General features: G+C 67.9%; 46 protein-coding genes and 3 pseudogenes (1 of these 49 cut by a window edge). 27 read left to right on the top strand and 22 right to left on the bottom strand.

All coding sequences use genetic code 11. From position 1 onward, the window contains the following. Nucleotides 1-119 precede the first annotated feature (119 nt). Nucleotides 120-779, bottom strand: a complete 660-nt coding sequence (locus GOALK_RS06750; RefSeq protein WP_006358058.1) for a TetR/AcrR family transcriptional regulator — start codon at nucleotides 777-779, stop codon at nucleotides 120-122. A 205-nt stretch (nucleotides 780-984) separates the two neighbouring features. On the opposite strand from GOALK_RS06750, the gene GOALK_RS06745 reads away from it, so the two are divergent. Next, on the top strand, nucleotides 985-3,012 hold the full coding sequence (locus GOALK_RS06745; protein WP_006358057.1) for an OPT family oligopeptide transporter: 2,028 nt from the start codon (nucleotides 985-987) through the stop codon (nucleotides 3,010-3,012). Nucleotides 3,013-3,036: 24 nt separating this feature from the next. On the opposite strand, the pseudogene GOALK_RS06740 reads toward GOALK_RS06745, so the two are convergent. Continuing rightward, nucleotides 3,037-4,358 (bottom strand): annotated as a pseudogene (locus GOALK_RS06740) (aspartate aminotransferase family protein). A gap of 136 nt (nucleotides 4,359-4,494) precedes the next feature. Here GOALK_RS06740 and GOALK_RS06735 point away from each other — a divergent pair. After that, a complete protein-coding gene (locus tag GOALK_RS06735) occupies nucleotides 4,495-5,112 on the top strand; it encodes a maleylpyruvate isomerase family mycothiol-dependent enzyme (protein WP_006358054.1) in 618 nt (205 codons plus the stop codon). Nucleotides 5,113-5,114: 2 nt separating this feature from the next. On the opposite strand, the gene GOALK_RS06730 is transcribed toward GOALK_RS06735, so the two are convergent. After that, nucleotides 5,115-5,684: a type 1 glutamine amidotransferase domain-containing protein gene (locus GOALK_RS06730; RefSeq protein ID WP_006358053.1), complete on the bottom strand. Its 570-nt coding sequence runs from the start codon at nucleotides 5,682-5,684 to the stop codon at nucleotides 5,115-5,117. A 227-nt stretch (nucleotides 5,685-5,911) separates the two neighbouring features. Here GOALK_RS06730 and GOALK_RS06725 point away from each other — a divergent pair, with 227 nt between their 5' ends. Further along, nucleotides 5,912-6,979 carry a polyhydroxyalkanoate synthase family protein gene (locus GOALK_RS06725; RefSeq protein WP_006358052.1) on the top strand — a complete coding sequence of 356 codons (1,068 nt, stop codon included), beginning with the start codon at nucleotides 5,912-5,914 and terminating at the stop codon, nucleotides 6,977-6,979. Here the strand turns inward: GOALK_RS06725 and GOALK_RS06720 are convergent. Both GOALK_RS06720 and GOALK_RS06715 read right to left on the bottom strand, forming a co-directional pair. Next, the gene (locus GOALK_RS06720; RefSeq protein WP_006358051.1) at nucleotides 6,976-8,112 is read right to left on the bottom strand and encodes an Rv3169 family protein; all 1,137 of its coding nucleotides are present in this window, start codon (nucleotides 8,110-8,112) and stop codon (nucleotides 6,976-6,978) included. The genes GOALK_RS06725 and GOALK_RS06720 overlap by 4 nt on opposite strands. Nucleotides 8,113-8,116: 4 nt before the next feature. Continuing rightward, nucleotides 8,117-9,250: a phosphotransferase family protein gene (locus GOALK_RS06715; RefSeq protein WP_006358050.1), complete on the bottom strand. Its 1,134-nt coding sequence runs from the start codon at nucleotides 9,248-9,250 to the stop codon at nucleotides 8,117-8,119. Nucleotides 9,251-9,354: 104 nt separating this feature from the next. On the opposite strand from GOALK_RS06715, the gene GOALK_RS06710 reads away from it, so the two are divergent. From GOALK_RS06710 to GOALK_RS06700, 3 genes are read left to right on the top strand one after another with little or no spacing between them, the layout of a single operon-like run. Further along, nucleotides 9,355-9,987: a TetR/AcrR family transcriptional regulator gene (locus tag GOALK_RS06710; RefSeq protein WP_035753667.1), complete on the top strand. Its 633-nt coding sequence runs from the start codon at nucleotides 9,355-9,357 to the stop codon at nucleotides 9,985-9,987. Nucleotides 9,988-10,045: 58 nt separating this feature from the next. Further along, nucleotides 10,046-10,486: a CoA-binding protein gene (locus tag GOALK_RS06705; protein WP_006358048.1), complete on the top strand. Its 441-nt coding sequence runs from the start codon at nucleotides 10,046-10,048 to the stop codon at nucleotides 10,484-10,486. An 18-nt stretch (nucleotides 10,487-10,504) separates the two neighbouring features. Continuing rightward, nucleotides 10,505-11,281, top strand: coding sequence for a hypothetical protein (locus GOALK_RS06700; protein ID WP_006358047.1), 777 nt, complete (start codon nucleotides 10,505-10,507; stop codon nucleotides 11,279-11,281). Between the two features lie 10 nt (nucleotides 11,282-11,291). Here GOALK_RS06700 and GOALK_RS06695 read toward each other — a convergent pair whose 3' ends face one another. Next, the gene (locus GOALK_RS06695; protein WP_006358046.1) at nucleotides 11,292-12,170 is read right to left on the bottom strand and encodes a LysR family transcriptional regulator; all 879 of its coding nucleotides are present in this window, start codon (nucleotides 12,168-12,170) and stop codon (nucleotides 11,292-11,294) included. Nucleotides 12,171-12,268: 98 nt separating this feature from the next. Between GOALK_RS06695 and GOALK_RS06690 the strand changes: the two are divergent. The 4 genes and pseudogenes from GOALK_RS06690 (at nucleotide 12,269) to GOALK_RS06675 (ending at nucleotide 15,992) form a co-directional block, all read left to right on the top strand. Next, a pseudogene (locus tag GOALK_RS06690) lies at nucleotides 12,269-12,644 on the top strand (YybH family protein). Between the two features lie 115 nt (nucleotides 12,645-12,759). Beyond that, nucleotides 12,760-14,154, top strand: coding sequence for a phosphotransferase family protein (locus GOALK_RS06685; RefSeq protein WP_035753826.1), 1,395 nt, complete (start codon nucleotides 12,760-12,762; stop codon nucleotides 14,152-14,154). Between the two features lie 31 nt (nucleotides 14,155-14,185). Next, nucleotides 14,186-15,457, top strand: coding sequence for an acyl-CoA dehydrogenase family protein (locus GOALK_RS06680; protein WP_006358043.1), 1,272 nt, complete (start codon nucleotides 14,186-14,188; stop codon nucleotides 15,455-15,457). 58 nt (nucleotides 15,458-15,515) lie between these two features. Then, nucleotides 15,516-15,992: a hypothetical protein gene (locus tag GOALK_RS06675; RefSeq protein ID WP_006358042.1), complete on the top strand. Its 477-nt coding sequence runs from the start codon at nucleotides 15,516-15,518 to the stop codon at nucleotides 15,990-15,992. A gap of 13 nt (nucleotides 15,993-16,005) precedes the next feature. On the opposite strand, the gene GOALK_RS06670 is transcribed toward GOALK_RS06675, so the two are convergent. From GOALK_RS06670 to GOALK_RS06660, 3 genes are all read right to left on the bottom strand, one after another. Then, complete coding sequence (locus tag GOALK_RS06670; protein WP_006358041.1) at nucleotides 16,006-16,545, bottom strand: DUF1697 domain-containing protein; 540 nt, start codon at nucleotides 16,543-16,545, stop codon at nucleotides 16,006-16,008. A gap of 21 nt (nucleotides 16,546-16,566) precedes the next feature. Further along, on the bottom strand, nucleotides 16,567-17,853 hold the full coding sequence (locus GOALK_RS06665; RefSeq protein ID WP_006358040.1) for a glycoside hydrolase family 183 protein: 1,287 nt from the start codon (nucleotides 17,851-17,853) through the stop codon (nucleotides 16,567-16,569). Between the two features lie 101 nt (nucleotides 17,854-17,954). After that, complete coding sequence (locus GOALK_RS06660) at nucleotides 17,955-18,722, bottom strand: methyltransferase domain-containing protein (protein ID WP_006358039.1); 768 nt, start codon at nucleotides 18,720-18,722, stop codon at nucleotides 17,955-17,957. A 117-nt stretch (nucleotides 18,723-18,839) separates the two neighbouring features. On the opposite strand from GOALK_RS06660, the gene rnhA reads away from it, so the two are divergent. The 3 genes from rnhA to GOALK_RS06645 are packed head-to-tail and all read left to right on the top strand — an operon-like array spanning nucleotide 18,840 to nucleotide 21,087. Continuing rightward, complete coding sequence (gene rnhA, locus GOALK_RS06655) at nucleotides 18,840-19,328, top strand: ribonuclease HI (protein ID WP_006358038.1); 489 nt, start codon at nucleotides 18,840-18,842, stop codon at nucleotides 19,326-19,328. After that, a complete protein-coding gene (locus tag GOALK_RS06650) occupies nucleotides 19,325-20,236 on the top strand; it encodes a D-isomer specific 2-hydroxyacid dehydrogenase family protein (RefSeq protein ID WP_006358037.1) in 912 nt (303 codons plus the stop codon). The genes rnhA and GOALK_RS06650 overlap by 4 nt, the downstream gene beginning before the upstream one ends. Before the next feature lie 59 nt (nucleotides 20,237-20,295). Beyond that, nucleotides 20,296-21,087 carry an SDR family oxidoreductase gene (locus tag GOALK_RS06645; RefSeq protein ID WP_006358036.1) on the top strand — a complete coding sequence of 264 codons (792 nt, stop codon included), beginning with the start codon at nucleotides 20,296-20,298 and terminating at the stop codon, nucleotides 21,085-21,087. 44 nt (nucleotides 21,088-21,131) lie between these two features. Here the strand turns inward: GOALK_RS06645 and GOALK_RS06640 are convergent, their stop codons facing one another. Continuing rightward, nucleotides 21,132-21,701, bottom strand: a complete 570-nt coding sequence (locus tag GOALK_RS06640; RefSeq protein ID WP_006358035.1) for a YdeI/OmpD-associated family protein — start codon at nucleotides 21,699-21,701, stop codon at nucleotides 21,132-21,134. Nucleotides 21,702-21,747: 46 nt separating this feature from the next. Between GOALK_RS06640 and GOALK_RS06635 the strand changes: the two genes are divergently transcribed. Then, nucleotides 21,748-22,443 carry a hypothetical protein gene (locus GOALK_RS06635; protein WP_006358034.1) on the top strand — a complete coding sequence of 232 codons (696 nt, stop codon included), beginning with the start codon at nucleotides 21,748-21,750 and terminating at the stop codon, nucleotides 22,441-22,443. Between the two features lie 101 nt (nucleotides 22,444-22,544). Here the strand turns inward: GOALK_RS06635 and GOALK_RS06630 are convergent, their stop codons facing one another. The 6 genes from GOALK_RS06630 to GOALK_RS06605 form a co-directional block, all read right to left on the bottom strand. Then, nucleotides 22,545-24,464, bottom strand: a complete 1,920-nt coding sequence (locus tag GOALK_RS06630; RefSeq protein ID WP_006358033.1) for an ABC transporter ATP-binding protein — start codon at nucleotides 24,462-24,464, stop codon at nucleotides 22,545-22,547. Then, complete coding sequence (locus tag GOALK_RS06625) at nucleotides 24,461-26,194, bottom strand: ABC transporter ATP-binding protein (protein ID WP_006358032.1); 1,734 nt, start codon at nucleotides 26,192-26,194, stop codon at nucleotides 24,461-24,463. The genes GOALK_RS06630 and GOALK_RS06625 overlap by 4 nt, the downstream gene beginning before the upstream one ends. 63 nt (nucleotides 26,195-26,257) lie before the next feature. After that, nucleotides 26,258-27,058, bottom strand: a complete 801-nt coding sequence (locus GOALK_RS06620) for a family 1 encapsulin nanocompartment shell protein (RefSeq protein ID WP_006358031.1) — start codon at nucleotides 27,056-27,058, stop codon at nucleotides 26,258-26,260. Nucleotides 27,059-27,108: 50 nt separating this feature from the next. Continuing rightward, nucleotides 27,109-28,113 (bottom strand): Dyp-type peroxidase, encoded by a 1,005-nt coding sequence (locus GOALK_RS06615; protein WP_006358030.1) that lies wholly within the window; start codon nucleotides 28,111-28,113, stop codon nucleotides 27,109-27,111. Nucleotides 28,114-28,228: 115 nt separating this feature from the next. Continuing rightward, nucleotides 28,229-29,890 (bottom strand): FAD-binding dehydrogenase, encoded by a 1,662-nt coding sequence (locus GOALK_RS06610; RefSeq protein WP_006358029.1) that lies wholly within the window; start codon nucleotides 29,888-29,890, stop codon nucleotides 28,229-28,231. A gap of 75 nt (nucleotides 29,891-29,965) precedes the next feature. Then, nucleotides 29,966-31,444, bottom strand: a complete 1,479-nt coding sequence (locus GOALK_RS06605) for an amidase (RefSeq protein ID WP_040004048.1) — start codon at nucleotides 31,442-31,444, stop codon at nucleotides 29,966-29,968. Between the two features lie 410 nt (nucleotides 31,445-31,854). Between GOALK_RS06605 and GOALK_RS06600 the strand changes: the two genes are divergently transcribed. Beyond that, on the top strand, nucleotides 31,855-32,817 hold the full coding sequence (locus tag GOALK_RS06600; RefSeq protein WP_006358027.1) for an alpha/beta hydrolase: 963 nt from the start codon (nucleotides 31,855-31,857) through the stop codon (nucleotides 32,815-32,817). A 321-nt stretch (nucleotides 32,818-33,138) separates the two neighbouring features. Here GOALK_RS06600 and pgfA read toward each other — a convergent pair whose 3' ends face one another. Together pgfA and GOALK_RS06590 are read right to left on the bottom strand one after the other, a co-directional pair. Next, nucleotides 33,139-34,497, bottom strand: a complete 1,359-nt coding sequence (pgfA, locus tag GOALK_RS06595) for a cell envelope lipid trafficking protein PgfA (protein ID WP_035753681.1) — start codon at nucleotides 34,495-34,497, stop codon at nucleotides 33,139-33,141. A gap of 104 nt (nucleotides 34,498-34,601) precedes the next feature. Next, nucleotides 34,602-35,978, bottom strand: coding sequence for an ABC1 kinase family protein (locus tag GOALK_RS06590; protein ID WP_006358025.1), 1,377 nt, complete (start codon nucleotides 35,976-35,978; stop codon nucleotides 34,602-34,604). A gap of 199 nt (nucleotides 35,979-36,177) precedes the next feature. Here GOALK_RS06590 and GOALK_RS06585 point away from each other — a divergent pair, with 199 nt between their 5' ends. Next, the gene (locus GOALK_RS06585) at nucleotides 36,178-37,221 is read left to right on the top strand and encodes an NAD(P)-dependent alcohol dehydrogenase (protein ID WP_006358024.1); all 1,044 of its coding nucleotides are present in this window, start codon (nucleotides 36,178-36,180) and stop codon (nucleotides 37,219-37,221) included. Between the two features lie 297 nt (nucleotides 37,222-37,518). Here the strand turns inward: GOALK_RS06585 and GOALK_RS06580 are convergent, their stop codons facing one another. Then, nucleotides 37,519-37,764 (bottom strand): DUF6480 family protein, encoded by a 246-nt coding sequence (locus GOALK_RS06580; RefSeq protein ID WP_006358023.1) that lies wholly within the window; start codon nucleotides 37,762-37,764, stop codon nucleotides 37,519-37,521. A 140-nt stretch (nucleotides 37,765-37,904) separates the two neighbouring features. On the opposite strand from GOALK_RS06580, the gene GOALK_RS06575 reads away from it, so the two are divergent. The 3 genes and pseudogenes from GOALK_RS06575 to GOALK_RS06565 all read left to right on the top strand — a co-directional run bounded on the left by GOALK_RS06575 (nucleotide 37,905) and on the right by GOALK_RS06565 (nucleotide 40,754). Beyond that, nucleotides 37,905-38,111 (top strand): hypothetical protein, encoded by a 207-nt coding sequence (locus tag GOALK_RS06575; protein WP_006358022.1) that lies wholly within the window; start codon nucleotides 37,905-37,907, stop codon nucleotides 38,109-38,111. A gap of 75 nt (nucleotides 38,112-38,186) precedes the next feature. After that, nucleotides 38,187-39,235: pseudogene (locus GOALK_RS06570) on the top strand (hypothetical protein). Nucleotides 39,236-39,284: 49 nt separating this feature from the next. After that, entirely contained in the window at nucleotides 39,285-40,754 is a 1,470-nt protein-coding gene (locus GOALK_RS06565; RefSeq protein WP_035753828.1) for an aminotransferase class I/II-fold pyridoxal phosphate-dependent enzyme, read from the top strand. Between the two features lie 54 nt (nucleotides 40,755-40,808). On the opposite strand, the gene GOALK_RS06560 is transcribed toward GOALK_RS06565, so the two are convergent. Both GOALK_RS06560 and GOALK_RS06555 read right to left on the bottom strand, forming a co-directional pair. Continuing rightward, complete coding sequence (locus GOALK_RS06560) at nucleotides 40,809-41,243, bottom strand: SRPBCC family protein (RefSeq protein WP_006358018.1); 435 nt, start codon at nucleotides 41,241-41,243, stop codon at nucleotides 40,809-40,811. A 14-nt stretch (nucleotides 41,244-41,257) separates the two neighbouring features. After that, a complete protein-coding gene (locus GOALK_RS06555) occupies nucleotides 41,258-42,850 on the bottom strand; it encodes a phytoene desaturase family protein (RefSeq protein WP_006358017.1) in 1,593 nt (530 codons plus the stop codon). Nucleotides 42,851-42,974: 124 nt separating this feature from the next. Between GOALK_RS06555 and GOALK_RS06550 the strand changes: the two genes are divergently transcribed. Beyond that, complete coding sequence (locus GOALK_RS06550) at nucleotides 42,975-43,871, top strand: SDR family NAD(P)-dependent oxidoreductase (RefSeq protein WP_006358016.1); 897 nt, start codon at nucleotides 42,975-42,977, stop codon at nucleotides 43,869-43,871. Between the two features lie 11 nt (nucleotides 43,872-43,882). Here GOALK_RS06550 and GOALK_RS06545 read toward each other — a convergent pair whose 3' ends face one another. Continuing rightward, complete coding sequence (locus GOALK_RS06545) at nucleotides 43,883-45,418, bottom strand: FAD-dependent oxidoreductase (protein ID WP_006358015.1); 1,536 nt, start codon at nucleotides 45,416-45,418, stop codon at nucleotides 43,883-43,885. 132 nt (nucleotides 45,419-45,550) lie between these two features. Here GOALK_RS06545 and nadB point away from each other — a divergent pair, with 132 nt between their 5' ends. From nadB to GOALK_RS06510, 7 genes are all read left to right on the top strand, one after another. Further along, the gene (nadB, locus tag GOALK_RS06540) at nucleotides 45,551-47,203 is read left to right on the top strand and encodes an L-aspartate oxidase (RefSeq protein WP_006358014.1); all 1,653 of its coding nucleotides are present in this window, start codon (nucleotides 45,551-45,553) and stop codon (nucleotides 47,201-47,203) included. Nucleotides 47,204-47,277: 74 nt separating this feature from the next. Beyond that, nucleotides 47,278-48,282 (top strand): alpha/beta fold hydrolase, encoded by a 1,005-nt coding sequence (locus GOALK_RS06535; protein ID WP_040004047.1) that lies wholly within the window; start codon nucleotides 47,278-47,280, stop codon nucleotides 48,280-48,282. A 165-nt stretch (nucleotides 48,283-48,447) separates the two neighbouring features. Then, a complete protein-coding gene (locus GOALK_RS06530; protein WP_006358012.1) occupies nucleotides 48,448-49,293 on the top strand; it encodes a hypothetical protein in 846 nt (281 codons plus the stop codon). Between the two features lie 170 nt (nucleotides 49,294-49,463). After that, nucleotides 49,464-49,757, top strand: coding sequence for a metal-sensitive transcriptional regulator (locus tag GOALK_RS06525; protein WP_006358011.1), 294 nt, complete (start codon nucleotides 49,464-49,466; stop codon nucleotides 49,755-49,757). Between the two features lie 47 nt (nucleotides 49,758-49,804). Then, nucleotides 49,805-50,011: a heavy-metal-associated domain-containing protein gene (locus tag GOALK_RS06520; RefSeq protein ID WP_006358010.1), complete on the top strand. Its 207-nt coding sequence runs from the start codon at nucleotides 49,805-49,807 to the stop codon at nucleotides 50,009-50,011. A gap of 1 nt (nucleotide 50,012) precedes the next feature. Beyond that, nucleotides 50,013-50,237, top strand: coding sequence for a hypothetical protein (locus GOALK_RS06515; RefSeq protein ID WP_006358009.1), 225 nt, complete (start codon nucleotides 50,013-50,015; stop codon nucleotides 50,235-50,237). Continuing rightward, nucleotides 50,237-50,466: the start of a heavy metal translocating P-type ATPase gene (locus GOALK_RS06510; RefSeq protein WP_006358008.1), read on the top strand. Its footprint extends 2,095 nt past the window's final position; only the first 230 of its 2,325 coding nucleotides appear in the window; the start codon lies at nucleotides 50,237-50,239; its stop codon lies beyond the right edge, outside the window. The genes GOALK_RS06515 and GOALK_RS06510 overlap by 1 nt, the downstream gene beginning before the upstream one ends.

The following is a 50,466-nucleotide window of genomic DNA, read 5'->3' as shown; positions in this document are numbered from 1 at the left end:
GCTTCGCTCGCACCTCAGGGATCGAGAGGAGGTCCGCCGATGGAATGCACCCACCAGGGGCCGCCCGATGACACTATGTCGGCGATGTCGCTGCACCGGGCGGTTTCCAGGCGCGCTGTTCAGGGGTGGTTCTCGGTCGCGGTGGTCGGGGTGACCGGGGCGAGCCACATGCCGGTGAGGGCGTCGACGACGATCGAGCACTGGTGCTGCCAGGGCGTGACCGGGCGATCACCGGAATCGGCGGCGCGCTCGATGTCCGCCAGGATGTTCACGATGATGTGGCGCGTCATGTTGTTGCGGATCTCGAGAACGGGACCGGGGAACTCCGGCAGCGCACCGTACAAGCCCTCGAGGATCGCCAGCAGCGGTTTCGACTCGCCCATCTTCTCGTACAGCAGGATGGTGGTGGCCGGATCGCTGGAGACATTCGCGAAGAACCGGGCGAAGTACGTCGGGGCGCCGAGCCCGCCGACATACTCGATCTCCGGGCACACCAGACACCGGATCCAGTCGCGGACCTCCGGGTCCGGTCCGATCGCGTCGAGCGCCTTCTGACGCATTCGATCGATGGTGGCGTTGTGTCTGTCGAGGGTGGCCCGGATCAGGTCGTCCTTGGAACCGAAGTGATGGCCGACCGCATAGTTGTTGCCCTGACCGGCGGCTTTGCTGATCTGCCTGCTGGAGACCGCAGACACGCCGTGCAGCGCGATCAGCTCCTCAGCCGCGCTGATCAGCGCCTGGCGGGTACGGGCAGACTGCTCCGTCTTCCCATCGGTCATGGGTAGATGATGCCCTACCGTCGTAGGCTTGCGGCGCCGGGATTGTGACCTGTTATCCGGGTCCCGACGCGCGCGCCGACCTCCGCGGACGGACCGGTTTGCGTCGGTCAGGCCACCCGGCCCTAAGGTGGATCGACTGTACTCAAGTGAATCCGGTCCACGCCCTCACGCGGCGGGCCGTCCACGACCTGTGTGAGGGGACCTGATGGCGATCACGCCCACGGCCACGACGAGTCTGCGAGAGCTGACGCTCCGAGGGGTCATCCTCGGCGGAGTCATCACCCTCGTCTTCACGGCGGCCAATGTCTATCTCGGTCTCAAGGTCGGGCTCACGTTCGCCACCGCCATCCCGGCGGCGGTGATCTCGATGAGCATCCTGCGGTACTTCGCCAACCACTCGGTGGTGGAGAACAACATCGTCCAGACGATCGCGTCGGCTGCCGGCACGCTGTCGGCGATCATCTTCGTGATCCCCGGTCTGGTGATCATCGGGTGGTGGACGGGATTCCCGTACTGGATCACGGTCGCCGTCTGTGCGATCGGCGGCATCCTCGGCGTGATGTATTCGATCCCGCTGCGCCGGGCGCTGGTCACCGGATCCGATTTGCCCTATCCGGAAGGTGTTGCGGCGGCTGAGGTCCTGAAGGTCGGCGACTCGGCCGGCGGTGCCGCGGAGAACAAGGCCGGTCTGCGCACGATCGTCATCGGTTCGATCGCGTCGGCGGGTTTCGCTCTGCTGACGAAGCTGAAGGTCTTGAGCGACTCGATCGCGACGACGATCAAGGTCGGCGCGGGCGGCACGCTGTTCAGTGCCGGACTCTCGATGTCGCTCATCGGCATCGGGCACCTCGTCGGCGTCACCGTCGGTGTCGCGATGCTCGTCGGTCTGGTGATCTCCTACGGCGTCCTGCTGCCCATCGAGAGCCAGAACCAGGGTGAGGCAGGAGAGTCGCTCAGCGATGTCGTCTCCTCGGTGTTCGCCAACGACGTCCGGCTGATCGGCGCCGGCGCGATCGCCATCGCTGCGATCTGGACTCTCATCAAGGTGATGGGACCCATCGCAAGCGGGATCAAGGGCTCATTGGCATCGTCGCGGTCCCGCCGCGAGGGGGTGACCGTAGACATCACCGAGCGCGACATCCCGTTCAACATCGTCGGCGGCAGCATCCTCGTGCTGCTCATCCCGATCGGTCTGCTTCTGTGGGACTTCGTGCACGGCACGGTCCTCGATGGCAGCGCAGCCGGGATCATCGCGGTGAGCGTCGTCTTCGTCTTCGTCATCGGCCTGGCGGTGGCGGCGGTCTGCGGCTACATGGCCGGTCTCATCGGCTCGTCGAACTCCCCGATCTCCGGCGTCGGCATCCTGGTGGTCCTCATCGCCGCTCTCCTCATCAAGGCGACCTTCGGTGGTGCCGACTCCGCCCAAACCGACGCCCTGATCGCCTACACGTTGTTCACGGCCGCGGTGGTCTTCGGCGTCGCGACGATCTCCAATGACAACCTGCAGGACCTCAAGACCGGTCAGCTGGTCGGCGCGACACCGTGGAAGCAGCAGGTGGCGTTGGTGATCGGTGTGCTCTTCGGTTCGGCGATCATCCCGCCGATCCTCGGACTGATGTACGACGTCTTCGGTTTCGTGGGTGCTCCCGGCGCCGGCCCCGACGCTCTGGCCGCACCGCAGGCGGGCCTGCTGTCCACCCTCGCCAAGGGTGTGCTCGGCGCCGATCTGAACTGGGCCCTCATCGGACTCGGAGCCCTCATCGGCGCGATCGTCATCCTCATCGACGAACTGCTGGGTCGTGCGGGCAAGTTCCGGCTGCCGCCGCTCGCGGTCGGCATGGGCATGTACCTGCCGATGTCGGTCACCCTGATCATCCCGGTGGGCGCCTTCCTCGGTCACTTCTACAACCGCTGGGCCGAGCGCAGCGGCGGCGCAGTCGAACACAAGAAGCGCATGGGAGTGCTGCTCGCGACCGGCCTGATCGTCGGTGAGGCACTGTTCGGCGTGGTCTTCGCGGGCATCGTCGCCGCGACCGGCGACGACTCCGTGCTGGCCATCGTCGGCGACGGCTTCGAGACCTGGGCGCAGATCCTCGGCGTCATCGTGTTCGCCGGCGTCGTCGCCCTGCTCTACGACCGCATCGCCAAGCTGGCCGCCGCCAGCGGTGTGGTGCCGGAGAAGGCGGCTGCTTTCGACGCCGGTGACACCACCAAGACCGACCCCAAGGGCTGAGACCGAGAGGTCAGTCTCGGCGGATCAGACTGCCGCCGAGACGCATTCGGCGATGGCGGTGTCGAGGATGTCGAGACCGGTGCGGATCTCCTCGTCGGAGGCGGTCAGCGGGGGTGCGATGCGGAAGATCCCGCCCATGCCCGGTAGCTGGACGACGTTCATGTGGAGTCCGAGCTCGAAACACCGTGCGGTCACGGCAGACCCGAGCCGGTCGGCGCCCTGCTTGGTCGCACGGTCGGTGACGAGTTCGATGCCCTGCATGAGTCCGCGGCCGCGTACGTCGCCCACGCATTCGTGGCGCTCCTGTAGTTCGAGCAGTCCGGCGCGTAGGGCCGAACCTGCTTGTGCTGCACGGGTGTCGAGGCCGTCGCGCTGCAGGACGTCGAGCACGGTCACGCCGACGGCCGCCACCAGCGGGTCGGACACGTGGGTGGTGAAGAAGAGGTAGCCCCGGTCGTGGGCTGCCTGCTCGATCTCGGCGGTGGTGATGACCGCGGCGAGCGGGAGCCCCGCACCGAGCGTCTTCGACAGGGTGAGGATGTCGGGCACGATGCCGTCGCGCTCGAAGGCGTACCAGGAACCGGTGCGGCACAGTCCGGTCTGCGCCTCGTCGACGATGAGCAGCATCCCGCGCTCCTCGCACTTGCGTTTGAGTGCGGCGAAATAACCGGCCGGTGGGTCGATCACACCGCCCGAGGAGAGGATCGGTTCGACGATGCACGCCGCCAACGATCCGGTCGACTGGGCGTCGATGAGTTCGAAACCGAAGTCGAGCTGGCGCTGCCAGTCGAGAGCGCCGTCGGGGTTGGTGAAGTCGGGGCGGTAGGGGTTGGGCGTCGGCAACGCGAAATTGCCGGGCGCGACCGGACCGTACCCGTGCGGCCGGCGCTGTAGGTCGACGCCGCCGCGGCATGCGTCATGCCGTGCCACGACCGCGCGAAGGACACGATCTCGTGCTTGCCGGTGACGAGCTTGGCCATGCGGATCGCGGCCTCGTTGGACTCCGCGCCGGTGCTCAGCAGCAGCACCTTGTCGAGAGCGTCGGGCAGCGTGTCCGACAGCCGGGCCGACAGTTCCAGTACCGGAGGCGAGATCATCCCGCTGAACAGGTGATCGAGTTCGCCGATCTGCCGGGTGACGGTCGCGACGATGTCCGGATGCGAATGCCCGAGGATCGCCGACATCTGTCCCGAGGTGAAGTCGAGAACGGGTCGATCGTCCGCGGTGTGGACCCAGCTGCCCGATGCCCGGACGATCAGCTCCGGCGAGAACTGGCCGCCGTAGCGGACGAGATTGCGGGTGTCGACGCCTGCGGCGCCGGTGATGCTGTCGGGCTGCGTGGTCATGACAGACACCGTACGAGCGACGACCACTCCGCGCGCATCCAGACCGGGGCCCAGGTGACCTCGGACACCACGGCGGCACGACGCCGAATATCGTGTGCTGTGCAGTCGGTTTCCTCCGAAGAACCAGGGAGACACCATGGCAGTCGAGCAACCGTTGAGCGCGGCGATCGAGGACTACCTCGCGGGCGCCGACCATTATCTGGCACTGGTCGCCGAGGTGAGCCCGCAGCAGTGGGACCAGCCGGGACTGGGGGACTGGTCGGTCCGTTCACTGGTCGGACACACGAGCCGCTCGTTGACGACGGTCGCCGACTATCTCGCCCAACTCGAGCCGGACGTCGTCGACATCGATTCGGTGGCAGGCTATTACGCCCGAATCCAGGGGCTGGCGTCCTCGCCGGAGGTGACCGCGCGCGGCGTCGCCGCCGGCGTCGACCTCGGCGAAGACCCGCTCCGAAGGGCGACCGAACGCCGGGACCGCGCGGCCGAGGCGATCAGCGGTATCGCCGACCGGCGGGTCGCCACCCCGTGGGGCTCGATCCTGTTGTCCCACTATCTGCCGACGAGAACCTTCGAACTGGCCGTCCACGGACTCGACATCGCCCGCGCCATCGGATCGTCGTCGACGCTGCCGCGGACGGTGCTCGCCTCGGCCCTGGCCACGGCGGTGGAGGCGGCCGAGCTGACCGGCCAGGGCGAGCAGGCGTTGCTGATCCTCACCGGACGCGAGCAGGGTCCGATCTCGGTGGTGTGACCTCAGCCGGGAACCCGGCTGTGGGCGAACTCGGCGACGATCGCGGCGTTGAACGCCGGGAGGTCGTCGGGCTTGCGGCTGGTGATCAGCACGTTGTCGCCGCTTCGACAGGTCACGACCTCTTCGTCGATCCAGTTGCCGCCGGCGTTGATGACGTCGGTCTTGATGCTGGGGAACGAGGTGAGGGTGCGGCCGCGTACGACGTCGGCCTCGATGAGGGTCCACGGTGCGTGGCAGATCGCGGCGACCGGTTTACCGGCCTCGAAGAAGCCACGCACGAAGCGCACGGCCGGCGCCGAGGCGCGCAGGAAGTCGGGGTTGGCGACGCCACCGGGGAGAACCAGGGCGTCGAAGTCGGCGATGCGGGCATCCTCGAGGACCTTGTCGACGGGGAAGGTGTCGGCCTTGTCCAGGTGATCGAAGGCCTGGATGGTGCCGGAATCGGTGGACACCAGAACCGGCTTCCCGCCGCAGGCCTCGACAGACTTCCAGGGCTCGGTGAGTTCCACCTGCTCGGCACCCTCGGTGGCCACCAGGAATGCGACGGTGACGTTGTTGAGTTCTTCGGCCATGGTGTCTCCTCCTCGTACGCACCGGCGGACAGGGATGTGCAACGCCGTGCGGGCTGATCGGTTCGACCGCGTCTTGATCGCCGGCACCGGCCTCCCGCCGTGGTGCCTCGATCCGGACATACCCGCCCACGCTCTGCCCCAACCATGTCGCTCGCCGACGCACCGTGTTGAATGGCCTGCGATCACGCGCGCCCGCGGGGGCGGACGAAGTGAAGGGGGAAGCGGTCATGGGTGGTCTCGACGGCGTCGCGACGCTGGTTCACCTGGCCCGAGGCGGGGAGATCGGGGAATCGCACCAAACCCCGCACACCGTGCTCGTGACCGCGCCGCACCGGCAGGTGCGGCGGTACGGCACGGTCGAACAACTCGACTCCGCCCGGCGGGCCTCGACGCGGCCGGTGCTGCTCGTCCCGCCGCTGGCGGTGTCGACCGACTGCTACGACCTCTCCCCGGGACTGAGCGTCGTCGAACACCTGCTCTCCACCGGACGGGTGCCGTACGTGCTCGACTTCGGGGACATGACCCGCGGCGACCGCCACCTCGGGTTCGCCGACTTCTTCGCCGACATCGTGCCCGGCGCGATCGCCGCGACCCTGGCGGACTTCGATGGCGGCCGGTCGACCGGCGAGGGCGTCGACCTGCTCAGCTGGAGTCTCGGCGGCACCATCTCGTTCCTCACCGCCGCCGCGGACCCTGGTCTGCCGGTGCGGTCGATCACAGCGGTCGGAACCCCCCTGGACTACGACCAGGTCCCGCCGTACCCGCTGGTGAAGACCCTGATGCGGCCCATCGGGACCAAACCGGTGTCGCTCGCGCTGCGAGCCCTGGGTGGCATCCCGGCCCCGCTCGTGCGGACCGCCTACCGCGGCACCGCCTGGCAGCGGGAACTCAAGAAGCCCGGCTACATCATCCGCAACGCCGACGACACCGAGGCGCTGACTCGGATGAAGGCCATCGACCGTTTCCAGGAGACGATGCCCGGATATCCGGGCAAGGCGTCCGAGCAGATGTGGGAAAACTTCATCATGCGCGGCGAGCTGGCACGCGGCGTCCTCACCTTCGACGACGTCACCGTCGACCTCGCGAAGGTCTCGGTGCCGGTGCAACTGTTCGGCAGCCACCGCGACGCCATCGTCAGCTGGGCGGCGGCCCACCACGGCGTCGATCTGTTCACCGGGTCACCTCGCGTCGAGTTCGCGACCGTCGAGACCAGCCATCTCGGACTCATCGCCGGGTCGGCGGCCGTCGAGCAGACGTGGCCGCGGATCGACGAATTCCTGTCGAGTCTGAACTAGGGTGCGACGCTGAGCCAGTCGGCGAAGCCCGACGGGTCGTGGCGGCCGAGCGCACCGTGCTCGAACAGGCCCCAGCCCGTGCGGGTGGTGCCGTCGCCTTCCCGGCAGGTCGCCCGTCCCACGTGGTCGATGACGCCGAACGGCATGCGCCCCACGATCTCCGGGCTGGTCATGTCGTAGGTGAGCCGCTCGGTGAAGTCCTCACCTCGCCAGACACCGTGGAGCCAGTCGGGATCGCCACCGTAACCGCCCCCGACGTGGATCGGGACGGGGAGAAGTGACTCCACCTCGAACGTCACCGCCGATCCGTCCGATGCGGTGGCGGAAATGGTTGCACCGGTGGGAATCCGGGTCCCTGAGGCGTAGTGCACCGAGATTCGCGGCCAGCCGAGTTGTTCGACGCGGCCGTCCTTCCACACGCGGGAGCAGTCGTTGAGGGTGCGGAATCCGTTGGGCTCCTCCTGGACGATGAGGACGAGCTGGAAGTCGTCGAAGGCCATCGGCACGTACAGCCACCACATGCCTTCGAAGGGCGGATCTGCCGGTCGCCCTGCGGGTTCCGGCTCGCCTACCGGCCGGATTCCCCAGGATCGGTCGCGGGTCCCGATCCATGTGGACGGGTCGACCGCGATGTGTTCGCCGTCGACGGTGATGGACCCGCGCCAGGTGCCCACCTGGGCGAAGCGCTGTGCATCGAGGGTGACCTTGGTGCCCTGCCGCATGATGTGGGGCTGCTCGAGGACTGGGTCGAACAGGCCTTCCCAGTGCAGGTCGACGGCGATACCCTCGGTCTCCTCGAGAGTGAGATGCAGTGAGCGCAAGGGCTCGTCGACGGCGAGCCGGTAACCGCCGACATGCTGGTCGAGGCGATCACCGTCGATGGCATCGGACAGGTGCACCGCGGTCTGGGTGTCCGGACCGTCGTCCTGGCGACGCCGGATCAGGACGAAGGCATCCTTGATCCCGAGGTTGGGGTAGTAACCGATCCCGGTTATCAAGAAGATGCTGCCGCTGCGATCGTGGGCGTTGAGATAGGCGCGGTCGTAGAAGTTGCGATCGGAGTTCGCGGGCCACGCGATCGGTTGTGGCAGTTGATGAATCGGGAACTCGTCGAGCGGTCCGAGACCGGACATGCGATCAGCCTTCCTCGAGGAGACGTTCGAGCAGTGGACGGTGGTAGAAGAGCGTGCCGTCGACGTCGTCGGGCCGCTCGAGTTCGCCGAAGTGCACGCGTCGGGCGCCGGTACGCATGAAGACGCAGCACCACTGCACGGCGGCGTAGACATAGAACCAGCGCAGGTCGCCCAGCTCGGCGCCGGAACGTTCCCGATAGGTTGCGCGGACGTCCTCCTCGCGGAGGAGGTCGGGTAGGCCGGGAAGTCCGGCCATCGTCGCGAGCTCCTGGAACACGCTGTGCGCGAATATCACCCATGCCGCATCGAGCTCGCGTGGGCCGATCTTCGCCATCTCCCAGTCGAGCACGGCGGTCGGTTCGAAGTCGACGAACATCATGTTGCCCAGCCGGGAGTCGCCCCACGACAGCACGGGGTCGGCGGAGGCGGCGTCGTCGGGGAAGTTCGTGGTGAGCCACTCCAGAGCCCGTTCGACGAGGGGTGACCTACCGATGTCCTCGACCGACAGGTCGTACCAGTCCTGCAGCCAGGCGAGCAGTCGCGCCAGGATCGAGTCCCCCGCGGGCAGGTCGTCGAGCAGGAAATCGAAGTGCTCCGCCGCGTCGGGGATGGCGTGCAGGTCGGCGATGACGTGGACCGCGGAGTCCTGCGCACGACGACGATCGGCCGGGTCCGCGTCGGCAAACCAGTTGTCGCCGAACGTGTACGGCATGACATCGGGCGGCACGTCACCCTCCAGACGGTCCATGAGGAAGAACGGCGCACCGAGTAGCGATCCCGTCGGCTCGAGGTGATGCACGCGCGGGACCGGGACGTCGGTCAGTGCGGCGACCTTGCGCATGACCTCGAACTGATGGTCCATCCGGTAGGTGCGGAACACCGGGATGTCACCGGCCGCGGGCGCCATCCGCATCACCCACTCGCGGGTGTCGGAGCCCGGCCAGGTCGCGGTGACCGGGATGGTCTCCGACGACATGCCGTTGGCGTCGCCACCGGCCGCGACCGTCACCTCCGGAGTGGCGTCGGGGGTGTCGGGTTGTCGGGCGAGCCAAGACGCGAGGATGTCCGGGACCGAGGTGTTGTCCCTGCTGGATCGTTGTAGGTGGTCGATGCGTTCGACGGCGGGTTCGGTGGCCACGGGCACCCCCAAGATTCGCTACGGTGAGTAGCGTAATGACAGCAGACGGGTCGCGGGACCGCAGCGACTTCGGCAAAACAGCGACTGCGACGAGAGTTGGGCCCATGGACGCTGGACGTGATGGTGCTGGTCTCGCTGCTGCCGGCCTTGATCGAGCGGAATCCGTCGAGGCGGCAGCCGGCCGGCCCCGTGATGCGCGGATCGACTCCGCGGTGCTCGACACCGCGGCCCGACTCGTCGTCGAGGTGGGCTACCACCGCCTGACGATGGCCGCGATCGCCGAGCGGGCGGGTACCACCAAGACGGCGCTGTACCGGCGATGGTCGGGTAAGGCCGAGCTCGTACACGACGTGGTGTTCGCGCAGATGACGCGCTTACCTCCGTCGACCGGAGAGATGGAGGCCGATCTGCGGTCGATGGTCGACGCCGCCCGGGACCTGTTCGCGAGACCGGTGACCCGGGTCGCGCTGCCCGGCCTGATCGCCGACATGTCCGCCGACCCGGCCCTCGCCGCCCGTGTCCACGCCGGCTTCGCCGCGGTCTTCGGCGGTGTGCGCGAGAGGTTGGTGGTCGCGGTCGAACGCGGCGAGGTGCACCCCGACGTCGACCCCGACCGTCTGATCGAGGTGGTCGGCGGATCGGCGATGTTGCACGTGCTTCTGCTGCGGGACCAGGAATTCGACGACACCTGGGCAGAGCGATTGGTGGCCATCGTCCTTCACGGTGTGATGCGCTGACCCTTCCGATCGCCGGTGACGTGGCGAATCGTCCGTCGTCGGCACATACACTCACAGAATGGCTACCCCAGACTCCGCCGGCCCCCGCACCACAGACGAGATCGTCGAGAAGATCCTGTCCACCTACGACACCATCACCGTGGTCGGTGCCAGTGCCAACACGGCCAAGCCCGCCAACGAGGTGCCCGCGCACATGAAGCACCTCGGGTGGCGGATCATCCCGGTCAACCCGACCGCCGACGAGATCGTCGGCGAGAAGGTCCACCGATCGCTCGCCGACGTCCCCGAACAGGTCGGCCTCGTCGACGTGTTCCGCCCCGGTCCCGAGTGCGCCGACGTTGCGCGCGCCGCGGTCGAGGCCGGCGCGACGGCGCTGTGGCTGCAGCTCGGAATCCGGTCGGAGGAAGCCCGCAAGATCGCCGAGGACGCCGGACTGCTCTACGTGGAGGACCGCTGCCTGATCATCGAGCAGCGGCGCACGGGCATCGTGCCCGCATGATGAGGGAGTGAGTCGACGGTGGAGTTCCTCGATGATCTGACACATCAACGACTTCCGCTGTTCCTGTTGTTCGCCTCGTTCACGGTGACCTTCGTGGTGACACGGGTGATCACCCGGCTGATCCGCGCCGGCAAGGGACCGTTCAAGAACAACGTGTCCGATGGCCTCCACGTCCACCACATGGTCCCGGGGCTCGCCCTGATGATCGTCGGGGCGTTCATCTCCGTCGGCGTGAACGGCGTCGAACCGGGTGCGTCGATCAGTGCTGTCCTGGTCGGGGTCGGCGCATCGCTGGTGCTCGACGAGTTCGCGCTGATCCTCCGTCTCCAGGACGTGTATTGGTCACGCGAAGGCCAACTCTCGGTGCAGGTCGTCGCCCTGACGGTGGCCGCCCTGGGGATGGTCATCCTCGGCTTCAACCCGTTCAACGTGGAGGCGGACGTCGAGTTCGGCCCCATCGCGTTCGCCCTGACCGCACCGATCAACATCGCCGCCGCCATCTTCTGCGTCGTCAAGGGCAAGTACTCGACCGCGATCGTCGGCGTCTTCATCCCGATCTTCGCGTGGGCCGGTGCCATCCGTCTGGCCCGGCCGAAGTCGACGTGGGCCCGGCGCCGCTACTCGCCGGCCAAGCTGGAGAAGGCTACCGCGCGGGCGCAGAGGTTCGACCATCGTTGGGGCCGTCGCGGATTGAGCATCGGCGACTGGATCGCCGGCGCACCCACCGATGATCCGATCGACCCGGCTGTTCCGGAGAAGCCGACCGAAGAGACCGGGGACGCGCTGGCGAGCTGAGCTCGCCGCGTCAGTCCGGACCGAGGCCGAAGGCCTCGTGGGCGACGTCGACGAACCGTCGCGTCGCGGGAGACGGGTCGCTTCTCCACAGGAAGCCGAGTCGTGCGCGGACGTCGACGCCCTCGATCGGCAGGCCGGTTACCCGATCGTCCGCCGCGGCGATGGATGCACTCAGGATGCCGGTTCCCATGCCGCCGCACACCAATTCGACGATCGCGTCGGGAGACGACGCCTCGATCGCGGGTCGGATGGGACCGCCCTGCGCGACTGCGGCGTCGTCGAAGACGGCCCGGATACCCGCGCCGCGCGGCAGGCAGATGAGAGACCGTTGTCGCAGGTCCGCAAGCCCGGTGGAGGTGCTTCGCTCTACGTCGGCCGGGACCACCGCGACGACGGGTTCGGCGATGACGGTGAGTGATTCGATGCCGCGCGGTAGCTCGTCGCCGTAGCCGGTCAGCGCCACGTCGAGACTGCCGTCGACGACCGAGGAGATCAGTTGATCCGATGGGGATTCCCGCAGGCTCAGAGCGACTTTCGGATGGGCGGAACCGAAGGTGCCCAATGCGGCGAACAGCGGTGCGATGGTGCACCCCTCGACCATTCCCACCGACAGACTCCCGCGGAGCAGGCCGCGAACCTCTGACACCGCATCGGTCACCTCTCGGGCCGCAGCCAGAGCCGCGCGAGCTGCGGGGAGGGCGGCCCGCCCGGCATCGGTGAGCCGGACCGACCGTGCGGAGCGATCGAAGAGCGCTGATCCCAGCTCGCGTTCGAGGCCTCGGATCTGTGCGCTGATGTTGGGTTGCGTGGTGTGCACCCGCTGCGCCGCCGAGGTGAAGCTCTCCTCGTCGGCCACGGCGACGAAGTACTCGAGCTGGCGCATCTCCATAACTGAGGATGATACCCACCATCACAACCATCACTTGGAATTATTCATGCCGGCGACGCATGGTGAAGGAGCCTGGAAAGTCCAGCTGAAAGGAAGTCATGACCAACCGCGAAACCGCCCGCACCCCCGAAGACGTCACCCGACTCTTCGTCGAGTTCTCCAACGCCGGCGATGCCGACGCCGTCGCGTCGCTCTACCATCTACCACGAGGACGCGGTCATGGCCTTCCCGCCGGGGCAGGTCACCCGGGGCAGGGCGGCGATCCGGGACCTCTGGGCCTCGGTCCTCGAACACCGGCCGACCTTCGTCGCCGAACCCCCGCTGCCGACGCTCGTCTTCGGCGACGATGTGGCCTTGACCTCGACCCCGCCGCGCGACGGCGCAGGTGCTCGCGCACAGGTCGTCACCCGACGCTCCGACGGATCCTGGGTGCGCATCATCGATCAGCCGGAGTTCCAGACCCCGGCGCGCTGACGCCGGGCCGCCACGGCCGTTTTTCTGACAGTGGATTCAGCTTCCGTGCTAGCTTCGCTGTGTCGGGGATTACACCGGCACGGCAGTCGATCGGCGCGTGAAGGGATGGGTCTGCGTGGGAGTGCCTGAGGCCGGCGAAGTCGCCGCACGAGTCGCCGAACGACTCGGCACGATGCGAGGCGCCCCGGTGTCGGTCGAATCCGCCAGGCAACTACCCGCGGGCGCGAGTCGCGCGACCTACGCCGCGACCCTCGTCGACGCCGCCGGCGTACCCGAACCGATCATCATCCGCGCCGTTCCGGCCGCGGAGGACGACGGGGGACTGGGCGCGGAAGCCGAGGTCCTGCGGGCCGCCGCCGACGCCGGGGTTCCGGTGCCGGAGATCCTCGACGTCGGCCTGGGCGACGACAGCGTCCTCGGGTTCCCCTACCTGGCAATGAATTTCATCGGTGGAGAGTCGATCCCGCGGCGGATCCTCCGCGACGACACGTATGCCGCCGCACGCGGCCGGTTCGTCGAGCAGTGCGGCGGGATCCTGGCGCGCGTCCACCGCATCGACGCCACGCAGACGCCGGGACTCGACGAACTCGTCGACCCGGTCGAGGCGCTTCACGCGCTGTTCCCGCGTGAGTTCGACGCGATGCCGGCCGGCCTGGTCCTCGCGACCCAGTGGCTCGTGGCCAATCCGCCGCCGTCGTCTCCCGGTTCCTGCGTCGTCCATGGTGATTTCCGGCTCGGTAACCTCCTCGTCGATGCCGATGGTGTTGCCGCGGTGCTCGATTGGGAACTTGTCCACATCGGCGACCCCGTCGAGGATCTCGGCTGGCTGTGCGCGAAGGCCTGGCGTTTCGGCGGCGCCACCCCGGTCGCCGGAATGGGCGAGCGTGCTTCACTTCTCGACGCCTATGCCGAGGTGGCCGGGTGGCGACCCACCGAAGAAGCCCTCCGCTGGTGGGAGTTGTACGCCACGGTGAAGTGGGGTCTGATCTGTGCGGTGCAGGCCAACCGGCACCTCGACGGCATCGAACGGTCCGTCGAACTCGCCGCGATCGGACGACGAAGTGCCGAGCAGGAATTCGACGCTCTGCTCGATCTGGGAGTCGTCTCGCCGGAGGTTGTCCCGGATCCGCTGGGCGTCGAAGCCACTGTCCCCGACGAGGAGCCGCACGGGTCGCCGTCGTCGTTCGAGTTGCTCGATGCCCTCGCCGGCTTCCTGCGCTCCGACTCCGTGACCGCCGAGATGTCACCGCAGGTCAGGTTCCACACCCGGGTCGCCGGCAACGTCGTGGACGTCGTCCGGCGCCAGGTGCTGCTCGGCGCGACCCACGCCGCGGAGAGTGCTCAGCGCCTGGCGGCCCTGGGCGTCGCCGATCAGCGTGCCCTGTGCGACGCGCTGCGGTCCGGCGAACTCGACGGCACCGACGAGAAGGTGCGCGCAGCGATCGCCGCCGACGTCCGGGCGCGGTTGCTGGTCGCCAACCCGAAGTACTTCGCGGTCCCGCATCCGTGACCGCGTGACACCCGATCGAGAAGGATTCACCGTGGACTTCGCACTGCCCGAGTCGCTGAGCGACTACCTGGAAGAACTCGACGCCTTCATCGAGGCGGAGATCAAGCCGCTCGAGCAGGCCGACGACAACATCCGGTTCTTCGACCACCGGCGTGAGGACTCGCGCACGGACTGGGAGCGCGGTGGTCTGCCGAATGCGGAATGGGAGGCGCTGCTCGGCGAGGCGCGTCGGCGGGCCGACGCCGCGGGCCATTTCCGCTACCCGTTCCCCAAGGAGTTCGGTGGCCGCGACGGATCGAACCTCTCCATGGCGATCATCCGCGAGCACCTCGCGTCGAAAGGGCTGGGCCTGCACTGCGATCTGCAGAACGAGCACGCCATCGTCGGCAACAACATCGGACTGCTGCTGATGCTGGCGTACGGCTCCCCCGAACAGCAGGAGGAGTGGGTCGAGGGGCTCGCTGCCGGGACCAAGTTCTTCGCCTTCGGAATCACCGAGCCCGAGCACGGTTCCGACGCGACGTACATGGAGACGACCGCGGTTCGCGACGGCGACGACTGGATCATCAACGGCGAGAAGACCTGGAACACCGGCATCCACGCCGCCCACCGCGACATCGTCTTCGCCCGCACGAGCGGCGAACCCGGTGACGCACGGGGTATCACCGCGTTTCTCGTCGACCCGCAGGCGCCGGGTTTCGCTGTCGAGGAGTACCTGTGGACGTTCAACATGCCCACCGATCACGCGCACATCAGCCTGCGCGATGTGCGGGTGCCGGAGTCTGCGGTGTTCGGTGAGGAGGGCGCCGGTTTGCAGGTGGTGCAGCACTTCTTCAACGAGAACCGGATTCGGCAGGCCGCTTCGAGTCTCGGTGCGGCGCAATACTGCGTGAACCGTGCCGTCGAGTACGCCAACGAGCGGGCGCCGTTCGGCAAGAAGCTCTCGACCAACCAGGCGATCCAGTTCCCGCTCGTCGACCTGCACACGCGCTGCGCGATGGTCCGCGCGCTCATCCGGGAGACGGCCTGGAAGATGGACACCTACGGCAACTTCGCGGCGTCGGCGGAGGTGTCGATGTGCAACTACCAGGCCAACCGGTTGTGCTGCGACGCCGCCGATCAGGCCATGCAGGTGTTCGGCGGCAAGGGTTACTCGCGGCACGAACCGTTCGAGCACATCTACCGTCACCACCGGCGTTACCGCATCACCGAGGGCGCCGACGAGATCCAGATGCGACGCGTCGCCGGATACCTGTTCGGTTTCATGTCGGGCAAGGCGCCCAAGGGAGTGGGCTCGGCCTGAGTAGGCTGAACACCATGCGAGATCGTGTGCGAAGCGTGCCGAATCGGGTGATCCGGTCATGATCGCGGTCATCATCATCGTCGCGACCGTGGTGGTCGCACTGTTCGTCCTGGGCGGGGCGGCGTGGTTCGCCTGGGACTCCGACAAACGGGTGCGCAACTTCGCGCGGTCCACCGACCTCATCCCCGGCCGGCCAGGACGCGCACCGGCGAGTTGGACCACTGACAACAGCCGAGAGGCATTGCTGCATCGGCGTATTCGTTACGCGATCGCCGACGTGCACGCCAATCCGGCCATCCCACTCGACGAGGAACTGGTGTCGGCGCGCGACCGGCTGGACGACGCGGTCTTCGAACTCGACGACCGGCTCATCGCGGCTGCCGAGACCGGTGGCGACGAGGCCACCGAGGTCCTCGACAGCGCCGAATCGGCGGTCAAGGCGCTCGAGGCCCTGCCCAAGAAACTGTGGGAGGCGCCCACGTCGGATCAGCTCGCCGACCTGGATCGCGTGACGCGGGTCCTGTCGCGCGGCTGACCCGCAGATCTCGTCAGCCCTCGGTGAGATCCAGCAGCTTTCGCACAGTGCGCAGGTTACGGCCGGTGCCCTGCACACCCAGCCCTCGCGCGATCGCAGGAGCGGTGAGTTTCGACCGGCCGGCGCCCTCGGCGTAGCGGATGTGGAGATCGGAGCCGATCACCCGTTTGATGTCACCGCCGAAGTCCTTCCCCTCGAAGGCGGCAGCCTTGTCGGCATCGGGTTCGGCGACGAGGAAGTAGACGTAGGAGTACTTGTCGTCGACAACCTCGAAGGGGTGCGCGTCGAGCGCTGCCCGCACTTCGGCGGGTGTGCGACTGACGACCTCGCGGAAGAACCCGTAGCGCTTCTCGATCTCGTGCCCGAGTGCACGGTCGAACTCGGCGGGATCACCCGGTGGTGAGCAGAGAAGATTGCCGGACGCGATGTAGGTCGAGACATCGGTGGCTCCGAGTTCGGTTGCGATCTCCCGTAGTTCGGCCATCGGCAGCTTGGCGCCGCCGACGTTGACCGCTCGGATGAGGACGATGCGCGTCGTCGATGATTCGCTCACCGGTTCATGATGGCAGCGGCCTCACAACTTGGACAGGTCGGTGCGCGCCAGCATCACGTTGTAGTCGTCCCAGCGCGACACCACGAAGTACAGATTCTTTCCGCTCGAACGTGGGTGGATGTACGGCGTGTACAGGCCGCTCGACTGCTTGTTGGAGACGAGCACGCGCTCGCCGCTCCACGGGCCGACCGGGGTGGGGGACGTGCGCATCATGACGGTGCCGGCACGTTCGGTGAGCATGACGAACTTCTTGAGGTAGTTGTTGTAGGCCACCGACATCTCGCTGACCGGCCGCCCGACGATCGGCGCGGCGTCGGCCGGGTTCGGCGACCATGCGTTGCCGCCCCGGAAGTATTGGTAGCGGCTCAGATTCAGGATGTCCGCGGGTCGGAAGCGAGCGACGAACGCCGAGCCGTGCCGGCCGTTGGGCGTGCCGTACTGGTAGATGTAGTCGCCGCTGCGCAGGAAGGCGCCCATCTGGAATCGGCTGTGGCCCTGCGCGATCTGCGGTACGCCGGGCACGGTCAGTTCGAGGTTCGCACGGATGGTGTTGTTGTCGACGGTCCAGGTCTGACCGTTGTTGCGTGACACCGCGATCGCCGAGTAGTTGGTGGCCCATCGTCCCGGACCCAGCCACTTGTGGATCGACATGAAGCTCAGGAACTGGGTGCCGTTGATCGAGATGCCGCCGGTCGGGATGCGTCCGACCTCGGTGTTGCGGACGCCTATTGCGTTGAACATCGGCTGCGAATAGGTGGGATGCGCGGGCGTCACCGATGCGCCGGAGCGGACCGACCCGGGTATGGCGGTCGGGAAGCGGATGGCCTTGTCGAGATTCGAGTTCGCGTCGCTGCGGAGCATCGTGTTGTGTCGCCACACCATCTGACCGGCGCATTTACCCCAGGTGTCGCCGAAGGCCATGAGGACCTGACCCGAACCGTTGTCCCACGGCACCCCGACGTCGGTGGCGGTGATCCCGAAGCGGGCGTCGGTGCGTTCAGGGCTCCGCGGTCCGGTGACCCACGAGACGGCGGTGGTCGCGCCCTTGAGCTTGGGCAGCGGCCCCTGCGGCTTCTTGCCGTCGGCGCGGTAACTACCGAAGTCGATGCTGCCCCAGCCGAGGTCGCTGGACCCGGAGCTGCCCGTGCTGCCGACGTCGCCACCGGTGATGCCGGTGACGTTGCAGACCGCCGCGGCGGCGGGGGAGGCCGCCGCGGAGAGGAGGCCCGCGACCAGGCCGACGGTCACGCCACCGACCACGAGGGCGTGCGAGAACGGGCGCAGGCGTACACGGCTGCGTCGGGACATGGGGACCCCCTGTGGCTACGGCTGATGCCAGTGTTGCAGAAGTGGCAGGTCCGAGTGGTGGAGGTGGCCAAAGCTTGACCGGGGCGTGATCCGGGAGCCGCTTAGTGGCGCGTCGCGACCGCGAAGGCGCGCCGGAACGGCATGAGCGTGCCCCAGTCGTGGCGAGGGTAGGCCTCGGCGAGCCGACGCTTGAGCTCGGGGACGAACTCCTCGCGCAGATGGGTGGGCAAGGCCTGCAGGTACGACCGGGCGCCGGTGCTGAAGATCCAGTCGAACACCGGATCGTTGCCGCCAAGGACATGCAGGTAGGTGGTCTCCCACGCGTTCACCCGGAAACCGCGATCGACGAAGAACCGCAGGTAGTCCTCGGCGTCGAGGCGTGGGAGCGGCTTGACCTCGCTCAGCGATTCGGCGAACGGTTCGGTCGTGGCGAGATCGGCCAGCGCGGTGCGGAACGGGGCGTCGTGCCCGTTGGGGACCTGGATCGCGAAGGCGCCGCCGTCGGAGAGGTGGCCCAGCAGACGGTCGATGACCTCGAGCTGGTCGGGGACCCACTGGAACATCGCGTTCGAGATCATCAGGTCGAACGTGCGGTGCGGTGTCCAGTCGACCACGTCGGCGACGTCGAAGTTGGCGCGTGGATCGAAGTTGTCGCTGATGGCACGGTCGATCATGGCCGCGGACTCGTCGATGCCGAGGATCTCGGCGCTCGGCCACTGGGCGCGCAGATGTTTGGTGAGATGACCCGGGCCGCATCCGAGATCGACGATCGTCGTGGGATTGGTGGGGATCTGCGCGATCAGGTCGAGGAAGGGTCTCGACCGGTCGTCGGCGAATTGCAGATAGCGTGCTGGATCCCAGACAGCCATGTGTCCACACTAGGGGTCCGGCGGGGGTGGTGTCACGGAGCGAGAGCTTCGGCCGGCGTGGTTCTGCGACAGGATCGGTCTGGGGAGTCGTCGTGGCGCTGCCGTAGGCTTCCCTGCGTGACAGATCCCGCGAACCCTTCTTCCGAGAACCCGACCAGCACCGATGGTGCGGCTGTCGTGGAGATATCCACCGATGGCGCATGCCTGGGCAACCCCGGGCCCGGCGGGTGGGGTGCGGTTCTGCGGTACAAGGGCACCGAGAAGCGGATCTCCGGGTCGGAACCCGAATCCACGAACAACAAGATGGAACTCACCGCTGCCATCGAGGGTCTCGCCGCGCTGACCAGGCCGTCGAAGGTGATCATCTACACCGACTCCACCTATGTGCGGAACGGCATCATGAAGTGGGTCGCCGGCTGGCAGGCGAACGGCTGGAAGACCAAGGACAAGAAGCCGGTGAAGAACGCCGACCTGTGGCGCCGCCTCATCGAGGAGGAGAAGCGTCACGAGGTCGAGTGGCGCTGGGTGAAGGGTCACGCCGGTGACCACTTCAACGAGATCGCCGACGAACTCGCGACCACCGCGGCCCGGGCGGTCACCCGGTGAGCAGCCTGCCCGTCGCCGTCGAGCCCAACCGGGACGAGCACCTCGTCGCCGCAGTCGAGGGCGCCGGCGGCACGATCGTCGGGCTCGACGAGGCGCGGGTACTGGTCTGGATCGGCCCGCCCGCCGAGTTCCCCGAGCTGCCGGATGCCGTCGAGTGGGTGGCCCTCAAGACGGCGGGTATCGAGGACTTCCTGGATGCCGGCCTCCTCGACAACCGCCGTGTCTGGACCAACGCGGCCGGTTTCTACGCCGAGAACGTGGCCGAGCACGCGCTCGCGCTGCTTCTCGCCGGTCTCCGCCAGATCAACACCGCGGTCACGCGGCACTGGGACAAGGAGCGGATCGACACCTCGGTGCGGTCGCTGCACGGTTCGACGGTCGCCATCATCGGCGCCGGCGGCATCGGCGCGTCGCTGGGCCCGCGGTTGAAGGCGTGCGGAGCGCGTGTCGTCGCGGTGAACCGTTCGGGCCGCGATGTGCCCGGCGCCGACGAGGTGCGACGCTCCAGCGAACTGGACTCGGTGTGGTCCTCGGTCGATCATGTGGTGCTCGCCGCGCCGTCGACGGCGAAGACGCGGCACATGATCAACGCCGAAACCCTTGCCGCACTTCCGAGTCACGCGTGGGTCGTGAGCATCGCGCGCGGTCCGCTGGTCGACGAGGAGGCCTTGTACCGAGCGCTGGTCGACGGTGAGATCGCCGGCGCGGCGCTCGACGTGACCGATCCCGAACCGCCGGCCGAGGACCACCCGCTGTGGTCGCTGCCGAACGTCATCATCACTCCTCACGTCGCGAACCCGGCCTCGGGCCTGACACGCGAGATGGCGCCGTGGCTGGCCGAAAACGTGCGCCGATTCGCGGCGGGCGAGGAACTGATCTCGGTGGTCACACCCGGCCGCGACTACTGAGCAAGGCCAGTTTCTAGAACACGTTCTCGTTTCCGGCCCGTTCGTGGCAAGGTCGGGGAGTGATTCTCGACAGATTCCGTATCGATGACCATGTCGCCGTCGTCACCGGTGCCGGTCGCGGCCTGGGTGCGGCCATCGCCGTGGCCTTCGCGCAGGCAGGTGCCGACGTGGTGATCGCGGCGCGCAGCGAGTTCGACCTCGACCAGGTGGCCGGACAGATCGCCGACGCCGGGCGGCGCGCCCACGTCGTCCCGGTCGATCTCAGCAATGCCGACGCCGCCGCCGCGCTCGCCCAGGCGGCGGTGGAGGAGTTCGGGCGGCTGGACACGATCGTCAACAACGTCGGCGGCGCGATGCCCCGGCCGCTCCTCGACACCACTCCCAAGCACCTCGTCGACGCCTTCGACTTCAACGTCGCCAACGCTCACGCGCTCGTCGTGGCCGGCGCCAAGCAGATGCTCGCGACGACCGGTCACGGCTCGATCATCAACATCACCTCGGCCGTCGGCCGGGTGCCCGGTCGCGCGTATGCCGCCTACGGAACCGCGAAAGCCGCTCTGGCGCACTACACCCGGATCGCCGCGATGGACCTGAACCCGAAGATCCGGGTCAACGGCATCGCGCCGGGCGCGATCCTCACCTCGTCGCTGGAGATCGTCGCAGGCAACGACGAGATGCGGACCGCCGTGGAGAGTGCCACCCCGATGCACCGGCTCGGCGAGCCGGAGGACATCGCCGCCGCCGCGCTCTACCTCGCATCGCCGGCGGGCGCGTACGTGACCGGCAAGATCCTCGAGGTCGACGGCGGGATCATCGCCCCCAACCTGGACCTGCCGATCCCGGACCTGTAGGGGTTTCGACGGGGCTCAACCAGCGGGGAGGGCTCAGCCGACAGTCAGGGGCGGATGTTCTGCGCGGCCTGCTCGACGATGGTCGCGATCCGCTTGGTCTTGGTCTCGGGTCTCTTCGCCAGCGCGATCTGAGCCAGCCCCATCTTCCGGGCGCTGGGTGGGAAGGCGTCCCAGCTGGCGCGGGCCGTCGGGTCCGCGTCGAGGGCGGCGGCGAGTTCGGGGGGCTCGATGCCGGCCTCGGCGTCGTCGAAGATGGTCCACAGGCCACGTGCTTTGGCGTCGTCGATGACCGCCTGGCCGGCCGGTTGCATGCGGCCGGACTCGATCAGGTCGGCGACCCGCGCCTTGTTCGACGCCGCCCACGGACTGTTGCGGCCACGCCGCGTGAACCACAGGCCGCGCCGCGCGTCGTCGAAGACACGGCTGTGGCCGTCGATCCAGCCCCAGCAGCGCGCCTCCCGGACCGCTTCGTCGTAGTCGAGCGGCTCGCGTCCGGAGTCTTTGCGCCAGAAGATGAGCCACACACCGGACGAGCTCTGGTGGTTGTCGCGCAACCACTCTCGCCACTCGTCGAGGGTGTCGACGGCGAGCTGTGGCGCACGCGGATCGGCCATGCGTTCACCCTAATCGCGGACCGCCGGTCTCGGTACAGTTGAGAACGTGACCGGCATTCTCGAGTTCGCGAGCAACAACTGGTGGCTGATCTTCCCCATCGGTGGTGTCGTCGGCGGCTGGGCCGGGTCGATCGCGAAGTACAACGAGAAGCGGCGCAAGGACAAGATCGAACTGGCCCGGATCAAGGCCGCCGCCCAGACCGAACAGCTGAAACTGACCACGACGTCCCTCGAGCAACTCCGCAAGACACTCAAACAGCACGATGTGCTCAACGAGAAATGGTTCGCCTACGAGCTCGACCTGGCCACGCTCATCGAGTACCCCCTCATGACCGACATGCGAGAACCACTCACCCTCGCCTTCCATCGCGCGCGGGTCCACGCCGACGACCTGCGCCCGGAACCCCCGCGTGCAGGTGATACCGAGACGACTCTCGCCCCGGTCGACTTCGCCGACTATCGCGAGGCAGTCGGTGACTATGCCGCGGCCTTCGACGCGGCCGAACGCGAGGCACGACGCCGCAAGCAGGCCGGCTTCTCGCCGATCGAACGGGAAGCGCTCGACCGCGCCCGCAAGCTGATCAGCGTCGCCTCCGACTCGGGTGCCACCGCCGCGGAACGCCAGGCCGCGTACAAGAAGGCGCGCGCCGAACTCGACGGGCTCATCGACGTGCCGCCCTTGGCCGCCGAACGCCTCGAGCGCCAGATCGCCGGGGAGCTCGAGCGGGGGCGCGGAGACTGAGCTCGCGGCAGATGTCGCCTTTCGTGTCGCCGGGCGATACGAAAGGCGACACCTGCCCCCTGGTGACTACCCACGGTCTTCGCACCTCGGGGAGCGGGAGGTCAGCCCGCCTCGATCGCCCCGGTGAACTGGCTCTCGTAGAGGCGGCAGTAGGCGCCGCGGGCGGCGAGGAGTTCCTCGTGGTTGCCCTGCTCGACGATGTGGCCGTTCTCCATCACCACGATCACATCCGCGTCGCGGACCGTCGAGAGACGGTGTGCGATAACGAAACTCGTGCGATCGGTGCGCAGGTTGGCCATCGCCTTCTGGATGAGCAGCTCGGTGCGGGTGTCGACGGAACTGGTCGCCTCGTCGAGGATGAGGATCGTGGGCCGGGCGAGGAAGGCCCGGGCGATCGTGATGAGTTGTCGCTCACCGGCACTGACGCCGCCGCCTTCGTCGTCGAGGACCGTGTCGTAACCGTCGGGGAGGGTCCGGACGAAGTGGTCGACGTGGCTCATCCGTGCGGCCTCGAGCACCTCCTCCCGGGAGGCGGAGGGGTCACCGTAGGCGATGTTGTCGTAGATCGTCCCGCCGAACAGCCACGAGTCCTGCAGCACCATGCCGGTGCGCTCGCGCAGGTCGTCGCGGGTCATCTCGGCGGAGTCCACGCCGTCGACGCGGATGGTCCCGGAGTCGACGTCGTAGAACCGCATGATCAGGTTGACCAGGGTGGTCTTGCCGGCGCCGGTCGGGCCGACTATCGCAACCATGTGCCCGGGACGCGCTGTCAGGGTCAGGTTCTCGATGAGTGGCTTGTCCTCGACATAGCGGAACGAGACGTCGTCGAACTCGATGAGGCCGTGGTCGACCGCGGGGGTCTTCGGGTTCGCCGCGTCGGGGGTCTGCTCCTCGGCGTCGAGGATGTCGAAGATGCGCTCGGCCGACGCGACACCACTCTGCATCAGGTTGATCATCGACCCGATCTGGGTGAGCGGCTGTGTGAACTGGCGGGAGTACTGGATGAATGCCTGTACCTCACCGAGGCTCAGCGAACCCGACGCCACGCGCAGACCGCCGACGACGGCGACCGCCACATAGTTGAGATTCCCGAGGAACATGATGGTCGGCATGATGACGCCGGAGATGAACTGTGCACGCCAACTCGACTGGTACAGCTTCTCGTTGCGTTGGTCGAAGGTCGCCTCGATCTCGCGCTGACGACCGAACGCGGTCACCAGTTCGTGGCCGGTGAAGGCCTCCTCGACCTGGGCGTTGAGGGCACCGGTCGACGCCCACTGTGCGGAGAAGTGCGGCTTGGAGCGCTTCGCGATGACGGTGGTCGCGATGATCGCCAGCGGGACGGTCGCCACTGCGATGAGGGCCAGCAGTGGCGAGATCCAGATCATCATCACCAGCAGTGCGATGACCGTCAGCACCGAGTTCACGAACTGGGCGACGGTCTGCTGCATGCTCTGCGACAGGTTGTCGAGGTCGTTGGTGACCCGGCTGAGCAGCTCGCCGCGCGGCATCGTGTCGTAGTAGCGCAGCGGCAGGCGGTGGACCTTCTCCTCGACCTGCGCGCGGAGCTCCCGGATCGTCTCCACCACGATGATGTTCAGCAGGTACGCGGCCAGCCACGCCAGCCCCGACGCCACGACGTACATCACGAGGGTGATCAGCAGGACGCGGCCGACGTCGCCGAAATCGACTCCGACGCCGGGCGTCACGTCCATCGACGAGACCATGTCGGCGAAGGTGTCGTCGCCCCGGTCGCGCAGACCGGCCACCGCCTGGTCCTTCGACAGTCCCGCAGGCAACATCCGGCCGATGACGCCGTTGAAGACCAGGTCGGTTGCGTGACCGAGGACGCGTGGCGCGATGGCCAGCAGGATGACCGAACCGACGATCGAGGTGAGGGTGACCGTCATCAGGCCGCGGTACGAACCGAGCTGGGCGACAACCCGTTTGATCGACGGCCAGAACGAGCGCGGCTTGGACTCGGGGCCGCCGGCGGCCATCGGTCCACCCGGGCGGGTCATGCGCGCTCCTCCATGGCCAGCTGGGATTCGGCGATCTCGGCGTAGGTGGGACACGAGGTCAGCAGGTCGTCGTGTGTGCCGATGCCGACGACGCGGCCCCGGTCGAGGACGACGATCTGCTCGGCGTCGACGATGGTCGAGATACGTTGCGCGACCACGATCACCGACGCGTCGCGGGTAGCCGGACGCAGCGCCGCCCGCAATCTGGCGTCGGTGGTGAGGTCGAGGGCCGAGAACGAGTCGTCGAACAGGTAGATCGCGGGGCGCCGGACCAGTGCACGCGCGATCGCGAGCCGTTGCCGCTGTCCGCCGGAGACGGTGGTGCCGCCCTGGGCGACGCGGGTGTCGAGGCCGTCGGGCATCGCCGAGACGAACTCGTCGGCCTGGGCGATGCGCAGCGCCGCCCAGATCTCGTCGTCGGTGGCGTCGGACTTGCCGTGCAGGATGTTGGACCGGATGGTCCCGGAGAACAGGTACGGCCGCTGCGGGACCAAGCCGATCACCGAACGCAGTTCGTCGGGATCGAGTCGCTTCACGTCGGTGCCGCCGACGCTGACCCTGCCCTCGGTGGCGTCGATGAGGCGGGGCACGAGTCCGAGGAGCGTCGTCTTGCCGGACCCGGTCGAACCGACGATGGCGGTCGTGGTTCCCGGCGTCACGCGGAAGCAGATGCCGCTCAGCACCGGATCGTCGGCGCCGGGATAGCGGAACTCGGCGGCGTCGAACTCGACGGTTCCGGGATGGCCGGCGAATCCGATCGGGTCGCTCGGCGGATGCACCGAGGTCTCGGTGTCGAGGACCTCGGTGATGCGCTCGGCGCACACCGCGGCGCGCGGCGCCATCATGGCCAGGAACGACGCCATCATGACCGACATCAGGATCTGCATCACGTAGCTCATCAACGCGGTGAGCGCGCCGATCTCGACGCTGCCGTCCGACACTGCGTGCCCGCCGAACCAGATGACCGCGACGATCGTGACGTTCGTGATCACCAAGACCAGCGGGAACATCAGCGCCATCAGCTTGCCGACCCGTAGCGTGGCGTCGGCGAGATGGTCGTTGGCGGAGCCGAAACGCTTCCGCTCGTACTCTTCACGGACGAAGGCGCGTACCACGCGGATACCGGTGATCTGTTCGCGCAGAACACGATTCACCGCGTCGATGCGTTCCTGCATCGACCGGAACCCGGGAATCATGCGGGCGATGACGAGACCCATCGACAGCCCGAGAATCGGCACCGCGATCGCGATGACCCACCACAGTGCCGGGGCCTCGCGAATACCCATGATGATCCCGCCGAAGCACATGATGGGAGCCATCACGAGGATCGCGCTGCTCATCACGATCAACATCTGCACCTGCTGGACGTCGTTGGTGGTGCGCGTGATCAACGACGGTGCGCCGAAGGTGCCGACCTCACGGGCCGAGAACGAGTTCACCCGGTGCAGCAGGTCGCCGCGGATGTCGCGGCCCACACCGAGAGCGGCCCGGGCGCCGAAGAACTGCGCGATGATCGTCGCCACGATCTGCACGACGCTCACCAGCAGCATCCAGCCGCCGATGCGCATGATGTAACCGGTGTCGCCGGTCGCCACGCCGTTGTCGATGATGTCGGCGTTGAGGCTCGGCAGGTACAGCATCGCCGCGGTCGCCACGAGCTGCAGCGACACCACCATGACGATGTTGATGCGGTACCGCTGCAGGTACGTACTGATGAGGCGGGTCAACATGGCACGATCACCTGCGCCAGACTAGTTGCCTCCGCTAAAGGGCGAACGTCGGTCTCCCGTCGATCAGCCGCCGAACAACGCGACGGCCGCCTCCCCGGTGTGGGTGAGGTAGGTGAACGATTCCTGGAAGTAGAGGTTCACCACGTCGGCGTCGTGGGAGTCGTAGCCGATCGACACGTCTTGCCCGATCGTCAGTTCGAAGTCGCCGCCGCGGGTGCTCATGACGAATGCGCCGCGGATCGCCGGCGCCCACACGATGTCCCCGTCGAGGAGCCGCTGGATGTGCTGGCGGATGGGGTATCCGTGGTTCGACGTCTCGTTGACCTGCGTGTACACGTCGGCCGACATGGCGACGGAGTACGGCCCGTCGACAGAGGCGAGCCGTAGCGTGGTCAATGCCTGGCTGACGGCCTCCGGGTAGTCGCGGACGTCCTCGGGCAGCTGGATCGGGGTCGCGGTGGCCTCGGAGCGGATGCCGGTGATCGACGCCGCCGCGTAACCCTCGAAGATCGCGCGGTCCTCGGCGAGCGCGAGTTGGCGTGCGGCCTCGACGACCGGGTCCCAGTCGGAGTCCTGCGCACCGCGATCCACATCGTCGATGGCCTCCCGCGAGACGGTGAACGGCACCTTCAACTCGACCAGCGACTGCGTCCGCCTGATGAACGCCTGGATGCCGTCGGCCGGCGAGTCGATCTTGCTGCGATGGCCCAGCGTCACCGCGGCCGTGTCGGCCCCCATCGGGCCCTTCACGTCGACGAGCCGGCGGCCGGCGATGTTCCGCTTGAACGACCGGGTCGCCTCCTCCTCGATCTCCGCCCACGCGGCATCGGAGATGGGAGCGAGCTCGCGGTGCAGGTTGTTCATGGTGGCCTCCTGGTGCGGTGGTGTCGGGCGATGGTCTGTCTGTGGTGGCGCTAGTGCAGGGAACCGATCCCCAGGGAACCGTCGGTGCGGCGGGCCGGGGCCGCGACGGTGGGCTCGACTGTGCCGGGTGCGGGCGGCAGGTCCTCGAGGAAGTCGAGGGTCGGGGTGAAGAACTGCGACCCGGTGACAGCGGTGGTGAAGTCGAGGAGGCGGTCGTAGGTACCCGGCGGATCGCCGATGAACATCTTGCGCAGCATCTCCTCGGTGACGTCGGGGCCGGCGGAGTAGGCGATGTAGAAGGTGCCGTTCTCGCCGTTCCCGGAGACGTCGCCGTAGGGCATGTTGTCGCGGACGACGTCGATCTCCTCGCCGTTCTCGTCCTCGACCTTGTTGAGCGCGATGTGGGAGTTGGGGGGTTTCACGTCGTCGGACATCTCGACGTTGTCGAGCTTGGTGCGCCCGATCGCGGCTTCCTGCTCACTCGTGCTCAGGTCGTTCCACGACGAGAGGTCGTGGACGTAGCGCTGGATGGCGACGTAGCTGCCGCCGGCGAAGGCGGGGTCCTCGTCTCCCACCGTGATCGCGTCGATCGCTGCCTGTCCCACGGGGTTCTCGGTGCCGTCGACGAATCCGATGAGGTCGCGCAGGTCGAAGTAGCGGAAGCCGTGCACCTCGTCGACGACGGTCACCGCGTCGCCGAGGGCGTCGGTGATGAGGCGGCCGAGTTCGAAGCACAGGTCCATCTGGTCCGACTTGATGTGGACCAGCAGATCCGCGGGGGTCGCCGGCGCGGTGTGGACCGCGCCCTCGTAGGGGACGAAAGGCCGCAGCGAACGCGGGCGGGGGCCGTCGAACAACCGGTCCCAGGCATCGGAGCCGATCGAGACGATGCCGGCCAACGCTGCCTCCGGTGCGCGCGAGGACACCGCGTTGTTCAGTCCCGGGATCTCCTCCAGCACATCACGAACCGTGTCCTCGCCACCGTCGTTGATGGTGAGGACGAGAAAGATCGCCGACTTGGTCTTACGCGTCAGGATCGTCTGCGGCACGGGCACGCCCAATACCCTAGCCGACCCATGTCCGAAATGGGATCGCCGACCGTGCCGTCAAAAAGTAGGGCAGGCAACCCTTTTCGGAGCCGTCCCGAACCGCCGTGCCGGGACGTCGAGATCAGCTGCGCGCGACGGCCCTTCCGGCGGCACGTCCGGAGAAGATGCACCCGCCCAGGAAGGTGCCCTCGAGGGCGTTGTAGCCGTGCACACCGCCGCCGCCGAAACCCGCGACCTCGCCGGCCGCGAACAGGCCGTCGAACGCGCTGCCGTCGGGTCGCAGCACCTGCGAGTCGAGGTTGGTCTCGAGGCCGCCGAGGGTCTTGCGGGTGAGGACGTTGAGCCGCACCGCGATCAGCGGGCCGTGCGCGGGGTCGAGGATCCGGTGGGGCTTGGCCACCCGAACGATCCTGTCGCCGATGAACTGTCGGGCGTTGTTGATCGCCATCAGCTGGGCGTCCTTGGAGAACTTGTTCTCCACCTCGGCGTCGCGGGCGGAGATGACGCGTTCGATGTGCGCGAGATCGAGCTCGGGGCCGCGGGCGATCGCGTTCATCCCGCTGACCAGCTCGGGCAGGTTGTCGGCGACGACGAAGTCGATGCCGTTGCGCACGAAGGCATCCACCGGTCCGGCGGCGCCCTTGGCGAGTCGGCTCTTCGCGGCCAGCTTGAGGTCCTTGGAGGTGATGTCGGGGTTCTGTTCGGAACCCGAGAGCATGAACTCCTTCTCGACGATGGACTGGGTGAGGATGAACCACGAGTAGTCGTGACCGGCGGCCAGGATCGCCTTCATCGTCGAGTTCGTGTCGAAGCCGGGAAAGTTCGGCGGCGCGAGGCGGTTGCCGTTGGCGTCGAGCCACAACGACGACGGTCCCGGGATGATCCGGATGGCGTGGTCCGGCCAGATCGGGTCCCAGTTGTGGATGCCCTCGGTGTAGTGCCACATGCGGTCGCGGTTGACGATGCTCGCACCGGCGTCCTCGCTGATCCCCAGCATGCGTCCGTCGACATGTGCCGGGACGCCGGAGATCATCGTCTTGGGTGCGGGGCCGAGACGGTCCACCGGCCAGTTCTTGCGGATGAGGTCATGGTTGTGGCCGATGCCGCCGGACGTCACGATGACCGATCCGGCGCGAATCTCGAAGTCGCCCACCACATCGCGATTCGACGCCTTGCCGCGTTCGAGGTCGGTCGGTGCGAGGGTGGCGCCCCGCACACCTGCGGCGACGCCGTCTTCGATGATGAGTTCGTCGACGCGATGGCGGAACCGGAACTCGACGAGCCCTCGCTTCTCGGCCTCGAGGACCGGTTCGGCGAAGATCCGGACGACCTCGGGGCCGGTGCCCCAGGTGAGGTGGAAGCGTGGCACGGAATTGCCGTGCCCGTCGGCGAAGCCGCCACCGCGTTCGGCCCAGCCGACGATCGGGGTGATGCGCAGCCCGAGATCGTGCAGATACTGCCGCTTCTCGGTCGCCGCGAAGTCGACATAGGCCCGGGCCCACTGACGCGGCCAGTAGTCCTCGTCGTCGCGGTCGAATCCCGCCGACCCCATCCAGTCCTGCAGGGCGAGGTCCGCGGAGTCGGAGATGCCGAGCCTGCGCTGTTCGGGGGTGTCGACCATGAAGAGTCCGCCCAGCGACCAGAATGCCTGTCCGCCAAGATTGTTGTGGTTCTCCTGGTCGACGACCACCACGCGTCGTCCGGCCTTGGTGAGCTCATATGTCGCGACCAGACCCGCCAGACCCGCACCGACGACCACCGCGTCGGCCACCTGCTTCGTCACGACAACTCCTCACCGCGTCGATGTGCCGCCTGTCCCCACCCGGACACGCGATCCAGAGAGAACACTAGCGCCGCGTCACACCGAGATGTCGGCGTACCGGTGGAACCACGGCGCGGCGTCTTCGAGGGATGCGGCGAGCGCCAGGAGATCACCGTCGGCGCCCAACCGGCCGACGAACTGGACCCCGAGCGGAAGCCCGGTCCCGGTCCAGTGCAGCGGCACACTGATCGCCGGACGTCCGGTCATGTTCGCCAGCTGCGTGTAGGGCACCCAGCCGAGGTTCTCCTCGATGAGCTGGTCGACGATCCCCACCCGCGACATCACCTTCCCCACGCGGGCGCGGGCCGCGAGCCGGGCCGCCCGCTGCAGGAGCGGCGGGGTCGTCATCGACCCGACGGCCGGCGGCGGAACGGCGAGGGTCGGGGTCAGGAGCAGGTCGTGCGTGTCGTGGAAGCGTTCGAGAGCGCGAACGTGGTGGTTGACGTGGTCGAGTGCCCGGAAGAGCGGCACGACCCCGGCCGCCCGGCCGATCTCGGCGAGGGCGAGCGTGTCCGCCTCGAAGTCGGCGTCCCCCGCGCCGGACAGGCGGCGTGCCTCGTCGACCTGGGCGGCCGCCTTGGCGAACCAGATCTCGAGGAAGTCGCGTGCCAGCTCCGCGTCGTCGTGCGGCGGGTCCACCTCCTCTACATGGTGGCCGAGTTCGGTGAGCAGCTGCGCGGCGTGCTCGACGGCCGCGACCGCCTCGGGATGAGGTGCCGGGTTGATGGCCGAACGGGTGGTGAACCCGATCCGCAGCAGCCGCGGGGGAGTGGCGATCCGCGCCGTGAACGACTCGGTGTGGAGGGGTGCGGGATAGGTCGACGACGCGGTGGGCCCGATGATCGCGTCGTAGAGCGCGGCCGCATCGCGCACCGTGCGGGTCACGACGCCCTCGACGCCCATCCCGAAGAGCGGCTCGCCGGTGGCGGGTCCGAACGGCATCAGGCCGCGCGACGCCTTCAGTCCGACGAGTCCGGTACAGGCCGCCGGGATGCGGATGGAGCCGCCGCCGTCGTTGGCACCGGCTGCGGGTACGGCGCCGGCGGCCACGGCCGCAGCGCTGCCCCCGGATGAGCCGCCGGGGGTCACGTCGAGGTTCCAGGGGTTGCGCGCCGGACCCCACAGGTCGGATTCGGTGATCGCCTTGGAACCGAACTCCGGGGTGTTGGTCTTGCCGAAGACCACCAGCCCGGCGTCGAGGAAGCGCTGGACGACCGTCGCGTGCTCGGTGGCGACGTGCCGCGCCAGCGACCGGGAGCCGCGCGTCGTCGGATAGCCGCGGTAGTCCTGCGCGAGGTCCTTGATCAGGAAGGGAACGCCGGCGAACGGGCCGGTCAGCTCTGTGCGGGCCCGGTGGTCGGCCTCGGCCTCGATCGGGATGACGATCGCATTCAGGTCGGGGTTCACCGCGGCGGCACGGGCCCGCGCCAGGTCGAGGAGTTCGGCAGCCGTGACCTCACCCGATGCGACGAGCCCGGCGAGGGCGGTGGCGTCGGCGCCGAGGTATTCACCCATGTCCACGGCCCCGACCCTAATGAGTGCGGGGTCGGGGTGCGGCCTGGTTGGCCGATACGGCTGCCTCGGTGATCGAGCTGATCCCCACATCACCGTTAACCACCCAAACGAATAACGGTGCGGTCGCGACAATTTCGTCCGTTCAGAGGGCAAAATCCGACCCTTGTGCCGCATATGGGTCATATGAGCTGTTCACAATGAGGCAGATGTGACGCGCACCACTGCCCATCGGTGTCACGAAGGCCCGTCCAGCCTTTGCCGCGACGTTATCGTGCCGTTACACTTCACAACGACGGGTACCGCTCCTGACGGGGATCAATAGAATCCCCCTACGTATGACTTCCGCAGTACCCGGTAGGCAAGACCCAGAAGCGGCCGACTCCGGCCGAGATCCAAAGGAAAACTGACGAATGCTGACTCGCGCCCGTAAGCGCCTCGTCGCCGGACTCGTGGCTCTCGTGGCCGTGTCAGGTGCCACGCTGGTCGCAGCTCCGCCGGCGTCCGCAGCCAATGGTTGCAACGTCGAGTACGTCCGCTCGAACGCCATGAACCGGACCGTGCCCGTGTGCATCGTCTCGGCTGGTGGCGGCGGACCGAAGCCGACGCTGTACCTCCTCGACGGCCTGCGTGCCCCCAACAACAACAGCGGTTGGCTCATCAACACCGATGTCGCCCGCTACATGGCGGGCAAGGGCACCAACGTCGCCATCCCGTTCGGCGGCGGCGGCAGCTTCTACACCGACTGGCAGTCCTTCGACCCCAAGCTCGGCAACAACAAGTGGGAGACCTTCCTGACCCGCGAGCTGCCGCGCTACATGGCCGCCCGCCATGGCAGCGACAACCGTCGCAACGGCATCGCCGGCCTGTCGATGTCGGGCACCTCGGCGCTCAACCTCGCGTCGCGTCACCCGGGCTTCTACCAAGCGGTGGCCTCCTACAGCGGCTACCCGACGGTCACCCTGCCGGGCTTCACCCAGGGCATCCAGGCCTCGGTCATCGAGATGGGCGGCAACCCGTCCAACATGTGGGGCTTCTACCCGGCCGGCAGCTGGTTCCAGAACGACCCGTTCCTGAGCGCGGGCAACCTGGCCGGCAAGCACGTCTACATCTCGTCCGGTAGCGGCGTCGGCAGCAAGTACGACTCGTCGGTCAACCCGACCAGCAGCAACTTCGACCCGGTCAAGTTCGCGCAGATGATCCCGCTGGAGGTCGCCGCGTCGACCAGCAGCCAGCTGTACGTCGGCCGCGTCGCGCTCGTTCCGGGCGTCAAGCTCACCACCCGGATCACCCCGGACGGTGCGCACTGGTGGGACTACTGGCAGAGCACCTTCAAGGAGTCGTGGGCCAAGACCTTCCGCCCGGCGTTCTTCTGAGCCGCGTAGACGGTCTCGCAACTTCATAGAGACAACGGCAAGGGCCGGTGACCTTCGGGTCACCGGCCCTTGTTGTTGTGCGGGTGGCATGCGGCCCGGAGCTTGCGGAGCCTCTCGTCCGGCTCCCTGAGGAGGTCCCGGAGCTTGCGGAGGGGCCGTCTCGAAGGGCTGGTGAGGGTTCGCGACGGGAGCGCCCGAGGGCAGATGCAGCGGAACGTATCGCCGACCGACACCTTTCGCTACATCTGCACCCATACGAAAACACCGCGGGTGCATCCGGTGATCCGGATGCACCCGCGGTGGTCGTTCTGGCAGCTGGCCCTACTCGGGCGGCGGCTGCTTGCGGAAGGAGCGCGTCGACGAGTCGTCGGCGGGCGGTTCGCCGCCGTCGACCTTCGGGATCTGCTCGGTCGGCCGCTCCCACGGGTTGCCGGCCGACGATGCGGTACCGGCCGCCGGACCGTCCCGCTTGATCATGGAAGTCCGGCGGTCATCTGCGGCGGGCGCGGTGGCAGCCGGGCCTGCGGTGGCCACGGCGGCGTCGTCGCGACGTCCGCGGAAGAACATGAAGGCCGCAAGCGCCAGCATGATCACGCCGAGCACGCCGAGGACGATCGGCAGCCAGAAGCCCAGGAGCTTCAGCTGCGTCACGTAACCGCTGGCGGTGTCGGCCTGCTTGGTGACGATCCCGTCGGCCCACTTGAAGGTGCCCTTCAGCGCGTCCATGCGGAAGTTGCGGACGACCTCGGGGTTGGACTCGCTCTGGTCGGGCGACTTGAAGTACTGGTGCTGATCCTCACGGCCGTCGACGATGGTGCCGGTGATCGGCTCGACGTAGACGTGGCGCACCGCCGCAGCGTGGCGGTGCATCGTGATCGGATCGTTCGGGCGGACGCCCTGACCGCTGATGCCCCACCACTTGGCAGGCATCGTCAGCATGGTGCCGAGGGCGGCTTCGCCCTGGGCGTTCGGCAGGCTCGACAGGTCCTTCTCCGGGACGTCGCAGGCGAAGTGAAGGGTCTTGATGCCCTTGATCTCGACCTCGTCCTGGAACTTCGCGGTGCAGTCCTGGCGGGTGTTGAGGTCGTAGTAGAGGTAGTCGCGCTGCTGGACGTCGAACCCGAACTTGTACTGGAAGCCCTTGCGGTTGTCCAGGGCGACCGAGACGTCGTTGACGTTGCCGCCCGGCGGCACGGCCTCGAGCTGCAGCGAACTCACGGCACCGTTGGGGACCGACGTCTTGCGGTTCACCGACACGCGGTCGATGCTCGCGGTGAGCAGGCCGTCCTTACAGGTACGGGTCTCGCCGGCAGCGGCGACGGTGGGCTCGGTCTCCTGACCGTCGGCGTCGCGCAGGCGGTCGATCAGGACGGTCTGCGCGGACTGCAGAGTCGCCTGGCGGCTGTCCGAAGGCTCGACGATCACCGAGCGGCGTTGCTGGGTGAGATGCGCCTCGAATGTGCGGGCACGATCCTCCGACACCGAGCAACGGTCGAAGATCACCGCCGGGAAGCGGTCACCGGTGGACCCGTCGGCGGCGACGGTCGTGGCATCCGAGGTGATGTCGAGGTCGAGTGGCACCACCTTCAGCGTCGGCACCAGGTACAGCGGGATGGCAAGGGCGACCGCGAGGAACGCGGCACCGAAAAAGGCCAGCAGTGCCGGCACGAAACGTCTCATGTGTGACTCCTGTGAATCAGCAGCGTAATCGGTATCACCCTAGCGGGCGTCTCGCGTTCCGTACGCGTCAGTAGGCCCGACATGCCGGGATTCGCGATCGTGCATCAGTTCGTGCGGGTCGGGTCGGCGCGCCGATCGCGTTCGGCCTCCTTCAGGATCCCGGCCATATACCCGTAAATCTCCTTGTCGGACATCGCTTTCCACCTCGGGGCCAGGAGCTTCGTGTACTTCTCGACGTACAGCAGCTGTTTGCCGACCAGAACCAGCTCGCGGGGGAGTCGGGCGTCGTGGGCCTTGGCCACCGCGGCGAGCTGTCGGCCCAGGTCGGTGTAGGACATCGAGCCCAGATCGGTCGTCGACAACGGGGTCGTCACCTTCTTGATGTCCTCGGCGCCCTTGGTGGTCGACCCGGGCTTGTGCACGGCGCCGAGCAAGAAGATCGCTCGACCCGCGGATTCGTAGTCCGCGCGGACCACCAGGTCGACGACGAGCTGGCGGAGGATGCGACGGGTGCGGGGCGTGAACCGCCCGACGATGCCGAAGTCGAGCAGCACGATCTTCCCGGCGTCGTCGACGAGGACGTTCCCGGCGTGCAGGTCACCGTGGAAGAGACCGCCGTGGAATGCCGAGTCGAGCAGCGACAACAAGAGGTTGCGGCACAGCGCGACGCCGTCGTGCCCGGCCGCCCGGACCGCCGCGGCGTCGTCGATCCGGACCGCGTGGATGCGCTCCATCGTCAGCACGCGCGGCGTCGTGAACTCGTCGTAGACGCGCGGCACGCGGACGCGGTCGCCGAAGGGGCCCGGCTGTAGGCAGTCGAACCACTCGCGCATGGTGTCGGCCTCGATCCGGAAATCGAGTTCGGCGTCCAGACCGGCCGCGAAGTCCTCGACGACATGGCGTGCACTGAGCATCCGGCCGTACTCGGAGATCTCGACGAGACCGGCGACCCTCTCGAGGATCGCGACGTCGGGGGCCAGGCGGTCGGCGATCCCGGGTCGCTGGATCTTGACGACCACCTCGTCGCCGCTGTGCAGGGTCGCGGTGTGGACCTGGGCGATAGACGCCGAGGCGATCGGCACCGGATCGAACTGTGCGAACACCTCTTCGGGCGGGCGGCCGAGTTCGGCGACGAACTGTGCGCGCATCGCGTCGGGATCGGCCGGCTTCACGCGGTCGAGCAGCGACTCGAATTCCGAGGAGAGGGCGTCGGAGAAGACGCCGGGACTGGAGGCGATGAGCTGCCCGAGCTTCACATACGTCGGGCCGAGATGTTCGAAGGTGGCGCGTAGTTCATGCGCGACGCGCGCAGCACTGGGTGCGCGACCGCGCAGCGCGTCGCCTGCCGTGTGGAGGACGAAGCGTCCGAGGCCCGCAGCCGCGTGCGCAGTGGTCGTCCCGAATCGCGTGACCTCGGCGATGGGCGACACCGGGTGCAACTGCGTGCGCCGGCCGTCGTCGACCGAGCTGTTGATAGTCACCGTCGGCCATTGTAACGAACATCGATGTCCGATCCAGTGTCTCCACGGGCTGCGTCGGGCTCCGACGTGCCGAGGTGGCGGAGACGCACGGACGACGGCAGACTTGTTCCGTGCCGACCCATGCGCCCTCGCGCATCGGTCCTTCGACCGCGAACAGTGTCGACACCCTCTAGCACCCCACCCCCTAGGAGATCCCCGTATGCCCACGACGGTCAACGCGTACATAGCCACGGCAGCGGATCGCCCGCTCGAACCGACCACGATCGAGCGACGCGACCTCGGGCCGAACGACGTCGCGATCGCCATCGCCTACGCCGGCATCTGCCACTCCGACATCCACACGGCGCGAAACGAGTGGAACGGCACCAAGTTCCCGGTGGTGCCGGGGCACGAGATCGCCGGTACGGTCTCGGCCGTCGGTGCGGGCGTCACCCGCTACGCTGTCGGCGACCGTGTCGGCGTCGGCTGTTTCGTCGACTCCTGTCGTGAATGCGAGCCGTGCCGCCTCGGTGAGGAGCAGTACTGCGAGCGGGGAAACACCGGAACCTACAACGCGACCGGCCGTGACGGGCAACGCACCCACGGTGGATACAGCACGTCCATCGTCGTCGACGAGAACTATGTCTGCCGCATCCCGGAGGGCATCGCGCTCGACGTGGCGGCTCCGCTGCTGTGCGCCGGGATCACCCTGTATTCGCCGCTGCGACACTGGGAGGCGGGTCCCGGCAAGAAGGTGGCCGTCATCGGGCTCGGCGGTCTCGGACACGTCGGCGTCAAGATCGCGCACGCACTCGGCGCGGAGGTGACGGTCCTGTCGCAGTCGCTGAAGAAGATGGAGGACGGGCTGCGCCTGGGCGCCGACCACTACTACGCGACGAGTGATCCGCAGACCTTCCGCGAGTTGCGGGGGCGGTTCGACCTCATCCTCAACACCGTGTCGGCCAACCTCGACATCGGGAAGTACCTCGGTATGCTCGCGCTCGACGGCACGCTCGTCGAACTCGGTCTGCCCGAACATCCGATCGAGGTCCCGGCGGGCGCGCTGATCGGCAAGCGCCGAAGCTTCTCCGGTTCGATGATCGGTGGGATCGCCCAGACCCAGGAGATGCTCGACTTCTGCGCCGAGCACGGTATCGGTGCCGAGATCGAGGTGATCTCCGCCGACCGGATCAACGAGGCGTACGACCGGGTGGTCGCCTCGGACGTGCGCTACCGGTTCGTCATCGACACGGCCACGCTCTGACCCGACGACTCGTCTCGGCCCGGTCCGCTCAACCGGCGGCCGGGCCGGATGTTTGATGTACTCGTTGCTGGGAATCCGTACGCGGAACAATCCGCACCAACCTCGAGGAGGCGGCCGCGCATGACGTCAACGGAACTCGCGCCGGTCGAGCAACGCACCGATGCGCCGCGACACGTCGAACTTCCCTTCACTCATGAGGGGGTGGGCGCGACACAGATGGTGCCCTGGCGCAACGGAATTCGGCACGACGCCAGGTCCTCGACGATCCTTCCGGATCGCCGACGGGCCGATCGGACCTCAGAAGACCATCGTGATGAGCCCGATGATGATCACCACCATCGCGATCACCAGCAGCCCGACGCCCAGCAATGCGCCGACCCCGCCGGCCGGGAAGCGTTTGGTCCGATCGGGTTGTTCGTGCGAAAGGCCTGACGTCTGAGGGGTATCGGGAGGGGTGTCGCCGGGGGCGACGCCGCCACCGGCCTCGAGGTCGGGTGTCTCTTCCGGTGCCGGGTCCATGGACTCGCGCGGTTCGTCTGACATGTCGGTCGCATACCCGCGTCACCGGGGTCCCACACTTCGAGTCCAGCGCGTGGGGCGTGGGGCGGCGTTTGGAAGACGTCCGTACCGGGAAACCGGACATCTGACGGATACCCGAAACGGATTGGTGGTGAAGGCCCTACATGTCCGAAGAGCTTCCGATGGAGCCGGCCGAGACCGGCACACCGGACCAGACACCCGACGACGCGCGCCGCAAGGTCGACGAACTCGAGGCGGAACACGTCGACGAACCCGATGAGAAGCCGACGTCGGCTGAACCGACATCCACATCCGACGACGAGGACGATCTCGAGGCACCTGCGTCCGGCGACCCCGAGCCGCCGGACTGACCAGCGCCGAGGAGGCCGTCGGTGGATTCCACAACCGTCGAGCGCCAGGAGGGCAGGAGTATCCCGAGTCTGCGCATGGTGGCCGAGCACGGGTTGCCGGAGACGCTGATCACCAACGGGGAAGACCGGATTCGCGGCATAGCCGAACGGTTCGGTATGGACTACCGCGGGGTCACGGTCACCCGTGACACAACACTTCAGATGACCCCGCGCGGTGATCTCGAGACCGTCTGGGGATCCGACCGGATTCCGGACGAGGTCGTGGTCTTCGTGACGGAGATGCCCCGTCTGTTCAGTGGGCTCGGTGGTGACACCCGTGCCCGGGACAGCGTCGTGCTGGCCGAACTCGACCGGGAACGCGGCGCCGCGGTGATCTCGCTGCCGGCGCTGGGGCCCTCGCCCCGCCGACGGCTGGGAAAACTGATCACGATGGTCGTGTCCGTGCTCAAGGATTCCTCGACCGAGCCGTTCGAACTGTCTCGCGGACTGGTGGTCGAACGGGACGGCGAGACGGAATACGTTGTGGCCCAGGGTCTTGTCTCGCGAGCGCTGCTGACGGCGGGGATGGTCCGCGGCAACCGGCCGTGGCGTCTGATCCCGATGCTCACGGGTATGACAGCAGCGGCGGCCGCGGCGGCGTCGTTCGGTGTCTTCTTCTCCACCATCTGGTCGATGGCCAACGCGCTCAGCCCGTGGCGCTGGCCGCCATCTCCGTACTGTCGATGGTGCTGGCGACGCTCTGGCTGATCGTCAACAACCGCCTCTGGGAGCGGACCACCGACACCTACCGGCCCCGCGCCCGCCTCTACAACACGGCCACGGTCTGCACCGTCGTCTTCAGCGCGGTGGTTCTCTACGTCGGCCTGTTCCTCGCGGTCCTCGTCGCCGCGATGACCGTCATCGACGAGACCTTCCTGTCCTCACAGCTCGGATTTCAAGCAGGACTGAACAATTACCTCAACCTCGCCTGGCTGGCGACCTCGATGGGGATCTTCGCCGGCGCGCTGGGGTCCAGCGCCGACAGCCACGACGACGTGCTCCGGGCGACGTACGGTTATCGGGAACGCCTGCGGCGCCGCGCAGCGCAGTCGTCGCAGGGCGGCGAGATGAGCGAATCCCACTGACCCGCAGCATCGTGCTGCCACAAACTGATCGGAGTCCGACATGCCGTCTCTGGATCAATCTCGAGCTCCGCTCCTGGAAGCGCTCGACAAGTACCGTCGCAACAACCGATACGGCTACACGCCGCCCGGCCACCGGCAGGGGAGAGGCGTCGACGAGCGCACCCGTACCACGATCGGAGCGGCCGCGTTCGAATCGGATGTCCTCGCGTCCGGCGGCCTCGACGACAGGCGGATGTCCAACGCCTACTTGTCCGACGCCGAAGAGCTGATGGCGGATGCCGTCGGAGCCGAACTGGCATTCTTCTCCACCTGCGGCAGTTCGTTGTCGGTGAAGGCAGCGATGATGGCGGTGGCCGGCGGTGAAGGCGGTGAACTGCTCATCACCCGGGACGCGCACAAGTCGATCGTCGCCGGGTTGATCTTCTCCGGCCTTCGTCCACGGTGGGTGCGCCCGCGCTGGGACGAGAATCTCCACCTGACGCATCCGCCGTCGCCCGAGGAGGTACGCAAGGCGTGGGAGACGGATCCGCAGGCCGCCGGCCTCCTCATCGTCAGTCCGACGCCGTACGGCACCTGCGCGGACATCCGGGCGATCGCCGACGTGTGTCACGAGTACGGCAAGCCCTTGATCGTCGACGAGGCGTGGGGTGCGCACCTGCCGTTCCACGACGAGCTGCCTACGTGGGCAATGTATGCCGGAGCCGACCTGTGCGTCGTCAGCGTTCACAAGATGGGCGCGGGATTCGAACAGGGGTCGGTGTTCCACGTACAGGGGGACCTGATCGACCGCTCCCGGCTGTCCCAGTGTGCAGACCTGCTCATGACCACGAGCCCGAGTGTCCCGATTTACGCCGCGCTCGACGGTTGGCGCCGGAACATGGTCGAATCGGGTCGCGAAATCTTCGGTGGTGGATTGGAGTTGGCCCGACACATACGACGGAGCGTCGACGAGATGGAGGGTCTGATCGTGATGCACGACGAACTGCTCCACGAGGAGGCCAGTCACGATCTCGACGAGATGCAGGTCCTCATCGACGTCCGAGATCTCGGGGCCAGCGGCTATCAGTGTGCGGACTGGCTCCGAGCGCACCACTGCGTCGACGTCGGAATGAGTGACCACCGCCGTATCCTCGCCACCATCTCACACGCGGACGACGAGGACACCGCGGATCGGTTGCTCACCGCGCTGAGCGACCTCGCTTCCGCCGCAGGATCTTTCGATCATCCTCCGGCGATCCACCAACCGACTCCGGAGGAGCTGCAGCTGGAGACAAGGATGCTCCCGCGGGATGCGTTCTTCGGAGACACCGAGCGGGTACCACTCGACGACGCGCCGGGACATGTTGCCGCCGAACAGATCACGCCGTATCCCCCCGGCATCCCGGTGGTGGTCCCGGGCGAGGTGCTGAACGATGCGGTGGTCGAGTACCTGCGGACCGGCAAGAACGCAGGGATGAACCTGCCCGATGCCGCAGACGACGATCTGGACACCATCAAGGTCGTGTGCCGCCCTTCCTGATAATCGAAGGGCGCAGACGCCATGTAGACGGTTACCCGCGAACGGCGGGGAAGGTCAGCTGGGTTGGCGCTCGGCGAGCATTGCCAGACGGGTCAGACACTCGTTCAGCCGGGGAGACATGACCGTCTGCTGCACAACCGGCGGAATCCATTTCAGTGGTGCGGTCTCGACGAACTCTTCCATACCGATGATCGAGCCGTTGCCGTCCTTCTCGATCGTCATCCGGATGCGGGCGCGACCGAAGGGCCAGCCGGCGGCGGAGAGCTCCAGCAGCCCGGCCTTGGATTCGCACGACGTGGTCTCGTCGTTGAGCAGCGCCGGCCAGACACCCACCGAGTGGTGGATCCTCGACCCGGCCTGAGGCCAGTTGGCATCGACGTCGCGGATGCGTGATGCGCCGACCACCCAGGAGGCGTAGAGCCAACCGTTGGACAGCACCGACCAGACCTGTGCGGGAGTTGCGGATGTGTGGCGTTCGACGCGATTCATGGAATGTTCTCCGTTCAGTCTTTGTCTCGGGACTTGGTGAGGTGTCTGCTGATGGTGCGGCTCAACGTCCGTCGTGGTAGCCCGCGCAGGCCGTCAGAGGCGAGGGCGGCGCGGGCGGCGTTGCTGCCGCAGGCGCCGTGGACTCCGCCTCCGGGATGTGCGGCTGACCCCGCGAGGTATAGGCGGTCCACGGGGGTCGTGGCGCCACCGAGGTTCGGCGTCGGCCGGAAGACCAACTGCTGGAACAGTTGTGCCGTACCGCCGTTCACCGTCCCGTGAACGAGGTTCGCGTTGGCGGTCTGCAGGTCGTGTGGGGTCTGCACGTGGCGGCCGACCATCATGTCCGAGACACCCGGAGCGTGTTCCTCGAGGACCTCGTCCATTCGAGCGGCGAGGAGTCGAGCGGCCTCGTCGTCGGTGACGCCACGGGGGAGATGGCTGTAAGACCACGCGCTCTCGGTGCCGGTAGGCGACCTCCCCGCGTCAGCCGTCGTCATCTGACCGAACAGCAGGAACGGGTGTTCCGGGATGTTGCCGGTCTCGATGTCGGCGGTGGAGTAGGCGATGTTGCGTGCGTCCGCCCCGAGATGCACGGTCCCCGCTCCGGTCAGATTCGAGCTGCGCCAGGGGATCTTCCCGTCGATCGCATAGTTCACCTTCACGACCGGGGTGTCCCAGACGAACCGCTGGAGGTCGTCGAGCACCCGCGCTGGCACGTCGGCTGGCGAGAGCAGTTCTGTGTAGAGCGCAGATGCCGAGACGTCGGCGAGGACGGCCCGATCGGCCTTCCACCGCCGTCCGCCGCGGTCGACGACGCCGACCGCCCGGCCGCCCCGGACATCGATCCAGGAGACTCGGCTGCCGCAATGTATCTGTGCACCAGCACTCTCTGCGCGACGCCGGAGTGCGGCCGAGAGGGCGCTCGCCCCACCGACTGGAACCGGGTATCCGGTGTCCTGACCCAACATGGTCAGCAGGTATCCCATCACGCCGCTCCCCGGTGCGTGAAGGGGGATGTCGGCATGCAATGCGTTGCCCAGGATGAGTAATCCGGCCTTCTCGCTGCGGAAGAGCTCTCGCACCATCTGGTCGGCCGGGAGCACCAGGAACCGCGCGAGACGCAGTGCTTCCGCGGTGCCGATCGAGCGCAGGAGGGACAGGACCGCGCGAACCGGCGGAAACGGCCCGAAGAGGGTGTTGAGGATGGCGGGTCGGAGCGTCTCCCATTGACCGACCAGATCGAGCCAGGCCTGGCCGTCGCGGCGGTCGAAGGTGGCAAGGTGGGCTGCGGTGTCGGCGGCGTCGGGGTGGATGACCGGGGCGTCGTCGTCCTCGGGGCCGGCCGGGTGGCCGAACGCCAGCGGTGCCCGGCTCCACTTCAGGCCGTGTTCGTCGAGTGCGAGGTCGGTGAACACGGGGGAGGCGACCGCAAGAGGATAGAAAGCGCTGAACAGATCGGTGACATAACCGGGGGTCAGCTCGGCACTCTTGATCGCGCCGCCGACCTCGGGGGCGGCTTCGAGGACCGTGACGTCCCAGCCGGCGTCGGCCAGCCTGATGGCGGAGATGAGCCCGTGTCCGGCGCCGACCACGACCGCGTCCGACACTCGCCCCAACTCCCTTCGCTGCTACGCGGGCCGTCCGGCCCATGGGTGGAAGGGATACCCGTCCGGTCGCGTGGCAAACGCGGCGCGAAGGTGTAGGACGTGACCGCGCGGGTAGTCCGAAACGGTGAAGATCTCCCTGAATCTGGGCCACGTGTGGCATCCGCGAGTCACCGACGAACGCCTCCGCCGGTTGTGTGCGGGGCGGAGCGCCGTCATCACCGGCGCCGGCTCGGGCATGGGTCGATCGCTGGCGAACAGGGTGGCCGCGGCGGGGATTCCGGTGCTGATCAGTGACGTGGACATGCGGGCCCTCGCCGAGACCGCGAGATCGGTGGCACGCCATGGGGTGGAACCGGACGCCACCGAGGTGGATGTCGCCGACGCCGTGGCTGTCACCGCCTACGCCGACGAGGTGACGCGACGGCACGGTGCACCCGCGCTGGTGTTCAACAACGCCGGCATTACCATGGTCGCGTCGGTCCTCGACGAGGACGACGACTACGCACGGCGGATCATGGCCGTCAACTTCGGTGGCGTGGTGAACGGTACGCGAGCGTTTCTCCCGTATGTCGATGCCGTTGGTGGACGAATCGTGAACACCTCGAGCGCATTCGGGTTGATGGGGTCCCCCGCGCAGTCCGCGTACTCGGCGTCGAAGTTCGCTGCTCGCGGGTTCTCGGAGAGCATGCAGAAACAGTTGCGCGCGAACGACTCCCGAGCCCGTATCCATATCGTGTGCCCGGGGGTCGTGCACACTGCGATCGCCCGGCGGGCCCGGTACGTGGACCCGGCGGTGCGAGAGTACGTCACCAAGGGATTCGACCGGCGACTGCCAGGTGCCCACCCCGACGCCGCGGCGACCGCGATCCTCGCGGGGGTGCTGGGCGACCGCGACCGAATCCTCGTCGGGATCGACGCACGGGTCCTCGACCTGGGCGTCCGACTGCTGGCCGGCGCTCTGCAACGCCCCGTCGCGACGGTGACCGGACCGGCGTTCCAGCGGATTCTCGGCGCGCGGTGACGTGCTGCGGATCAGCTGTCGGAGGAGTCCTGCGAGAACAGCTTTCGAGTCGCAGGACCTTCGAGTACCTCGCCAGAATGACTGAACCGAGAGCCGTGCAGCGGACAGTCCCAGGACTGCTCGGCGTCGTTCCAGCGCAGCACGCCGTACAGATGGGTGCACAGCGGTGCGACGGACTGCGTCTGGCCCGCCACGGTGCACACGCCCTTCGGTGAGGCCCCGGAATGCCCGACGCTGCCGTCGCCCTCGGCGGGTGAGGAGTTCGCCGGTTTCAGCAGGCCGAGGTAGCCGCCCACCATGTAGGCCGCCACCTGCGCGTTGGCCGATGCTGCCGACGCCAGTGATCCGGGCTTGGTGATCTCGGAGGAGCGCCAGGGGCGAACGGTCTTGGACCAGTGGGGTTCCGAACCGAGGATGCGCCCGGTCATCGACAACGCCGCCGCGACGCCGTTGGTGAGCCCCCACTTGGCGAACCCGGTGGCGACCTGAACGCTCTCCATGCCGGGGAGAAGTGGTCCGACGTAGGGCAATTCGTCGATCGTCGTGTAATCCTGCGCCGACCATCGCGCCACCATGCGGGCGGTGGGGAAATGCTTCTCGGTCCACGCGATCATGTCCAGGGCATGCTGCCGTTCGGATTTCGTGCGGCCCACCTCGTGTCCGAAGCCGCCGACCATCAGCAGCTCGCCGTCGTAGCCCGGTCGGGTCGCGGTCCGCAGCGAGACCGATGGATTGTCGGCGCCGAGATACATCTCGCGCGGGATCTCCTCGTCGACGGTGAACGCCGCCGCGTACGAGCGCTGCGGATGCACCCGCGCGAAGAACCCGGCGCGATCGAGGAACGGAACACCGGTCGCGATCACGACCGATTCGGCTCGGACGTCGCCGGCATCGGTGGTGAGGGTGTGCGGCGTGCCGTGGCGCAAGCCCTGCACGCGGACGCCCTCGTACAGGTGGCCGCCGTGCCCGCGCAGGTCGTCGGCGAGGGCGCGCAGCACCACCATCGGGTCGATCTGCGCTTGCCCGTCGAGACGGATGGCCGTCTTGACGTCGAACGGGAGTTCCGGAACGTCGACGTGTTCGACCGGGATGTCGTGCGCCCGGCAGGCCTCGAACTCCTTCTCCACGGTCTTCGCACCCGACGCGGTGGCGGCGAAGGTCAGCGCCGCACGCTCGTCGACCTGCAGACCCCGGTGGGTGAGGTAGTGCCGGAGCCAAGCCTGGCCCTCGAGGTTCGCGTCGACGTAGTCCTGCACTGCGGGCTTCCCGTGCCGACTCGAGATCGACGACAACCGCGTGCCCTGCAGCAGCGACAGCTTGCCGGTGGTGTGGCCGGTCGCGGCGGCGCCGATGTGGCGGGCTTCGAGGACGGCGACCTTCTGTCCGGCCCGCGCCAGCAGAAGTCCCGTGGTCAGGCCGGTGATGCCCCCGCCGACGACGATCTGGTCATAGGTGTCGACGGTCCCGAACGGGGTGGTCTCGGGACGCACGTCGGGGAGCCCGGCGTGATCGGAGTCGTTCGCCGGGTCGAACCAGAGGGTTTTCATGGTGGTCGGGGTTGCCGCGATCAGGCGCGATCAAACATTTCGCCGCCGGGAGCTGCGGGGTAGGGTTTTCGACTGGGAATCGAAAACATCCCGCCGGAGTTGAGACAGTACGACCGGCGAAAGGCGGATGACATGAGTACGTCCACATACGGACCGGGGGCGGACGCGGGTGACGCGGACCGTGCCGATCTCGTCGTGGTGGGGGCCGGTATCGCGGGCCTGACCGCCGCACTCTGCGCTGCGCAGAGCGGACTCTCGGTCGTCGTGGTCAACAAGGGCCCGAGCTGGCGTCCCGACCGTGGGGAGCAGCCGACCTCGACGTTCTACGCCCAGGGCGGCGTCGCGGTGGTCATGCCCGATGTCCGCTCGACCGGTCCGGACGACGTCGACTCGATCGATCTGCACCTCGCCGACACGCTCGCCGCGGGCGGCGGCCTCACCGACCCCGTGGCGTCGCGCCCGATCCTGGCCGACGGATGGTCGTCGGTGTCCGCGCTGATCGCGTGGGGCGCCGACTTCGATCGCGATGCGGACGGCGAGCTCCTGCGCACGCGTGAAGGCGGCCATTCGGTGCGACGGATCATCCACGCCGGCGGCGATGCCACGGGCGCCGCGATCCAGCGAGCGCTCCACAACGCCGTCGCGCAGCGGGAAGCCGGCCCCGGGCGGTGCATCCGCTTTCTCGACGACGCCATCGTGACCGGGATCCGGGTCGACGACGGCCGGGTCGCGGGGGTCTCGTATCTGCGGAACGCTCGATGGGGCGTGGTCGACGCGCCGACCGTCCTGCTCGCCACGGGCGGTGCGGGGCATCTCTACGCGGCGACGACCAACCCGTCCGGTGCCACCTGCGACGGCATCGCGCTGGCGCTGCGGGCGGGTGCGCACGTCGCCGACCTCGAGTTCATCCAGTTCCACCCGACGATGCTCTACACGCCGGGCGCCCGCGGGCGCCGGACGCTCATCAGCGAGGCCGTGCGAGGGGAGGGCGGTCGACTCGTCGACGTGCACGGACGGTCGGTGACCGACGGCGTGCACCCCATGGGCGACCTCGCACCACGCGATGTGGTCGCGAACGCCGTGGAGACCGCCATCGAGCTGACCGGGCATCCGTGCGTCTACCTCGACATCAGTGGGTTGCCCGACTTCGAGCGGCGATTCCCGACGGTGAGCGCCGGAATCCGGGCGGCCGGTATCGACCCTGCCGACAACCGCATCCCCGTCGTGCCGGGCGCCCACTACCTCTGCGGTGGCGTGGTGACCGACGACGAGGCGCGCACCGCCGTCGACGGTCTCCTGGCAGCCGGGGAGGTCGCGCGGACCGGCCTGCACGGGGCCAACCGGCTGGCGTCGAACAGCCTGCTCGAAGGGCTCGTCATGGGACGCCGTGCCGCAGCGGTCGCCGTTGGACGACGTCACCTGCGGCCGACGCGCCCGGTTCCCGTCACGACGCCGGGACCGGCGCCGATCCTCGACCGCGACCTGCTCCAGGACACGATGTCGCGCCGGGTGGCTCTCCGCCGGTCCGCCGACGGACTGGCAGCCGCGGCGGCGACGATCGCGAGTGCGCCTCGGCGAATCCCCGCAACGGTGCGCGAGGTCGAGGACGCGGCACTCACGCTGACCGCGTCCGCCGTCGTCGCAGCCGCGACCGCCCGGACCGAGTCGCGTGGCGCTCACGTCCGAACGGACTGCCCACTCACGGCCGAGGTCGGGGAATCCCACACCTTCCGCCTCGTCGACGGGGAGATCCGCGAGTCGGGATTCGCCGGCATCGCGGTCTGAACACCAGGCGCGCGCCGCGCACCCGAACACGCAAGTAGATGCGGTCGTCGGATACGAGCGATACATTGGCGCCGATGACCCACAGCTCACCAGACGCGCACGACGCCGAACCCCACGACCACTCCGATACCCCGCGACACGAGACCATCGACCTCGGACACATCACCCTCCACGCGCTGGTGTGGGGCCCGGTCGACGGCCCGGTTGCGGTGTGTCTGCACGGCTTTCCCGATTCGGCGTGGACGTGGCGTCTCCTCGCGCCCGAACTCGTCGCCGCCGGATATCGCGTCGTCGCACCGTTCACCCGTGGGTACGCTCCGTCGGACATCCCGCGGGACAAGGACTTTCATGTCGCGGCCCTCGCCTACGACGCCCGCGAGATCCACCGTGCGGTGGGCGCCGGTCCCGACGCGGTACTCATCGGGCACGACTGGGGTTCGTTGACGGTCAACGCCCTGTCGCACCGTTCGGACAACCCGTACTCGGCGGTGGTCGCGATGTCTGTTCCGCCGATACCCGCCATCCGGCGCGCGGTCGCCGAGGGGCCGGGAGCGGTCCGACTCCTGGCGCGACAGGCGACGATGAGCTGGTACATCGGGTTCAACCAATTGCCGTGGCTGCCCGAGCGGAGTCTCGACTGGCTGATCCCCCTGCTGTGGCGACGCTGGCGGATCCGACGCCCCGGAACCCCGCGGCCGAATTACGACCTCGACGTCGACCGTGCCGTGGCCGCCCTGCCGACACGCGCACATCGCGCTGCCGCCCTGGGCTACTACCGCGCGATGCTCCGACCCCGGACCGATCCGCGGTACGCCGACCTCCGCGACGCCTGGTTGGGTGAACCCCGTTGCCGCACGCTGTATCTGCACGGCGCCGACGACGGCTGCATGCAGTCGAGATTCACCGACCACGTGCGGGGCGTGTTGCCCGACGGCAGTGCCGCCGCGGTCATCGCGGACGCCGGACACTTCCTCCACCTCGATCGCCCGGAGGAGGTGAATCGCCGGATCGTGATGTTTGTCGCCGGGACGCGCGGGGGCGAACAGGGTGGCACCGGACCGGCCTCCTTCGTAGACTGACGCCCGGGATCTTCACAGCACCGCGGCCGCCGGGGACGCCGTGGCGCTTGCCGGGGGGCGAGCCGAGGTCGGCACGAACACTCGAGAACCACTGCGAAGACCGGCGTGGCATGGCTGGATGGCGCGCGTAGACGTGAAGTACTGCAGGTATGAAGGGGAGTCCGCATGAACGGCGAAGGCTGTTGGTCGACGGTGGTGTGCCGGCCGACCGAACGGGCGGCGCTGGGACTGTCGGGTGACTCCGATTGGTTGTTGCAGTGCCGTCTCGCGATCGGCCATCGCGGGAACCACGCGACCGATGCGAGCACCCACCCGCGGCACGACCGCCGCCTCTGGCTCGAGTGGAACGACTTCGACGATCGCGCCCAGTCCCTCATCGAACGCAACCCGTGCCCGGTCCCATCGCCGGAAGGCGTCGGCTGCGTCTTCTTCGTCGGCCACGGCGGACCCCATTTCTATGCGCATTCGAACGGGCACGCCCCGTCGGTGATGTCCGGTGCCGGAACCGGTCATCATCAACGCCCTGCTCCCGGTCCCGACCGGACGGGGTCGCAGCCGCCGGCCCCGCATCCGCAGCGGATGGGGTCGCACCGGTTGCCGGACTCGCATCAGCCGCCCGCACCGCTTCCCCCGGCCGGGGCACCTGCTCCCGAGTCGGCCCACAGGGCCGAGCCCGAACCCACGCCTGAGTCGGGATACCGCGGCGGCCGCCGGTCGACGAACGCCGAACCGATCGCCGCCGAGGACTACCACGGCCGACGCCACCGGTCCGTCGCGCCGGGCCGAGACGTTTCCGGCCCGGCGCAACCCGGTCCGGTGGTGCCGCAGGCCGCTTCTCCGGCGGGCGCAGCTGTCCCGCCCGGGGTTGTCCCGGATGCGCAGGCAGAGGTTGCCGACCATTCCTCGGAGCCGGTTTCCGCAGCCGAAGCCGCACGTCGCGCCGAGATCAGCGCGGCCCTCGACGACGTCGCCGTAGCTCTGGCGCGCCTCGCCGCCGCATTGCGGCCGTAGCTCCCGCGATCTCCGAACCCCGACGCGCCCGTGTCGGGGTTACGCGTTGCGCTCGCGCTCGACGGCCGCCGATCGAGATCACATACGGTAGGGGGGTACCGTCGACGGTTGAACGCTGGTATACCTGGTGAGGCATACCCCTGAGGGGTACCCGTCACAACAGGAGCGACATGGACGAGCACCAGCACGGCTACATCGGCCGCAAGGACGACTACCTCAAGCGACTCCGCCGCATCGAGGGTCAGGCACGTGGGCTGCAGCGCATGGTCGAAGAGGACTCGTACTGCATCGACATCCTCACCCAGGTGTCGGCCATGACCAAGGCACTGCAGGCGGTCAGCCTGGGTCTGCTCGAGGAGCACATGGCCCACTGCGTCGTGCGCGCCGCGCAGGAGAGCGACGCGGCCGGCAAGGAGAAGGTCGACGAGGCCATGGCCGCGATCGCGCGGCTCGTGAAGTCCTGACGTCGACGACCGGCCACACCCACGAGACTTCAACCAGAGGAGTACGGATGAGCACCACCAGCAACTACACCGTCACCGGCATGACCTGCGGCCACTGCGTCGCCTCCGTCCGCGAGGAGATCGAGGAGATCGCCGGCGTGACCAGCGTCGACGTCACCCTCGAGAACGGAGCCGTGCGCGTCGTCGCCGATCGTGAGATCCCGCGCGAGGAGATCGCCGGAGCGGTCGCCGAAGCCGGGTATTCACTGGTCTGACATGAGCATCCCCACGGGTCCTCTGGCCTACGTCGTCGCGCTGATCGCCGCTTTCGCGATCGCCTTCGGTGTCGGCCGGGCATGGGGACCGCAACCCGAGCCGGTCACCCACGACGCACCCTCGCACGGCGTCGTAGAGACGACCGTTCCCGACTCCAGCCCACGAGGCGACACGACACACACCGACACCGATCACGGCGACGTGACGAATGGAGGCGACCACTGATGTCCGCGAGTCCTGGCCTGCAACTGGTCGACCTCGACATCTCCGGCATGACCTGCGCGTCGTGTGCGAACCGCATCGAGCGAAAACTCAACAAACTCGACGGCGTGACCGCCTCGGTGAACTACGCGACCGAACGCGCCCACGTCGAGGTCCCCACCGGTCTCGCCGCCGACGACCTCATCGAGGTGGTCCGGGCCGCCGGTTACGACGCCGCGCCGATCCTGCCCGA

The sequence above is a fragment of the Gordonia alkanivorans NBRC 16433 genome (genome assembly GCF_000225505.1).
GTDB lineage: Bacteria > Actinomycetota > Actinomycetes > Mycobacteriales > Mycobacteriaceae > Gordonia > Gordonia alkanivorans.
Note: the sequence above shows the minus strand (reverse complement) of the source record. Positions and strands in the feature narration are given on the sequence as shown.

Coding starts and splice junctions, on each gene's coding strand:
- GOALK_RS06750 (WP_006358058.1), bottom strand. CDS start 779: ATGACCGATGGGAAGACGGAGCAGTCTGCCCGTACCCGCCAGGCGCTG.
- GOALK_RS06745 (WP_006358057.1), top strand. CDS start 985: ATGGCGATCACGCCCACGGCCACGACGAGTCTGCGAGAGCTGACGCTC.
- GOALK_RS06735 (WP_006358054.1), top strand. CDS start 4,495: ATGGCAGTCGAGCAACCGTTGAGCGCGGCGATCGAGGACTACCTCGCG.
- GOALK_RS06730 (WP_006358053.1), bottom strand. CDS start 5,684: ATGGCCGAAGAACTCAACAACGTCACCGTCGCATTCCTGGTGGCCACC.
- GOALK_RS06725 (WP_006358052.1), top strand. CDS start 5,912: ATGGGTGGTCTCGACGGCGTCGCGACGCTGGTTCACCTGGCCCGAGGC.
- GOALK_RS06720 (WP_006358051.1), bottom strand. CDS start 8,112: ATGTCCGGTCTCGGACCGCTCGACGAGTTCCCGATTCATCAACTGCCA.
- GOALK_RS06710 (WP_035753667.1), top strand. CDS start 9,355: ATGGACGCTGGACGTGATGGTGCTGGTCTCGCTGCTGCCGGCCTTGAT.
- GOALK_RS06705 (WP_006358048.1), top strand. CDS start 10,046: ATGGCTACCCCAGACTCCGCCGGCCCCCGCACCACAGACGAGATCGTC.
- GOALK_RS06695 (WP_006358046.1), bottom strand. CDS start 12,170: ATGGAGATGCGCCAGCTCGAGTACTTCGTCGCCGTGGCCGACGAGGAG.
- GOALK_RS06675 (WP_006358042.1), top strand. CDS start 15,516: ATGATCGCGGTCATCATCATCGTCGCGACCGTGGTGGTCGCACTGTTC.
- GOALK_RS06665 (WP_006358040.1), bottom strand. CDS start 17,853: ATGTCCCGACGCAGCCGTGTACGCCTGCGCCCGTTCTCGCACGCCCTC.
- GOALK_RS06660 (WP_006358039.1), bottom strand. CDS start 18,722: ATGGCTGTCTGGGATCCAGCACGCTATCTGCAATTCGCCGACGACCGG.
- GOALK_RS06640 (WP_006358035.1), bottom strand. CDS start 21,701: ATGGCCGATCCGCGTGCGCCACAGCTCGCCGTCGACACCCTCGACGAG.
- GOALK_RS06630 (WP_006358033.1), bottom strand. CDS start 24,464: ATGACCCGCCCGGGTGGACCGATGGCCGCCGGCGGCCCCGAGTCCAAG.
- GOALK_RS06625 (WP_006358032.1), bottom strand. CDS start 26,194: ATGTTGACCCGCCTCATCAGTACGTACCTGCAGCGGTACCGCATCAAC.
- GOALK_RS06620 (WP_006358031.1), bottom strand. CDS start 27,058: ATGAACAACCTGCACCGCGAGCTCGCTCCCATCTCCGATGCCGCGTGG.
- GOALK_RS06605 (WP_040004048.1), bottom strand. CDS start 31,444: ATGGGTGAATACCTCGGCGCCGACGCCACCGCCCTCGCCGGGCTCGTC.
- GOALK_RS06600 (WP_006358027.1), top strand. CDS start 31,855: ATGCTGACTCGCGCCCGTAAGCGCCTCGTCGCCGGACTCGTGGCTCTC.
- pgfA (WP_035753681.1), bottom strand. CDS start 34,497: ATGAGACGTTTCGTGCCGGCACTGCTGGCCTTTTTCGGTGCCGCGTTC.
- GOALK_RS06585 (WP_006358024.1), top strand. CDS start 36,178: ATGCCCACGACGGTCAACGCGTACATAGCCACGGCAGCGGATCGCCCG.
- GOALK_RS06580 (WP_006358023.1), bottom strand. CDS start 37,764: ATGTCAGACGAACCGCGCGAGTCCATGGACCCGGCACCGGAAGAGACA.
- GOALK_RS06575 (WP_006358022.1), top strand. CDS start 37,905: ATGTCCGAAGAGCTTCCGATGGAGCCGGCCGAGACCGGCACACCGGAC.
- GOALK_RS06560 (WP_006358018.1), bottom strand. CDS start 41,243: ATGAATCGCGTCGAACGCCACACATCCGCAACTCCCGCACAGGTCTGG.
- GOALK_RS06545 (WP_006358015.1), bottom strand. CDS start 45,418: ATGAAAACCCTCTGGTTCGACCCGGCGAACGACTCCGATCACGCCGGG.
- nadB (WP_006358014.1), top strand. CDS start 45,551: ATGAGTACGTCCACATACGGACCGGGGGCGGACGCGGGTGACGCGGAC.
- GOALK_RS06535 (WP_040004047.1), top strand. CDS start 47,278: ATGACCCACAGCTCACCAGACGCGCACGACGCCGAACCCCACGACCAC.
- GOALK_RS06530 (WP_006358012.1), top strand. CDS start 48,448: ATGAACGGCGAAGGCTGTTGGTCGACGGTGGTGTGCCGGCCGACCGAA.
- GOALK_RS06525 (WP_006358011.1), top strand. CDS start 49,464: ATGGACGAGCACCAGCACGGCTACATCGGCCGCAAGGACGACTACCTC.
- GOALK_RS06520 (WP_006358010.1), top strand. CDS start 49,805: ATGAGCACCACCAGCAACTACACCGTCACCGGCATGACCTGCGGCCAC.
- GOALK_RS06515 (WP_006358009.1), top strand. CDS start 50,013: ATGAGCATCCCCACGGGTCCTCTGGCCTACGTCGTCGCGCTGATCGCC.